At 40.8% G+C, this 57,671-nt stretch carries 50 protein-coding genes (1 of these 50 running past the window's edge); 25 read left to right on the plus strand and 25 right to left on the minus strand.

What is annotated here, in order from left to right:
• The first annotated feature begins 357 nt into the window (after positions 1-357).
• Entirely contained in the window at positions 358-2,130 is a 1,773-nt protein-coding gene (locus tag R2R71_RS20815) for a S8 family peptidase (protein ID WP_316833222.1), read from the plus strand.
• 16 nt (positions 2,131-2,146) lie between these two features.
• On the opposite strand, the gene R2R71_RS20820 is transcribed toward R2R71_RS20815, so the two are convergent.
• The 3 genes from R2R71_RS20820 to R2R71_RS20830 are packed head-to-tail and all read right to left on the minus strand — an operon-like array spanning position 2,147 to position 5,039.
• Positions 2,147-2,926: a polysaccharide deacetylase family protein gene (locus R2R71_RS20820; protein WP_316833223.1), complete on the minus strand. Its 780-nt coding sequence runs from the start codon at positions 2,924-2,926 to the stop codon at positions 2,147-2,149.
• Entirely contained in the window at positions 2,926-3,858 is a 933-nt protein-coding gene (locus R2R71_RS20825) for a glycosyltransferase family 2 protein (protein ID WP_316833224.1), read from the minus strand. Before R2R71_RS20825 ends, R2R71_RS20820 begins: the two co-directional genes overlap by 1 nt.
• Complete coding sequence (locus tag R2R71_RS20830) at positions 3,855-5,039, minus strand: glycosyltransferase family 87 protein (protein ID WP_316833225.1); 1,185 nt, start codon at positions 5,037-5,039, stop codon at positions 3,855-3,857. The genes R2R71_RS20825 and R2R71_RS20830 overlap by 4 nt, the downstream gene beginning before the upstream one ends.
• A 141-nt stretch (positions 5,040-5,180) precedes the next feature.
• Here R2R71_RS20830 and R2R71_RS20835 point away from each other — a divergent pair, with 141 nt between their 5' ends.
• The 3 genes from R2R71_RS20835 to R2R71_RS20845 are packed head-to-tail and all read left to right on the plus strand — an operon-like array spanning position 5,181 to position 9,027.
• A complete protein-coding gene (locus R2R71_RS20835; RefSeq protein ID WP_316833272.1) occupies positions 5,181-6,671 on the plus strand; it encodes a xylulokinase in 1,491 nt (496 codons plus the stop codon).
• A gap of 4 nt (positions 6,672-6,675) precedes the next feature.
• A complete protein-coding gene (xylA, locus tag R2R71_RS20840) occupies positions 6,676-8,007 on the plus strand; it encodes a xylose isomerase (protein ID WP_316833226.1) in 1,332 nt (443 codons plus the stop codon).
• A gap of 6 nt (positions 8,008-8,013) precedes the next feature.
• The gene (locus R2R71_RS20845) at positions 8,014-9,027 is read left to right on the plus strand and encodes a LacI family DNA-binding transcriptional regulator (protein ID WP_316833227.1); all 1,014 of its coding nucleotides are present in this window, start codon (positions 8,014-8,016) and stop codon (positions 9,025-9,027) included.
• A 57-nt stretch (positions 9,028-9,084) separates the two neighbouring features.
• Here R2R71_RS20845 and R2R71_RS20850 read toward each other — a convergent pair whose 3' ends face one another.
• The 7 genes from R2R71_RS20850 to R2R71_RS20880 form a co-directional block, all read right to left on the minus strand.
• A complete protein-coding gene (locus R2R71_RS20850) occupies positions 9,085-12,213 on the minus strand; it encodes a CusA/CzcA family heavy metal efflux RND transporter (RefSeq protein ID WP_316833228.1) in 3,129 nt (1,042 codons plus the stop codon).
• Between the two features lie 21 nt (positions 12,214-12,234).
• Positions 12,235-13,335, minus strand: a complete 1,101-nt coding sequence (locus R2R71_RS20855) for an efflux RND transporter periplasmic adaptor subunit (RefSeq protein WP_316833229.1) — start codon at positions 13,333-13,335, stop codon at positions 12,235-12,237.
• Position 13,336: 1 nt separating this feature from the next.
• Positions 13,337-14,596: a TolC family protein gene (locus R2R71_RS20860; protein WP_316833230.1), complete on the minus strand. Its 1,260-nt coding sequence runs from the start codon at positions 14,594-14,596 to the stop codon at positions 13,337-13,339.
• Positions 14,597-14,653: 57 nt separating this feature from the next.
• Positions 14,654-16,000 carry a HAMP domain-containing sensor histidine kinase gene (locus R2R71_RS20865; protein ID WP_316833231.1) on the minus strand — a complete coding sequence of 449 codons (1,347 nt, stop codon included), beginning with the start codon at positions 15,998-16,000 and terminating at the stop codon, positions 14,654-14,656.
• Positions 16,000-16,671, minus strand: a complete 672-nt coding sequence (locus R2R71_RS20870) for a response regulator transcription factor (protein ID WP_316833232.1) — start codon at positions 16,669-16,671, stop codon at positions 16,000-16,002. Before R2R71_RS20870 ends, R2R71_RS20865 begins: the two co-directional genes overlap by 1 nt.
• A gap of 47 nt (positions 16,672-16,718) precedes the next feature.
• Positions 16,719-17,705: a Gfo/Idh/MocA family oxidoreductase gene (locus R2R71_RS20875; RefSeq protein WP_316833233.1), complete on the minus strand. Its 987-nt coding sequence runs from the start codon at positions 17,703-17,705 to the stop codon at positions 16,719-16,721.
• A 405-nt stretch (positions 17,706-18,110) separates the two neighbouring features.
• Positions 18,111-19,085, minus strand: a complete 975-nt coding sequence (locus R2R71_RS20880) for an SDR family oxidoreductase (RefSeq protein ID WP_316833234.1) — start codon at positions 19,083-19,085, stop codon at positions 18,111-18,113.
• Positions 19,086-19,336: 251 nt separating this feature from the next.
• On the opposite strand from R2R71_RS20880, the gene R2R71_RS20885 reads away from it, so the two are divergent.
• Positions 19,337-19,894 (plus strand): hypothetical protein, encoded by a 558-nt coding sequence (locus tag R2R71_RS20885; RefSeq protein ID WP_316833235.1) that lies wholly within the window; start codon positions 19,337-19,339, stop codon positions 19,892-19,894.
• A 164-nt stretch (positions 19,895-20,058) separates the two neighbouring features.
• Here the strand turns inward: R2R71_RS20885 and R2R71_RS20890 are convergent, their stop codons facing one another.
• Positions 20,059-20,304, minus strand: coding sequence for a hypothetical protein (locus R2R71_RS20890; protein WP_316833236.1), 246 nt, complete (start codon positions 20,302-20,304; stop codon positions 20,059-20,061).
• Positions 20,305-20,435: 131 nt separating this feature from the next.
• Here R2R71_RS20890 and R2R71_RS20895 point away from each other — a divergent pair, with 131 nt between their 5' ends.
• The 8 genes from R2R71_RS20895 (at position 20,436) to R2R71_RS20930 (ending at position 29,548) form a co-directional block, all read left to right on the plus strand.
• Positions 20,436-20,756 carry a metalloregulator ArsR/SmtB family transcription factor gene (locus R2R71_RS20895; protein ID WP_316833237.1) on the plus strand — a complete coding sequence of 107 codons (321 nt, stop codon included), beginning with the start codon at positions 20,436-20,438 and terminating at the stop codon, positions 20,754-20,756.
• Positions 20,757-20,758: 2 nt separating this feature from the next.
• Positions 20,759-21,226, plus strand: a complete 468-nt coding sequence (locus R2R71_RS20900; RefSeq protein WP_316833238.1) for an SRPBCC domain-containing protein — start codon at positions 20,759-20,761, stop codon at positions 21,224-21,226.
• A gap of 1 nt (position 21,227) precedes the next feature.
• On the plus strand, positions 21,228-21,608 hold the full coding sequence (locus R2R71_RS20905; RefSeq protein ID WP_316833239.1) for a DoxX family protein: 381 nt from the start codon (positions 21,228-21,230) through the stop codon (positions 21,606-21,608).
• A 286-nt stretch (positions 21,609-21,894) separates the two neighbouring features.
• On the plus strand, positions 21,895-25,047 hold the full coding sequence (locus R2R71_RS20910; protein ID WP_316833240.1) for a SusC/RagA family TonB-linked outer membrane protein: 3,153 nt from the start codon (positions 21,895-21,897) through the stop codon (positions 25,045-25,047).
• Positions 25,048-25,057: 10 nt separating this feature from the next.
• Positions 25,058-26,557: a SusD/RagB family nutrient-binding outer membrane lipoprotein gene (locus tag R2R71_RS20915; protein WP_316833241.1), complete on the plus strand. Its 1,500-nt coding sequence runs from the start codon at positions 25,058-25,060 to the stop codon at positions 26,555-26,557.
• A 10-nt stretch (positions 26,558-26,567) separates the two neighbouring features.
• Positions 26,568-27,752: a PepSY-associated TM helix domain-containing protein gene (locus tag R2R71_RS20920; RefSeq protein ID WP_316833242.1), complete on the plus strand. Its 1,185-nt coding sequence runs from the start codon at positions 26,568-26,570 to the stop codon at positions 27,750-27,752.
• A gap of 51 nt (positions 27,753-27,803) precedes the next feature.
• Complete coding sequence (locus tag R2R71_RS20925; protein ID WP_316833243.1) at positions 27,804-28,514, plus strand: LytTR family DNA-binding domain-containing protein; 711 nt, start codon at positions 27,804-27,806, stop codon at positions 28,512-28,514.
• On the plus strand, positions 28,514-29,548 hold the full coding sequence (locus R2R71_RS20930; protein WP_316833244.1) for a histidine kinase: 1,035 nt from the start codon (positions 28,514-28,516) through the stop codon (positions 29,546-29,548). Before R2R71_RS20925 ends, R2R71_RS20930 begins: the two co-directional genes overlap by 1 nt.
• A 106-nt stretch (positions 29,549-29,654) precedes the next feature.
• Here R2R71_RS20930 and R2R71_RS20935 read toward each other — a convergent pair whose 3' ends face one another.
• The gene (locus tag R2R71_RS20935; protein ID WP_316833245.1) at positions 29,655-30,188 is read right to left on the minus strand and encodes an adenylate kinase; all 534 of its coding nucleotides are present in this window, start codon (positions 30,186-30,188) and stop codon (positions 29,655-29,657) included.
• A gap of 78 nt (positions 30,189-30,266) precedes the next feature.
• Positions 30,267-31,469, minus strand: coding sequence for a redoxin domain-containing protein (locus R2R71_RS20940; RefSeq protein ID WP_316833246.1), 1,203 nt, complete (start codon positions 31,467-31,469; stop codon positions 30,267-30,269).
• 120 nt (positions 31,470-31,589) lie between these two features.
• On the opposite strand from R2R71_RS20940, the gene R2R71_RS20945 reads away from it, so the two are divergent.
• The 3 genes from R2R71_RS20945 to R2R71_RS20955 all read left to right on the plus strand — a co-directional run bounded on the left by R2R71_RS20945 (position 31,590) and on the right by R2R71_RS20955 (position 35,587).
• The gene (locus tag R2R71_RS20945) at positions 31,590-33,101 is read left to right on the plus strand and encodes a HAMP domain-containing sensor histidine kinase (protein ID WP_316833247.1); all 1,512 of its coding nucleotides are present in this window, start codon (positions 31,590-31,592) and stop codon (positions 33,099-33,101) included.
• Positions 33,098-33,784: a response regulator transcription factor gene (locus R2R71_RS20950; protein WP_316833248.1), complete on the plus strand. Its 687-nt coding sequence runs from the start codon at positions 33,098-33,100 to the stop codon at positions 33,782-33,784. Before R2R71_RS20945 ends, R2R71_RS20950 begins: the two co-directional genes overlap by 4 nt.
• A 99-nt stretch (positions 33,785-33,883) precedes the next feature.
• Positions 33,884-35,587: an alpha/beta fold hydrolase gene (locus tag R2R71_RS20955; RefSeq protein WP_316833249.1), complete on the plus strand. Its 1,704-nt coding sequence runs from the start codon at positions 33,884-33,886 to the stop codon at positions 35,585-35,587.
• Between the two features lie 811 nt (positions 35,588-36,398).
• Here the strand turns inward: R2R71_RS20955 and R2R71_RS20960 are convergent.
• On the minus strand, positions 36,399-37,295 hold the full coding sequence (locus tag R2R71_RS20960; RefSeq protein WP_316833250.1) for a helix-turn-helix domain-containing protein: 897 nt from the start codon (positions 37,293-37,295) through the stop codon (positions 36,399-36,401).
• A gap of 262 nt (positions 37,296-37,557) precedes the next feature.
• Here R2R71_RS20960 and R2R71_RS20965 point away from each other — a divergent pair, with 262 nt between their 5' ends.
• The 4 genes from R2R71_RS20965 (at position 37,558) to R2R71_RS20980 (ending at position 40,625) form a co-directional block, all read left to right on the plus strand.
• Positions 37,558-37,968, plus strand: coding sequence for a cupin domain-containing protein (locus R2R71_RS20965; protein ID WP_316833251.1), 411 nt, complete (start codon positions 37,558-37,560; stop codon positions 37,966-37,968).
• A gap of 69 nt (positions 37,969-38,037) precedes the next feature.
• Positions 38,038-39,042: a carboxymuconolactone decarboxylase family protein gene (locus R2R71_RS20970; RefSeq protein WP_316833252.1), complete on the plus strand. Its 1,005-nt coding sequence runs from the start codon at positions 38,038-38,040 to the stop codon at positions 39,040-39,042.
• 10 nt (positions 39,043-39,052) lie between these two features.
• On the plus strand, positions 39,053-39,457 hold the full coding sequence (locus R2R71_RS20975) for a DUF2255 family protein (RefSeq protein ID WP_316833253.1): 405 nt from the start codon (positions 39,053-39,055) through the stop codon (positions 39,455-39,457).
• Positions 39,447-40,625 carry an NAD(P)-dependent alcohol dehydrogenase gene (locus R2R71_RS20980; RefSeq protein ID WP_316833254.1) on the plus strand — a complete coding sequence of 393 codons (1,179 nt, stop codon included), beginning with the start codon at positions 39,447-39,449 and terminating at the stop codon, positions 40,623-40,625. The genes R2R71_RS20975 and R2R71_RS20980 overlap by 11 nt, the downstream gene beginning before the upstream one ends.
• 460 nt (positions 40,626-41,085) lie before the next feature.
• Here R2R71_RS20980 and R2R71_RS20985 read toward each other — a convergent pair whose 3' ends face one another.
• Positions 41,086-42,135 (minus strand): SDR family oxidoreductase, encoded by a 1,050-nt coding sequence (locus R2R71_RS20985; RefSeq protein ID WP_316833255.1) that lies wholly within the window; start codon positions 42,133-42,135, stop codon positions 41,086-41,088.
• Between the two features lie 85 nt (positions 42,136-42,220).
• On the opposite strand from R2R71_RS20985, the gene R2R71_RS20990 reads away from it, so the two are divergent.
• Positions 42,221-43,003 carry an AraC family transcriptional regulator gene (locus R2R71_RS20990; protein ID WP_316833256.1) on the plus strand — a complete coding sequence of 261 codons (783 nt, stop codon included), beginning with the start codon at positions 42,221-42,223 and terminating at the stop codon, positions 43,001-43,003.
• Positions 43,004-43,072: 69 nt separating this feature from the next.
• Here R2R71_RS20990 and R2R71_RS20995 read toward each other — a convergent pair whose 3' ends face one another.
• The gene (locus R2R71_RS20995) at positions 43,073-43,948 is read right to left on the minus strand and encodes a LysR family transcriptional regulator (protein ID WP_316833257.1); all 876 of its coding nucleotides are present in this window, start codon (positions 43,946-43,948) and stop codon (positions 43,073-43,075) included.
• A 77-nt stretch (positions 43,949-44,025) separates the two neighbouring features.
• On the opposite strand from R2R71_RS20995, the gene R2R71_RS21000 reads away from it, so the two are divergent.
• From R2R71_RS21000 to R2R71_RS21015, 4 genes are read left to right on the plus strand one after another with little or no spacing between them, the layout of a single operon-like run.
• Positions 44,026-44,286: a hypothetical protein gene (locus R2R71_RS21000; RefSeq protein ID WP_316833258.1), complete on the plus strand. Its 261-nt coding sequence runs from the start codon at positions 44,026-44,028 to the stop codon at positions 44,284-44,286.
• Positions 44,271-44,486, plus strand: coding sequence for a hypothetical protein (locus R2R71_RS21005; RefSeq protein WP_316833259.1), 216 nt, complete (start codon positions 44,271-44,273; stop codon positions 44,484-44,486). Before R2R71_RS21000 ends, R2R71_RS21005 begins: the two co-directional genes overlap by 16 nt.
• Positions 44,479-46,440: an MFS transporter gene (locus R2R71_RS21010; RefSeq protein WP_316833260.1), complete on the plus strand. Its 1,962-nt coding sequence runs from the start codon at positions 44,479-44,481 to the stop codon at positions 46,438-46,440. Before R2R71_RS21005 ends, R2R71_RS21010 begins: the two co-directional genes overlap by 8 nt.
• A 5-nt stretch (positions 46,441-46,445) precedes the next feature.
• The gene (locus R2R71_RS21015; protein ID WP_316833261.1) at positions 46,446-46,664 is read left to right on the plus strand and encodes a hypothetical protein; all 219 of its coding nucleotides are present in this window, start codon (positions 46,446-46,448) and stop codon (positions 46,662-46,664) included.
• Positions 46,665-47,025: 361 nt separating this feature from the next.
• On the opposite strand, the gene R2R71_RS21020 is transcribed toward R2R71_RS21015, so the two are convergent.
• The 9 genes from R2R71_RS21020 to R2R71_RS21060 all read right to left on the minus strand — a co-directional run.
• The gene (locus R2R71_RS21020) at positions 47,026-48,099 is read right to left on the minus strand and encodes a PepSY-associated TM helix domain-containing protein (RefSeq protein ID WP_316833262.1); all 1,074 of its coding nucleotides are present in this window, start codon (positions 48,097-48,099) and stop codon (positions 47,026-47,028) included.
• Positions 48,100-48,187: 88 nt separating this feature from the next.
• On the minus strand, positions 48,188-50,602 hold the full coding sequence (locus tag R2R71_RS21025; protein ID WP_316833263.1) for a TonB-dependent siderophore receptor: 2,415 nt from the start codon (positions 50,600-50,602) through the stop codon (positions 48,188-48,190).
• 259 nt (positions 50,603-50,861) lie between these two features.
• Positions 50,862-51,335 carry a hypothetical protein gene (locus R2R71_RS21030; protein WP_316833264.1) on the minus strand — a complete coding sequence of 158 codons (474 nt, stop codon included), beginning with the start codon at positions 51,333-51,335 and terminating at the stop codon, positions 50,862-50,864.
• Positions 51,336-51,851: 516 nt separating this feature from the next.
• A complete protein-coding gene (locus R2R71_RS21035) occupies positions 51,852-52,907 on the minus strand; it encodes a M14 family metallopeptidase (protein WP_316833265.1) in 1,056 nt (351 codons plus the stop codon).
• Between the two features lie 262 nt (positions 52,908-53,169).
• Positions 53,170-53,556, minus strand: a complete 387-nt coding sequence (locus R2R71_RS21040; RefSeq protein ID WP_316833266.1) for an acyl-CoA thioesterase — start codon at positions 53,554-53,556, stop codon at positions 53,170-53,172.
• Between the two features lie 10 nt (positions 53,557-53,566).
• Positions 53,567-54,682, minus strand: coding sequence for an alkene reductase (locus R2R71_RS21045; RefSeq protein WP_316833267.1), 1,116 nt, complete (start codon positions 54,680-54,682; stop codon positions 53,567-53,569).
• A gap of 4 nt (positions 54,683-54,686) precedes the next feature.
• A complete protein-coding gene (locus R2R71_RS21050; RefSeq protein WP_316833268.1) occupies positions 54,687-55,682 on the minus strand; it encodes a bile acid:sodium symporter family protein in 996 nt (331 codons plus the stop codon).
• Between the two features lie 17 nt (positions 55,683-55,699).
• Positions 55,700-56,734, minus strand: a complete 1,035-nt coding sequence (locus R2R71_RS21055) for a methionine synthase (RefSeq protein WP_316833269.1) — start codon at positions 56,732-56,734, stop codon at positions 55,700-55,702.
• Between the two features lie 26 nt (positions 56,735-56,760).
• Positions 56,761-57,671, minus strand: partial view of a DUF1852 domain-containing protein gene (locus tag R2R71_RS21060; protein ID WP_316833270.1) — the 3' portion only. Its footprint extends 94 nt past the window's final position; the window shows 911 of its 1,005 coding nt (coding positions 95-1,005); its start codon lies beyond the right edge, outside the window; the stop codon is at positions 56,761-56,763.

Consider the following 57,671-nt stretch of genomic DNA (forward strand, 5'->3'; position numbering starts at 1 on the left):
ACTGTGAGGGTTTCTGCGTTTAGAGCCTATAGCTTAAAGGCTTAAAGCGGAAAGGCTAAAGCTAAAAGCCGCTGACGACTGTAGCGATCCCGGCGGGCCCGGGTTAACTAAACCTGATGGACGCGGAAATCCTTTTTGGCCAGGCCGGAGCTTGAAAAGCCCTCAAATAAGCCGCCAATAAGATTGCAGCAAATAGCAGGGCTAAACTTCCCATGAAAGACTTAGAACCGTTTACTAATCTTTTAACTCCGTAATATCAACGATTGATTAGCTGAACTTTTAGCTTGTTAAAATATGCTAAATTTTTAGCCTCCATGTAATAAAACCGTATTATTGTACTTTAACTTAAGCATCATTATGGCCAATTTGAATTTGAAGCATTTACTGTTATTTCTTTTCTTATTATGTGTAGGAACTACTGGTTTTGGCCAAAGTAAGAATGTACAGTTGCCTCCAAACTGGTTTAACCTTGACTTAACTGAAAACGGTTTTTTTGGCATAAGTACTGAAAAAGCTTATCGAGATCTTCTAAATAATAAAAAGCCTGTTAAAAATATTATTGTTGCAGTTATTGATGGTGGGGTTGACATTAACCACCCTGACTTAACTGATGTGTTGTGGACTAATAAAAAGGAAATTCCGGGTAATGGAATTGATGATGATGGTAATGGTTATATTGATGATATTCATGGCTGGAATTTTATAGGTTCAAAAAAAGGCAATCTTGAATTTGATAATCTGGAACTCGTAAGACTATTAAGGATCTATACACCAAAGTATCAGTCGACAACTAATTTAACTCCACTGGATAGTACGCAAAAGGAAGAATTTAGGTTATATAAAAAGATGGTTGGCGATTTCGGTAAGAAGTATGAAGATGCCAGCAATACTTTTTCTGTACTCATTGCTATAAATAAGGTTTTGGATTCGGCAGCTAAAGCAAGTAAGAAGGATATCCCGACTTATGAAGATATAGATAAATATAAGGCTGACGATGAGGTAGAAGAGCAGGTTAAAACAATTATCAGAAAGGGGGCGAAGGAAGAAGGGAGTTTTGAAAAATTCTATAAAAGTATAAAGGATGGTTATAAACAGTATGATGCAATGCTGAAATATAATCTTAATCCGAAATATGATATGCGTGCCGAGCTTGTGGGTGATGATTACACCAATTCGAGTCAAAGGGATTATGGCAATAATGATGTAAAGGGGCCAGACGCTTTACATGGCACCCACGTTTCGGGGATTATTGCTGCTAACCGTACAAATAACACAGGTATTTTGGGGGTAGCGAATCATGTTAGTATTATGGCCATTAGGGTTGTGCCAACTGGCGATGAGCGTGACAAAGATGTTGCCAATGGAATTCGCTACGCTGTAGATAACGGTGCGAGCGTAATTAACATGAGTTTTGGTAAATCGTACAAATGGGATAAGAAAGCAGTAGATGAAGCGGTAAAATATGCAGAAAGTAAAAATGTTTTGCTGGTACATGCAGCCGGAAATGATAACCAGAATAATGATATAGAGGAAAATTTTCCTAATAAATTTTACGAAAGCCCTGAAGCGGAAGCTTATAAATTAGCACATAAAAAGACGACTTTAGCCGACTTTACTCCTCCTAAACCAATGCCGCAAAATGCCAACGGAATGGGGATGAGACCTTCAATAGGCAGGGCTGCCTTGCCAAAACCTGTTCCTTTAGATTCAGCTAAATACCAGTTGCCACATGCTACGAACTGGATAGAGGTTGGTGCCAGTGCTTACAAAGATGATGATAATTTAAAGGCAGATTTTTCGAATTTCGGTAAATACACTGTAGATGTATTTGCTCCAGGGTTTTTAATCAACTCTACTGCTCCGGATAATAAATATGAAGAGCTGGATGGAACCAGCATGGCATCTCCGGTGGTATCAGGACTTGCGGCTTTAATTTTAAGTTATTACCCGCATTTAAAACCTGCTCAGGTTAGGGAGATTATAATGAAATCGGTTTCGAAAGTTAACCACAAAGTGAAATATAAAAATGAAAAGGGAGAGAATGTTCGAGTTCCTTTCAGTGATATATGTGTAAGTGGAGGAATAGTAAATGCTTATAATGCATTAAAACTTGCTGAGACATATAAGTAAAATGGCCGAAAGCTTATTAATTCTTAATTGTTTTAATAAACTCCTGGAATGTTCCAAAAGCGTAGTTTTTTTTCTTCATCCAGGCGATTAGGCTTTCCATTCTTTTAATCATTTTAATACCTGTATTTTTCCTTACATAACCCGGAAAACCGAAACGTTCGAAATCATCTAAATCTGTAAACTCCCAGGGATGAAAATAAATGTTCAGGTAGTTATCTTTTTTATATGTCCAGCTTGCCAGCGATTTATAAATGCCTAAAGGCAGGTTATGAAAAGAAAGCCAGAATAAAGGAAACCTAACCAGCGGACTAACAGATGCCGGAATTTGCAAAACGTTTTCTTTAATAAAAAAAGTTCTGGATACATTGAAGTTGTTGTACCTTCCTGGTAAAAAGGTGGGATTTATAGATGTATTATAGGTATAACCTGCTTTCTCAATCTCCTTTTCATCTACAGGCATCATTCTTGCCATTCTATATCCCGTTATTTCTTTTCCCGATAGTTCTTCCAGCTTTAGTTTTGATTGGAGCAAATGTTCGGGCTTAAAATCAGAATGATAGTAGCCGTGTGAGGCAAGTTCGTGCCCCGTTCTGGTAATTCTATCAATTAAATCCGGAATATTTTCAGCGAAAGTAACGGTGCAGAAAAAGGTGGCCTTTACGTTATACTTATCTAGAAGATCCAGGATGGCAATTGTTCCAGCCCTGGAGATTGCAATTTGATCTGCAAAAGAAATATCCTTTCCGTATTCGAAAGGCATATCAAATTCCTCAATATCAAAACTTAAAAGAACCATTATTTAACAGGGATATTTGTTGAACGGATAATGTAATTCGGTCGGTTTTTAGATTGCATAAACATTTTACCTACGTATATTCCAATGATACCTAAAATGATGAGCTGTAAACCACCGAAGAAAACAATGGTCATGATTACTGAAGCCCAACCGGAAACTTCGACATTGTTTGCAAAGGCGTAGATGATGTATGGTATGTAAAGTACCGATGCAAAAGATAGCGTAAAACCTAGATAAACGGCAGAATAAAGCGGTTTAATGCTAAAAGAGGTTACACCGTGAAGCGCCAGATTAAACATCTTTTTAAGTGTGTACTTACTTTTTCCCGAAAACCTTGCTGCCGGATTATACCTTATTGCATATTGCTTAAAGCCCAGCCATTTTACCAAACCCCTTAAAAAAGGTTCGTTTTCATGGAAATTACGGAATACATTAACAACCTTTTGATCAAGTAGTCTGAAGTCAGCTGCTCCTGGCTCCAGTTCTATATCAGAAAGCCAGTTTAATATTTTGTAAAACAGATTGGAAGAGCTTCTTTTTCCTTTAGATAAATTAGGATCATCTTCTCTGATGGTATAAACCACTTCGAAACCTTCTTCCCATTTCTTTAGCATTTCAGGGATGATTTCGGGTGGATGCTGCATATCACAATCCATAGAAATCACACAATCGCCAAAGGCATGATCCATACCGGCTTTTACGGCTAACTGGTGGCCGAAGTTTTTTGAGAACTCAAGAAAAAATATATTATCAGCAGTAGCTGCGTAATCTTTAATCCGAGTCAAAGTTGTATCAGCACTTCCATCATCAACCAATATCAGCTCATAATTATAATTTAAGTCAGCAAAAACTTTTTTAATACTTTCTGCAATGACAAAAATATTGTCGGCTTCGTTGTAGGCAGGAATAACAATAGAAACTAACTTCTTCATTTATCGGCAATCAAATAAGAATCAAAATCTTCTTTCATCATTTGATAAATTATGGTTAGCCAAATGATGATGCAAGGTAGGGCTTTGAGCGAATATAGACGAATAAATTCTTTAACCGCTTTTGGAAAAATATCAGTTGGTGATAAACTGGTTAATATAAAAGCGAAAATAAAAAGGCTAATAATCCATTTGTTTTTTGGATTTGGCTGGATAACAAACCAAATGGCTACACCTGCAAATGCAATAATATAAGTTGGCGATTCGGAGCCACTACTAAAAATAACGGTAAAGATTAAGGTAGAAGCAAGTAGCATTAGCCTGAAAGCTAAATTTTTATATTGTTTAATCCTTAAGTAAGGTAAGGCAAAAAATAATAGGCCACCTATTAAAAAGGGACCATTTGGCAGATTCACATTCCCCGAAATTCTTCGGGCCATGCCCATGATCGATATATCCTGAAAAGAGGTAAGGGAAGCATTAATATCGTTTTTATGAACTAAAGAATTGTACCAATCCTGGTAAGATTGAATAATAAAGGCCGGCGATGATATCGCCATTGGTAAAGCAAACAAAACGATTAAAGCGAACAAGCCACTTACAATAAATTTCAGTTTGTTCCGGGTAAAGAAAAAGAAAGCCAGACCTACAATACCATAAAGTTTTACCAAAGTACCAAAAGCGATAAAAAAAGCAGACTGAACTTCTTTCCTCTTTACCAAATAGGAGAAACTTAGCATCATTAAACCCGTCAGTGCTATATTAAACTGAAAGCTAAACAATGCAGTTAATGCTTCGTGCGCACAGATCCAGGCAATTACCGAACGTTTGTTTATTGATAAAGGTAAACTGTAAATTCCCCACAGCAGCATTAAAACATTGGCAATGTTCCAAAGCAGTGTTCCTAATCCATCAGGCAAGAGGGTAAAAGGAGCAACGAAAACTGAAAACAAGGGTCCGTAATGGTTGCTATCCAGGTATTCGGGATAATTATTATAGAGGTTTTGTAAATCTATACTATGAAGATAAACATATTTATAAATGAGGTAATTGTTGAATGTATGGTGTAGGTATTGTTTTGATCCTGCTACAATAGCTAACACCACATAAACAGCAACAATAACCTGCTTTTTAAGCAGTATTGCAGAAACTTTAGTGAAATTAAATTTCTGAGTTGAGTTCATTTTGACTAGTGCCGCAATATAAGGATTTTATAGTTGCTGAATGCCTCTTGTTGATATTCTAGTACTAAAATTTGAACTATAGAATTAAAATTATAACTTTATGCAAACGGTTGCATAAATTAATCCAATATCCAATTTTTGATGTTTTTATTAGGTATCGATATCGGAACTTCATCCATAAAAGTTTCAGCAGTAGATGTAAACACGCAAAAAAGCGTGGCTTCAGTTCAGTACCCTGAAGAAGAAGTAGCAATAAAGTCGATTGAACAGGGTTGGGCAGAGCAGGCTCCAGAAGATTGGTGGACCAACACCATCAAAGCCATACAGCGGTTCAATGCATCAGGGGTGGTTGATTTAAGTGCGGTTAAAGCCATTGGTATTGCTTACCAGATGCATGGTCTGGTAGTTGTTGATGAAAACCAGAACGTATTAAGGGATAGTATAATCTGGTGCGATAGCCGTGCAGTTGCTATAGGTGAAAAAGCTTTCGATGAGATAGGTCACGAAAAATGCTTAAGCCATCTGTTAAATTCCCCCGGAAACTTTACCGCTTCAAAGCTTGCCTGGGTCAAGAATAATGAGCCGGCTATTTATGCTAAAATTGATAAAGTGATGCTTCCCGGTGATTTCATTGCCATGAAACTTACCGGCGAAATTACTACAAGTATTTCTGCACTTTCTGAGGGGATACTGTGGGATTTCAAGGAGGATAAAACAGCAACTGATGTACTGAATTACTATGGCATAGATGAGCATTTAATTCCTGAAGTAAGACCATTGTTTTCTAACCACGGTTTTTTGACAACAAGTGCTGCAGAAGAATTGGGGTTAACTGCAGGAATTCCTGTTGCTTATAAATCCGGAGATCAGCCCAACAACGCGTTATCGCTTAATGTATTAAAACCGGGTGAGGTAGCCGCTACGGCGGGTACCTCGGGTGTAATTTATGGGGTAGATAATCAACTCACTTATGACTTACAATCGAGGGTAAATACTTTTGCGCATGTCACCTACACAGAAGCCAATAAAAATACGGGCGTTTTGCTTTGTATTAATGGTACCGGAAGCATGTACCGCTGGGCCAGAAATAATTTTGCACCAGGGAAATCGTATCCTGAGCTCAATAACTTATCCGCAACAGCGCCCATAGGTAGTAAAGGCCTTAAGGTTTTACCTTTTGGTAATGGGGCAGAACGGATGTTAAACAATAAATATACAGGCGGTCAAATCATAGGAATAGATCTGAACACGCATACCCAGGCAGATATTTTCAGGGCAGTACAGGAGGGGATTGCTTTTGCATTTCGCTATGGCCTGGATATTATGCGGGAGAATGGTATGCAACCTAAAGTTATCCGGGCGGGAAAAACCAACCTGTTTCTGAGTGAAGTTTTTACCCAGGTTTTTGTTGATGTAACGAACACTGCAGTAGAACTGTTTGAAAACGATGGGAGTGTTGGAGCAGCTATAGGAGCAGGAATAGGCTCAGGGATTTTTAATAATGCCGACGAAGCTTTTAAAAACCAGGAATTGATTAAACGAATTGAACCTAAAAATTCAAGCGAGTATGAGCCTGTTTACCAGGCATGGAAACAAATTTTATCTGAAACATTAAAGAACCACAAAATATAATAACATGGGAAAAGTATTAACAGGCACAAAAGAATTTTTTAAAGGAATAGAGCAGATTCAGTTTGAAGGCTTACAAAGCGATAATCCATTGGCCTTTAGATGGTATGATGCTAATAAAGTTGTTGCCGGTAAAACAATGGCCGAGCATTTTAAGTTTGCCTGTGCTTACTGGCATTCATTCAACGGAAATGGGAGCGATCCGTTTGGCGGTGCAACACATGTTTTTCCCTGGGATGAAAAAAAAGATGTCATCGAAAGGGCCAAGGATAAAATGGATGCAGCTTTTGAGTTTATTACCAAAATGCAGTTGCCTTATTATTGTTTCCACGATGTGGATGTGGTTGATTATGGTGATGATGTAGCTGAAAATGAAAGACGCTTGCAGGCATTGGTTGAGTATGCAAAACAAAAGCAGGCTGAAAGTGGCGTAAAACTATTATGGGGAACGGCTAATTTGTTCAGCCATAAAAGGTACATGAATGGCGCATCTACCAACCCTGATTTTCATGTATTAGCCCATGCAGGTGCCCAGGTAAAAGCGGCGCTTGATGCAACCATTGCACTTGGAGGCGAAAATTATGTTTTCTGGGGTGGCAGAGAGGGCTACATGAGCTTGTTAAATACCAATATGAAACGTGAACAAGAGCACCTGGCTAAGTTTTTACATACGGCAAAAGATTATGCTCGTAAGAATGGTTTTAAAGGTACTTTCTTTGTAGAACCTAAGCCTTGCGAACCTTCGAAACACCAGTATGACTATGATGCAGCCACGGTGAAAGGCTTTTTACAGCAATATGATTTACTAGGCGATTTTAAACTGAACCTGGAAGTAAACCATGCTACACTGGCAGGGCACACCTTTCAGCATGAACTTCAGGTAGCGGTTGATAATAATTTACTGGGTTCGATTGATGCAAACCGCGGAGATTATCAAAATGGCTGGGATACCGATCAGTTCCCAAATGATATTAATGAACTAACGGAAACCATGCTGATTATTTTAGAAGGTGGCGGTTTTCAGGGCGGAGGCGTGAATTTCGACGCAAAAATCAGAAGAAATTCAACTGACCCAAAAGATTTGTTCTATGCACATGTGGGTGGAATGGATATCTTTGCAAGGGCATTAGTTACCGCCGATGCTATTCTCGGAAAATCTGATTATAAAATGATACGTACCGATAGATATGCATCTTTCGACAGTGGTAAAGGCGCTGAATTCGAAGCCGGAAAACTATCTCTTGAAAACCTGAGGGATTTTGCTGCTGAAAATGGTGAGCCTGAAATCAGGAGCGGAAAACAGGAATACCTGGAGAATTTAATTAACAGGTACATTTAAAATAATTTGAAGAAAACAACCATATACGATATTGCCCAGGAACTGAATATTACGGTTTCTACCGTTTCAAGGGCATTGAGCGGCTTTCCTGCGATAAGCGATGCAACCAGGAAAGCCGTTATCGAAACCGCAAAAAAACTAAATTACAGTCCTAATAAACTGGCCTCAGCATTAAAATCGGGCAAAACTTATACCATTGGTGTAATTGTTCCCTCAGTGGAAGCACATTTTTTTGCCACGATCATTGACAGTCTTGAAGAAGGCCTTAAAGATAGTGGTTACAGGATAATCCTTTACCAGTCAAAAGAATCATTAATTAAAGAAATCGAGGGCGTTAAAACACTTCTGGAAGCACAGGTGGATGGTATTATTGCTTCCATGTCGTTAGAAACGGATCAGGTTAGCCATTTTGAAGAAATCATCAGGCTGGCTAAGCCATTAATCTTATTCGACCGGGTTAACCGGGAAATTAAAACGCCTACCGTAACACTCAATGATTTTCAGGCGGGTTTTATGGCAACCGAACATTTAATTCGGCAAGGTTACCAAAAGATTGCTTTTGTAACGACCAATCATCAGATTCCTATTTTCGAACAAAGGTTCAAGGGCTATAAGGCTGCGCTGGTTCAGCATCAGCTCCCCGTAATTGAGCATCATATTTTGATGGGCGGGCTTTCCATCGCTGATGGGAAAGTTAGTGCAAAGCAACTTTTAAGTAATGATCCATCTATTGATGCAATCATAGCGGGTGATGACTTCACTGCCCTTGGTATTATTCAGCAATTGAAAGCACAAGGCATAGAACCACCCAAAATTGGTGTAATCGGTTTTGCCAATGAAACCTTTTCCGAATATATTACGCCATCGCTTAGTACTATTGAGCAGTTTCCGGCCGAAATGGGGAAGGCTTGTGCTGAAATGTTTCTAAAAATGATTCATCAGCATCATCCATACAAAGATGTGGTCAATCATATTATCGAACCGATCGTTGTTGAGCGGGCATCAACAAAAAAGGTGTAATTTCTTTAAGAAGCTACACCTTTTTTATTCATTAATCAGGTTTGCGTAAATGAAATTTTATGTTGTCACGGCTGTAATTTTTCCAACCTTTTTCCTGTACGACCAGTAAAAAACAATAGGGTATACAAAGAGGTTGAAAATAGTGTTGGTAATCAATCCGCCGATAACGACTATGGCGAGTGGTTTTGAGGCTTCAGAGCCTATGCCTGTAGAAAGCGCCGCCGGAAGTAATCCTATAGCGGCCATTAAAGCCGTCATCAGCACCGGCCTGAACCTGCTTGCTACCCCTGTCCTGATGGCATCTTTAATGGTTAGGCCTGGCTGGTGTTTTAGTTCGGTGATATTTGCTTTAAACTTAGTAATCAGAATCACCCCGTTTTGCACACAAATTCCAAAGAGTGCTATAAAACCAATACCTGCTGAAATGTTAAAGTTTATTCCAGTAAAAAGCAGGGCTAGTATTCCGCCAATCATTGCGAAAGGCACATTGTTCAATACCAGTAAAGCATCCTTAATATTTCCAAACAGTACAAACAGGATAAAGAATATAAGGATCAGACTAATCGGAACGGCCTGCGATAGCCTTGCCGTTGCACGCTGCTGGTTTTCAAAATCTCCGGCCCATTCCAGTTTATAGGCTTTTGACAGCTTAATCTGTGCATTAACTTTCTGTTGCGCTTCCGCAATAACACTGCCCATATCCCGGCCACGAATGGAGAACTTTATGGCGCCATAGCGTTTATGCTTATCGCGGTAAATCATACTTGGTCCGGTTATTTTTCTGATGCCTGAAATCTCGCCGAGCTGAACATTTGAGCCAGAAAGTGTCGGAACCCTCAGTTTGCTGATGGAGTTTTCATCGTTTCTGAAATCTTCGGGATAACGAATCATCAGGTCGAATTTCCGTTCGCCTTCGTAAATCTGCGTGGCTGCCTTTCCGCCAATTGCCATTTCTATTACCGCATTGGCATCGGCAGTTCTAACGCCATATAAGGCCATTTTTTTCTGGTCGAGGTTAATCTGTAGCTCGGGTTGCCCTAAATTTCTTAAGATACCAAGATCTTCTATGCCGTCTACTGTTTTCAGTATGGCTAAAATTTTCTCCTCCTGCGTTTCGATATAGTCGAAATCTTCGCCAAACATTTTCACCACAATAGAACCCTTTACACCGGATACCGCTTCTTCCACATTATCAGAAATGGGTTGCGAGAAATTTAAACTGATCCCCGGAAAATCCTTCAGTTTTTCCTGCATGCGCTCAATGAGCTGCTCTTTGGTTTGTTTACGCTTCCATTCTTTTTTCGGGTAAATATCTACGTGGAATTCCATGTTATAAAAGCCTGTTGCATCAGTACCATCATTTGGCCTTCCCGTTTGCGACATTACCTGTTTTACTTCCTCAAAAGAGAGAAAGATTTTGCGCATATCATTGGAGAGCTTTTTGGTCTCATCGAGCGAAATACTTAAGGGTCCTGTTGCCCTGACATATATAGAGCCTTCATCCAGACTCGGCAGGAATTCTGTGCCCAGAAAATTAAAGCTGAATGCCCCAAGCAGCAGTACAATTAAGGCCGTAAAAAATACCAGCCGCTTTTTACCAAAGCAGAAATCGAAACATTTCAGGGTGCCTTTGGTCATCCATTCAAGAAAGATGTTGTGTTTTTCTTTAACGTTTTTATTGAGCAGTACACTCGATAAGGCAGGAACAAGGGTAAAGGTTAAAATCAGTGCGCCAAGCAAAGCAAAGCTTAAAGTCCAGGCCAGGGGAGAAAACATTTTTCCCTCTACTTTTTCGAAGGTAAAGATGGGCAGCAAACCGGTAATAATAATCAGTTTGGCAAATAAAATTCCCTTTCCGTTTTCGAGGCAGGCTTTTTTTATCAGGCCGAGTTTACTCATCTTGTTAAAGCGCTCCATTCCTTCTTTATGTGCCCTGAAATCGAGGGCGACAAAAATACCTTCAACCATTACCACGGCGCCATCGATAATAATCCCAAAATCAATGGCACCCATTGATAGTAAATTGGCGGGCATTCCTTTAAGCTTAAGGCAGATAAATGCAAAAAGCAGGGCCAGCGGAATAATGATGGATACGATGAGTGTGGTTCGCCAATCGGCCATGAAGAGGAACACAATGAGGGTAACAAATAAAATTCCCTCGAGCATATTGCCCATTACGGTATGAACCGAATAATTAACCAGGTCTTCACGGTCGTAGAAAGGTTTTATTTTTACATCATCAGGAAGAATGTTGGCGTTGATATCCTTAATTTTCTCCTTAAGCCTTGTAATTACTTCACTCGGGTTTTCGCCTTTGCGCATCACGATAATACCCTCCACCACATCGGGGTCTAAATCGCGGCCAACCTGCCCGAGCCTTGGCAGGGCCGATTCGGCAACATCGGCAATGGTTTTAACATATATTGGCGTTCCGTTAATGTTATCAACCACGATGTTTCTTATTTCATCAATATTATTTAAAACACCAATACCGCGAACAACATAAGCCTGGTTGCTTTGTACAATTACATCGCCACCTACGTTGATATTACTTTTTGATACGGCCTCGAAAAGCTCCGTGGCACTAACCCCATATTGTATTGCTTTCTGCGGGTCGACAGTAATCTGATAGGTTTTTACCTCACCGCCAAAGCTTACCACATCGGCAATTCCCGAAACTGATAATAATTCCCGCTGTATTACCCAATCCTGAAGGGTTTTTAATTCCCTTACCGATTTAACATCACTACTCAAAGTATAGCGGAAAATTTCGCCAGTTGGGCCATATGGTGGCTGTACTTCAGGCTGAATGCCTTCAGGTAAATCGGCTTCATCCAGGTGATTGTTTACCTGCACACGGGCCTGGGCATAATCTACATTATCCTCAAAACTTACTTTTACAATGGATAAACCAAACAAGGATGAGGAGCGTATGCTGGTGCGTTTCTCCGTTGGGTTCATTGCAATTTCCAGGGGACGGCTAACAAATTTTTCTACTTCCTCAGCGCTTCTTCCTGGCCATTGCGTTATAATGGTAATGTTGGTATTGGTTACATCGGGGAAGGCATCTATCGTGGTGTTTTTGAAGCTGAAATAGCCTGCAAGAATCAGGATAAATGTGGCGAAAAAAATGAAGTATTTATTTTTTAGTGCAAAGCCAATAATATTTTTAACAAGTTTATTCATCTTTAAACAAGGATTAAGTAATTACTGAGATTTTAAGCCTTCGAATAAGAAAACCTGTTTTGAGGCGATAATGCGATCACCGGCCTGCACACCATTGCTGATGTAAATTTTATCGCCGGTTTTACGTCCGATTTCTATCTGCTGAATTTTAACCTTGTTATCCTTATCGAGCAACAGTACATAATTTTTGTTCTCGTCGAAAATCACAGCCCTTGAATTGATCACCGGAAGGTTACTGTTCGAGGTACCGCTTACCTTTACCGTTCCCAGCATCCCCGGCTTTAACAGGAACGAGGCGTTCGGAACAACAACCCTAGCATTTATGACTTTGCTTTCCTGATCAATAAGGCTATAAATTTTCTCAATTTTTCCTTTAAAGCTTTGATCTGGATAAGAAAGGGTTGTTAAGGAAACCTCATCGCCAACCTTAACTTTTGAAATATCTGATTCGTAAATATTAATCATGGCCCATACTGTAGATAAATCGGCAATGGTAAAAAGGCTCTTATCGTTATCGCTACGGATTTGCATATGGCCGGTGATATTCTTTTCGATTACAAAACCGTTAATGGGCGATTTTATGGTGTAAATACCGGATTTACTTCCCCCGTTTAATTTTAGTACGGCACCTGCACGTTTCAGTTCTGCTTTTTTGATTTCATAATCATTCTTTGCCTCATCAAATTCCTTTGCTGAAGAAAGACCGCTTTCAAAAAGTTGTTCAGCCTGTTTTAAAGCACGAGCAGCATTCTTTAATTCTGCATTGGCGGCAATAACATCTTTGTCAAAACCCGACATTTCTGCACTGGTAACATTTGCCAAAACCTGGCCTGAAGAAACCTTATCACCCAGACGAACATTTACCTGATTTACAGTACCGCTAAGCATGGGGAAAAGTTCAGATTTCTGTTCTTCGTTGGCAGTTATTTTAGCCGAAAGTACAATGTCTGATTTGCCGTTTGCCTGTTGCACGGTGTCGATTAACAGTTTACTTAACAATGAGTCGGTGATGGTGAATTTTTCTTTTGGTGCTTCCTGTTTGTGGTTTTTGCATGCGGCTACAGCCAAAGTAGCTACAGCGGCAAGCATCAGGAACCTAAGCTTAGTTATTGTTATTTTCATCTTATTTAAATATTGTTGTACCGGTTACATAATTCATTTCGGCCCTTGCATTCATTTTATCCAGCTGAAGCTTGTTAAGCCGGAGGGTATTTTCCTTGTACGAATCGAATAAATCGAGAAACTCAATCAGGCTGATGTTTCTTAATCTGAAATTTTTAATGAGTCCTTCAATCAGTTTATCGAAGCTGCTCCCGAAATCAGGATCGGTGTCTTTAACCAGCTGTTCGTTTCTAACAAGCGTTTTATAAGTATTGAATACTTCATTTTCTAATTGGAGTTCCTGCTGTTTGATGGTGTTTTCTGCTGCACTAATGCCGATTGTGGCTTTCTTGATTTCGCCCTGGTTTCGGTTAAACAGCGGTATGGGAATCTTAATGCCAAGGCCCGTATATTTTTCAGGATAGTTCCCCTTATAATCGTAGCTCAGCGAGAGCTCTACATCGGGAATGGCCATGGCCTTCTGGAGTTTCAAGTTCATGGTCTGGTATTCGAGATTGGCCTGTGAAAGCTTTAGGTCGGCCCGGTTGGTCCTTGCCGAATCAAGCAAAGACTGGTAAGGGAGCGCCTCTATATTGGTTTGACCATCGGGTTGGCTAAAGACAAGCTTAAGCGGCGTTGCAGCATTTAAGCCGCAAAGTATTTTCAAATCGCGGTATTTATCTTCCAGGTTGTTAAGTGTATCATTCCATTCAGCTTTCAGGTTGAGGAGTAATGATTTAATTCTGATCACATCTTTAATAGCAATGTTTCCTGCTTTTTGCTGCAATTCATATTCTTTTAAAAGACGGGTAGTCGCCGCAATCTGGCTTTGGTAAATATTAAGTGACTGCGCCGTGAAACAGGCCTCGTAAAAAGTGCTGTTTAACGCGAATTTTAAGCTCCGCATCAGGTCGAAATAAGATATTTCTGCTAATTTTGAGCCTATTTGAGCCAGTTTGATGTTCTTATTTCTTTTACCGGCGAGTTTAAAAAGCTGCGATATGGAAGCCGCATACTGCCCGTCGGCATAGGAGGTTTGAAAAAACTTTTTAGTTTCGTGGTTGTAAAATAAGTTTTCGTAATTCAGCTCGGGGTTATCAAATAACCTGGCCGTGATGATTTCGGCTTTCGCCTGGTCGATCTGAAAACCGGCCGCGATCAAATCGTAGTTCTGTTTCAGGAAAAGTGCTTCGGCTTGTTTAATGTTCAGTTGAAGGGAATCTGTTTGAGCAGAAGCCTGAAAGGCTAAAACAGCCAGCAGCAAGGAAAGTATTCTTCTCATGCGGGCAAAACTATTCTCGGCGAATTAAAGCCCGGTTAAATCGAAATTAAAAGCGGATTAAAGCTTTGGAAAGCTCAAGATAAAAGTGCTTCCACCGGCATCATTTCCGGTAATCTGTATATGTCCCTTTAATAACTCGGTAATTTTTTTTGCCATGTAAAGCCCCATTCCATCACCTTTTAATCCCGATTTTTCCGAGCGGGTATAAAAGGGTTTAAATATTTCCTTTTCTTCGGTTTGCGGAATTCCGATGCCGCTATCTATCACATAAAGTTCCATATGGCTGGTGGTTTGCCTGATGAAGCAGGTTACCGGCGCATTATTTGAAAACTTAAAAGCATTGGAGATAATATTGTCTATGGCAATCTGCAGTAAAGTGGCATTCGCTTCAATTAGGGGATGGATATTTTCCGGGTTGACGATTATTAAGGGAAGATTTTTATTTTGCTCCCATTCGGTTTGAATGTTAAGCAAGAGGTCATTTATTGAAATGGCGGAAAGCTGGGCGTTAATCAGTTCCATATCCATTCGTGCAATGGCCAGCAGGCCATTAATAATGTGTTCCATTTTCTCCGCCTCATCCAGTACCGACGAAATAACCTCGCGGTAGGCTTTTTCATCGCGTTCTTTTGAAAGGGCCAGTTCGGCGGTCATCATTAAGCGGGTAACCGGTGTTCTCAGTTCGTGCGAAGCATTGGCCATGAAAGTTTTCTGCAGGATAAAAGCCTGCTCCAGTTCTTCCATTAAATGGTTAAAACTCTGGGCGATGAGGTTAATCTCATCCTTGTTATCTGTTTCCTTAACCCGAAAAGCCATGTTTCCGGCATCGATCTGTTTTACTTCAGCGGTAAGTGCTTTCAGGGGCTTAAGCATTTTTTCTGCAATCCACCGGCTTAAAACGAGCACAATCACCGAAATCAGGATGAAAATAAATATCATGATGTTAAGGAGCTTATGCAAACGGTTATGCGAGCCCTGGTCATCAGCAGAAGCCAGAATGACAAAATCACCCTGATTATCCTTATAGTAAATACCTACCACCTGGCGTTGCCCGTCGACATACTTCAGCGTGCCATTGGTCCTCACTTTTTCGATCGTGGCCGAAGTCCAGTACTGGGTAGTGTCGCCAATAAATGTTGCCCGGTTGTGGTAATCGTAAATTCTTGTTACTTCGCCATTTAGTTTTTGCAGGTACTTATGCCGGGCTGTTTTTAAGGCATCGCGACTGATTTCATCGGCTTCGAGGTAAAGTTTAGCGGTAACCATCGTGCGGTCGGTCAGGCGTTCGAAGAAATCGGCCTGAAGAAATTTCATGAAGGTAAAATACACCGTACAAAGCACTGCGAGCAGTATTGATGTGGTAATCAATGTAAAGTAGAGTGCAATGCGGTCTTTTATCTTCATTATTTAAGGATATAACCCATGTTTATTTTAGTGTGTATAAGTTTACGCTCGAAACCCTTTTCAATTTTCTTGCGGAGAAAATTAATGTACACGTCAATTACATTCGTTCCGGTGTCGAAGTTAATGTCCCATACTTTTTCGGCAATATACTGCCTTGATAACAGGCGGTTCGGATTTTTCATGAACAGCTCGAGCAGCGTAAATTCCCTTGCACTCAGTTCAATGGTTTTTCCGGCACGGCTAACCTCCTTGCTGGTAGAGTTGATGCATAAATCTTCAAAACAGATGAGGTTATTGCCGGCAGCTTTGCTGTTTCTTCTAAGCAGCGCTGAAACCCTTACCAGCAATTCCTTTAAATGAAAAGGTTTAAGCAGATAGTCGTCGGCACCACTTTCGAAACCATTTACCTTATCTTCTATCGAGCCCATGGCTGTTAGCATTAATACTGGCGTTTCCTTATCATTTTCCCTTATTGCCTTACACAGCTGAAGGCCGTTCAACCCGGGTAAAAGGATATCGAGGATGAGCAGGTCGGTTTGTGTAGCGGAGAAGCGTTCAAACGCGGTGATGCCATTGGCAGCCGTAAGTACCTCATAACCGTTTTCTTCCAGAACAGTTTTGAGCAGTGCCAGGATTTTAGGGTCGTCTTCAGCAATTCCGATTTTAAGCATTCAGCAAAAATAAGTAACCCATCTTAAAAAGGGATTAAAATCGTTAATTATAGTCCGGGCGCCATCTGCGAGAAGTTATCAATAATTTTCATGATGATGATGGCTTCGTCGATGGTGCAGGGGTTAGGTTCTTCACCATTTATATACCTGACCACACTTTCTATCATGGGCTGTTCGATGTGTTCGGGATGTACAAAATTAAATACTTCTTCAGCTAGGTTGGTTTTTAAGCTAATGGTTTTTCCGAATACCGCAAACTGAATAGAACCCTCACTACCAATAATTTCGCACAGATCGATGTTTGCCGTCGGTGCAACATTAAAACACCAGGAGCCGTTAAAAACAATCTGGTTTTGGAAAAGAATACTGCCCGAAACCTGATCAGCCACGGCAGTTTTGTTTTTACGGGTGCTGAAACCCTCGTATTTTAAGGGTTCGCCAAAAAAGTAAAGCATTAGATCGAGCTGGTGCGGAGAAAGGTCGTGGAAATAACCACCGCCCGAAATTTCGGGGTTTGTACGCCAGTTGGCAGCTGCTTTGGTTACCAGTTCCGGGTTAACACTTTGCCACAATTTTAACTGAACGGTTCTTACTTCGCCAATTGCCTGCTTATCGAGCAATTCCTTAACCTTTAAAAACAAAGGAACTTTGCGGCGATAATGGGCAACAACAAGTTTGCCATTATGTTTTTTTACAGCTTCGGCCATTTGCAGGGCTTCGGCGGTATTACGTGACACAGGCTTTTCTACATAAACCGGCAGGCCTTTTTCAAGGGCGGCAAGTGTGTATTCCAGGTGAGATGAAGGCGGGGTAGCAATGTAAATGGCATCGATATCGGGATTGTTAAATACCTCGCCTGCGTTGCTGTACCATTGTTCTACCTGGTGGCGTTTAGCATAATCGGCGGCCTTTTCCGCATCACGGCGCATTACGGCCAATAGTTTGCTGTTTGCCACTTTATTAAAGGCCGGACCGCTTTTTTGCTCGGCTACATCACCACAGCCGATAATGCCCCATTTAATTGTTTTATCCATCCTGATTATTCTTTTATCCGACAATAAATATAGAATTGTTTTTTAAATTGAAGTTTTGCTAAAACTCAATTATAACAATTCTATTGGTTTTAAGGCTCAAAACAGGCTGGTTTGTAGGCTTCTGTCAGGTTAAAGGGGAAGCATAACCAAGGTAGCCCCGGGTTTAAGACGAAGTTGAGTGCAGGCTGACGTGGACTAAAGGTGGACTAGAGGTGGACTTGATACGGAGTAAACACGGACTTGACAAGAGGCTTGCTGTGAAAAGGGTTGATTCGGGTTTTAATTTTGCGAAAGTTGATGTAATCAATTTACGAAAAATAATGCGGATTAAAAAAGCCGTTATGCGTACGGGCAAAACTTCCATCGGCTGCCGGGAAGTGTGAAAGTTTAGTCCTGAAATAATTTTTAAGTGCGCCTGCTAGTTAAGATCAAGCCAATGACTGCCAATACACCGAATCCGAGGGCCAGTTTAGTTTTTTTTGAGGCCACCGGTAAAATGGTTTCACCATAAATCCGGTGGGGATAGCCTGAAGGTTTAAGTACGTTTCCGTTTGTGGGCTGGCCATGTTTTAACTTCATGAGCACACGCATTCCTGCAGATGCGGTATTGACCAATAGTTTGGGGAATAAATCGTGCATGGTTTTTAAAGCCCATGAATTAAAATCGGGGAATTTATCTTTTTTAGGATGAAGTGCCAGCTGAAGAAGGGCATTCGCGGTATCACGCGGGTCGGCGGCTGAAGGTGGTATTTTAAAATCTAAGCCAGAATACTTTGCGGAATGCATATTACCTGTAGAGCGCTGAATTTGCGGATAGAGGTTGGCGATATGGATATGTGGCTGGTCGGATACTTCGCCCTGTATACATTCCATCATGCCTTTAATACCAAATTTAGTTGCAGAATATACCGCACTGTATGGTGCAGGCATGAAACCACCAATGGAAACATTGTTGATGAGTACGCCGTGGCCCTGATCTTTAAATATCGGGAGTATAGCGTGTGCGCCGTTCATGTAGCCAATCAGGTTCGTTTTAACAACCTGGTGGCTCACTTCAATCGGGATTTCCTCGAATTTTCCACTGGCCATTACCCCTGCATTATTTATCCAATAGTTAATAGTTCCCTTAAAGCGGAGGGCTGCATTGCGCAGTTCGATTACCTGGCTATAATCCGATACGTCGGTAGGAATGCCAATTACATTGGCGCCAAGTGTTTCACAGCGGTCAACAGCGCTTGCCAGGGCTTCGGCTCCCCTGGCGGCCAGTACAAGGTTACAACCGGCGCGGGCGAAAGCCTCGGCAGTGGCTAATCCTACACCACTGGAAGCACCTGTGATGACAACATTTTTATCTTTTAGGTCATTATATGCGATTTTCATGATGATTATAAATAGGGTTTCTTATTTCAACAGAAAAGGGAATGAAAAAGTTTGCCCTGAGTTTACCGAGGTAATCCTGTCTGGTTAACAATTAAACAACAAGCTGTTAACCTGAACAACATATTGCAAGGTTAAATTAGAAGGAACATTTGTTATACATTTTTGAGATTAGCTGTAAGCCGTAATCATATTTCAACAAGGATCTATATTCTTTAACCGATGCTTAAGCCCCATCCATAAAAAAGGAAGTTATGAATCAGCTCATCCCTACAGGCTTGTTACGCCACCGGAATAACCATTTCGCCTCTAATTTTATCAAGAACTGCGTTTTCGAGGTTAAGAAACCTGCGGATTGTTCGATGACAGAACTTCACCATTTTTACCGCCTGGTGCGGATGGGAAATAAGGTTTCGGCGGCAGATCTCCATCAAAAGATTTCGAATTGTGATTACCTAGCTTTCTGCTACCAGGGGGAAGTACTTATTGGTATATCTGCCATTAAAAGACCTGAGGCATCTTATCTTAAGCTGGTTTTTGCTAAAGCCGGCATCAGCCGCAGTGTTGATGGCCGTATCCAAGAGATTGGTTATTCATTTACAGTGCATGATTTTCGCAGAAAGGGAATCGGTAGCACACTTAAAACACTTTTACTGAATAAGATCATTGGTTATGAGGGGCTATTATTCTCTACCACGGCCAGTCAGAGCAGCCAGCGCTTTCTCCAGGCGAATGGTTTTGTTCCATGTGGGCATGCTTATGACGGCATTTTTGATAGTGACATTATTTACTTTGAGCATGGTGGCATGTAGCCTTTTTGTGGCTGGCCGGGGCGGCTTCAAAATCTATGGGGTGCTTGGATAAGTTTTGTTTTTTAAGTAATATTGATTTATCCTGCCCTATTGATATGAAAAAGATTAACGTGACCTCTAACAGGATATTTTATAAACGCCATATCGATAAACCATCAGCACAATCAGAATAAGAAAATCTTCTGATCGAATTCTGCCCTGGAAATTTTACCCCTTCTCAACTGACTAACCGCTTTCAGCAGGTTGAGCGTATTGGCCTGTGTATCTTTCAGCTGTTTATCCTGTATGCTGAAATTACTTGCCGTGAGCCTGGCCCTGATGGCGTTTTTAGAGATTTCTGAATCGAGTACATCCAATGACCACTGGCTTATTTCGTCGAATAACTTTCTGGAACAGGCGATCTTTACCATAATTAAAATTAGCCTGATCAGATAAGCCCTGTTTTAATAAATCATTAATTTATCTGTTTTAGAGCTGAATATGAAAATAAATTTGCGTAGTTAAATGGCTACTTATATATTTGTAGTCAAATAGCTACATAATGAATTTAAGACGAGATGTATTTCAGGCGATAGCCGACCCGACCAGACGGGCGATATTACTTTTGCTGGCTTCGCAGGCGATGACTGCGGGTGCAATAGCTGCAAACTTTGATACGGCGAGGCCTACGGTTTCGAAACACCTGCAAATTTTAACCAGCTGCGAGCTGCTGGCACAAAAACAGTCGGGCCGTGAAGTTTATTATGAATTAAACCCTGAAAAGATGAAAACCGTATCCGACTTTATAGAACCTTTCCGTCAGTTATGGGAAGAACGGTTTAATAAACTTGAGGCTTTGATGAAAAACCATAAACCAGCTTAAGGATGGAACAGAAGACAAAAATAGAAGCAAAGCCCGGCCATCAGGAAATACTGATTACCAGAGACTTTGAATTACCGGTTCATTTACTTTTTAAGGCCTATGAGGAGGCGGAGCTGGTTGAGGCATGGATGGGTACAAAGGTGCTGAAGCTGGAGAGTAAAAGACATGGCGGCTATCAATATGAAACGACCGACCCGATGGGTAACAAGCATTTGTTCTCGGGTGTTATCCACGAATTTCTGCAGGATGAGCGGATTGTAAGGACGTTTGAAATGGAGGATAAGCAATTGGGTATACAGCTTGAGTTTTTAGCTTTTGAAGCCCTGTCTGCTGATCGGAGCAGGTTAGTGATGCATGTGGTTTACCAGTCGGTAGCCATCAGGGATCAGATTTTAAAACTTCCCTTTGCTCAGGGCATTAACATGGCGCACAACCGGATTGAAGATTTATTGAAACAACAAAATAACTAAGATGAAAAAAAGAGACAAAATTATTTACTGGATAGCCACGCTATGGCTGTCGCTGGGCATGGTATCTACCGGGATTGTTCAATTGATGGGCCATAAAGATGAATTGGCGATGATGAAGCAGCTTGGTTATCCGGCCTACCTGCTGATCATTCTTGGTGTCTGGAAAATCCTTGGCGTAATCGCCATTTTAATTCCAAAATTCCCTTTGCTTAAGGAATGGGCCTATGCCGGATTCTTCTTTAGCATGACGGGCGCCCTGTTTTCCCATATGGCTGTTAGTGATGCGGGAATCAGCTTTTTTGGGCCTGCCTTACTGCTGGTGCTCACGGTTGTATCCTGGTATTTCAGGCCGGCATCGAGAAAAACTTCTGTTGCGTTATAAAGCATATACAATGATTGCTGCGGTAATCCTCTTTTTTTGTTTTTCCCTGGGGTGGGGGCACCTGGCCATTTAATCAGCTGTACACGAATTCATTTTTATACAAATGAATTTTTGTTTTTTTATTATCTCTTGTATTAACTCCTTTTTATATCTTGATTTTGAAGCATTTTAATGCGTGTAACTATATTAATCTGACGAATTGAATTGGTCATTTAGTTCAGTTTTAATTGTAAAGAACGATTCTAAATAGGTTGTTTTGCATCAATTTTTAACTAGTCTAAATAACATGATAACAAATTTACGAAACATAATAACGATGTTTCTGCTGTTAATAAGCACATTAGCATTTGCCCAACGAGGCCAAGTAAAAGGAAAAGTAACTGATATAAGAGACCACACAAGCTTACCGGGTGTCACAATCAAAGTTAAGGGAACTAATAAAGTTACCGCTACAACATCTGAGGGATTATTTTCAATTGATGCTTCAAACTCAGATGTTGTAGTGCTCAGTTTTATTGGATATCAGGATAGGGAATTTATAGTAACCGATCATAAAAAGCCGATTCATATCGAGATGATCGAATCAGCGCAATCGCTGCAAGATGTACAGATTACCGGCGCTTTCGGGATTAAAAGAAAGTCGAAAGAGCTTGGTGTAGCCACAGCAAGTGTTTCTGGAAATGAAATTTCGCAAACCAAAGTAGTTAATCCGCTTAATGGTTTACAGAGTAAAGTTGCAGGCTTACAGGTAAACATGTTCGACGGTGGTGTAAATCCTCAGGTAAGGGTAACCCTTCGCGGTGCCAGAAATATTAATGATGCCAAGAATGAGCCCCTTTTCGTTGTTGACGGTGTTCCACTCGCTACTGTTACTTATTACAATCCACAAGCGCAAGGAACGAAAAGAGATGCTTCAGCGATTTCCATGTTAAATCCAAATGATATTGAAGATGTAACGGTACTGAAAGGTGCAAGTGCGGCAGCAATTTATGGTTCTCAGGGAGTTAATGGTGTAATCATCATTACTACAAAACATGGTAAAAATGGTCAAGGGAAAATAGATTTTTCTCATTCTACAACCTTTGATAAGGCAAGTTGGTTGCCAGAGCTTCAAGAAACTTACGGATCTGGTTTTAATGGCGTATTCCAACCTTATGAAATTCGTTCGTGGGGACCAAAGTATGATGGAAGTTTAGTGAAAGTTGGCCCAATATTACCTGATGGAACACAATGGACTTTACCATATTCGCCTATAGCAAACCAAAAAAGAGATTTCTTTGATACTGGAATAACAAATCAGGAAAATTTGTCTTTCTCTGGTGGTGATAGCAAATCAACTTATTTTCTTTCAGGTCAGTTCTCGAAAAACAAAGGAATTATACCTAAAGACGTAAGTGAAAAAGCGAGCCTTCGTTTTAATGGAAGTCGCGATTTTGGAAAACTTAAAACATCTTATGCGGTGAGCTATGTGCAAACCAATACGTCTACAACCACTTCAGAGCCATGGGTAAATATTAGAAATATGCCATCATTTATTCCTTTGGATGAATTGAAAGACTGGCAAAATAATCCTGTAGCAAAACCTGAGAATTATTTTTCTACCACCACATTAAATCCTTACTGGGCTATTGATAATCAGCGCCAGGATGTGAAACAGCAAAATTTAACAGGAAACGTAAACTTCGATTATCAGGCTACTGATTGGTTTAAGGCTACCTACAGATTAGGTTTAAGTACGATAAATACAGGTTTTAAGTCGTTTGGAAATAAATTTGATGATTCTTCTATTCCTTACCGTTATTATAATGCTGCAGGTGCAATTGTTACTGCCAATAGAAGTAGTACAAGCTATGGCGGCTCTGCAGCCGGTATGGTAAACGATCAAACTATCGATAACCAGCAATTAAATAGTGATTTACTATTGCAGTTTAATAAGGATTTCGGAAAATTCAGCACAAGGTTATTATTAGGTCAAAACTATCAGGATATCCAATATAAATTTGTACAGGTTGGCGCATCGGCACTTAATTTTCCAGACTTATATAATGAGAGCAATCTTACCGGGAATTTAAACGGGGGCTCGCAAATTACAAAGCAAAGGAGATATTCATTCTTTGGCGAGTTTACACTTGGCTACGATAATTACCTTTTCGCTACGCTTAATGGTCGCAGAGAATCAGTTTCATTGCTTGCAGCAGATAATAGAGACTACTTTTATCCCGGAGCAAATGTCTCTTTTATATTCACACAAGCAATTCCGGCTTTAAGAGAAAGTAGTGTGCTTTCATTTGGTAAAATCTATGGTTCAGCATCTAAAAGCGGAAACGTAACGGTTGAACCTTATTCGCTTACCAATGTTTATACAAATGTTGCTGGTTTCCCGTTTGGCAGTTTAGCAGGAGCGAATATTAATGCGCAGAATTTAAGCAATAACTTAAAACCTGAGTTTGTGTATTCATACGAGGGTGGTTTAGAATTAGGGTTGTTTAAAGATCGTTTACATTTCGAGGCGACTTATGCTTATGCCGATTCAAGAGATCAGATTCTTGATATTGGAACTTCCTTTGCCTCGGGTTTTGGTACTTCAAAAACCAATGCCGCCAGAATGAAAAGTAAGTCGATAGAGTTAAGCCTTAGTGGAGATATCATCAAGCAGAAAAATTTTAGCTGGTCGGCAGGCGTAAACTATACGCATAATGACAATAAGGTTGTTAGTTTAGTTGGTGATCAACAAACGTTATCACAATGGAAAGGATTATACCTCTCGGTTGGGGATCGTTATCCAACTTACTTAATGCCCGATTATCAGCGAGATGATCAAGGTAGGGTTATTATCAATGCACAAACTGGTTTACCTGCTCAAGCATCTGAATTAACTAATATGGGAACTTCTCAGCCTGTTCATATGCTTGGCTTCAATACCCGATTCAGATATAAAAACATCAGCTTAAATGCGCAAATAGATGCAAGATGGGGGAACAAATATTATACAGCTGCAGCAGAACAAGAAACTACAGCCGGCTTAATTCCGATTACTGCATCGGCTGAATACGGCAGGGGTCAGTTTATTTTTCCAAACTCTGTTATCCAAACTTCACCAGGTGTTTACACGGAAAATACGTCAGTTTATACTAATGGCGACTTTAACTTCTATAATACCTATAAAAATATCCTTTCTAACAATGTATTTGATGGACGTTTTATTAAGCTAAGAGAGGTGTCGGTAAATTATGATTTACCAATGTCGTTGTTGGGTAACCAAAAAGCAATTAAAGGTTTATCAGTTTCTTTATATGGCAGAAATCTGGTTAACCTAAGGGCAAAGGATAATATTTTCGGAGAAACAGAATTTATATACATCAGCGGAGTAGGTTTCAGTGGTTTCCGCACTATGCCATCAACAAGTTCGTACGGATTTTCTATTGGTATTACGCTTTAATTGATAAAACATGAAGAATAAAATAATATACGCAGTACTGGCCGTTATAATTTCAGGCAGTTCGGCATGTAAAAAAGTATTGGATATAAATGATAATCCAAATGCATCTACTACAGTTACAAAGGATATGCTTTTGGCTGGAACACTATTGTCAACCACCCGTTTAGAGAACGGAGCGGTAAATGAAATCGGATCGTTTTATGCCGGCTATTGGGGGAAAGCTTACGATGCATCCGGAAGTGCAACCGGAGCAGCAGCAACAGCATTAGATTTGATAGGCAGTTATAATATCATCGATAATTTCGCTACGGATATCTGGGAGAAATCTTACACGAATATTTATAACTACACTTTACTTCAAAATCAAACCCAAAATGAGGCACCGTTTTATGCCGGAGTCGCTAAAATTATGAAGGGGTTACATTTTTTACGCCTGGTAGATCATTACAATAATGTACCTTTTAGTGAAGCTTCGAATCCATCAATTACTCAACCAAAATATGACAGTGCCGAATCTGTTTATGCTGGTGCTCTGGATTTAATTACAGCTGGTATAGCAGATATTAAACGGGCCGGAACAACGACAGTACCTAGTACTTCGGATATATTTTTTAAAGGAAATGCGCAATCCTGGATCAAATTTGCGAACACGATTAAGTTGCGTGCCTTGCTTCAGCAAAGTCAGCTTTCCTCAAGATCGACTTACATCGCTACAGAATTAGCAAAAATTACAACTGAAGGGTCTGGGTATCTTACGGCAGATGTGCTTGCCAATCCAAGTTTTACTACACAATCTGATAATCAGCAAAACCCATTTTATACAACTTACTACAGAACGGCTCAAGGTACCATTCCAACAATGTTTAATGCGATCAGACCAACACGTTTCTTACTTTCGGGTTATGATTTAGTAAATGACCCCCGCAAGGCCCTGGTATATGCTGAAGCGACGAATGGTGGTGGTTATAAGGGCGTTCTTCTTGGTCAGAATATTGCTGATGCTACTCAAAATGCAACTGCAACTTCAGCTTTCAGAGGTCCGGGAGCTGGTGTAATTAAAACCGCTACTTCAGGTGCTTTAATCATTTCACTTTCAGAAAGTTTATTTTTACAAGCTGAGGCCGTTCAGCGTGGATGGATTTCGGGTAACGCTAAAAGTTTATATGAGAATGCTATACAGGCATCTTTCAATTATATTTCGGTTCCAGCAACATCTTTTACAGCATATAATGCGCAAGCAGCTGTTGCTTTCGATGATGCCAGTGCTACAGATAAAATTGTCAGAATAATTTCGCAGAAATGGTTAGCACTGAATAGTATTTCCGGTGCTTCAGCATGGAACGATTTCAGACGACTTGGCCTACCTCAGGGTGTACCCCTTGCAGTTGCTAAAACCAGTTATCCAAAACGGTTACGCTATCCAACTTCCGAAGTAAGTACCAATAGCGCACAAGTAAAGGCACAAGGTAATATAGATGGACTAGTGAATAAAGTTTTTTGGAACCAATAATCCTTTGTTAATGAAAAACATTTGGAGAAATATACATTTATGGTTAGGCCTGGCAGCAGGTCTAATCTTTTTTGTAGAGTGTTTAAGCGGTACGTTACTTGTTTTTGAAGATGAGATTACCTTTATGCTTTATAAAAATCGTTATGAAGTTGTTTCAGGTTCTCAACCACGCATTAATTTAGATGATTTGCTTTTTAAAGTGCGTAAAAATCATCCAGAAGAAACCATTGGGCAAGTAAAGGTTTATAAAGATTTAAATAGAACAACAGAAGTTAATTTATCTCTGAAGCAAAAAAATAAAAAAGGTGAAGCGAAAGATAAGAAAGTAGAAGAGGGCGGCGGAAGAAAAAGAAATAGGGGATATACCTTGTTTGTTGATCCTTATACGGGTAAGGAAACAGGAAGGTTAAATCCTGAGAAGCCAACTTTTTTTAGTTTGATGCTAAAAATACATCAAACGCTGCTAGCCGGAGATATAGGGAAAAGTATATTGGGTATATCGACTTTTATGGTGTTTACAATTCTCATTACCGGGCTGGTATTATGGTTTCCTAAAAAAAGAAAACAATTAAAAGCAAAAGTTACACTGAAAGTTGGGGCAGGCTGGAAAAGACTTAACCACGATTTACATATTGTTTTAGGATTTTATTGTACTTTTTTTCTGCTTATCATTTTGATAACTAGTTTAGCATGGTCATTCAAATGGGCAAACAAAGCTTTATATACATTTACAGGTTCGAAACCGAGTGAGTTTAAAACTTATAAATCAATTTCACCAATTGAAAAGGAAAACAAAATAACCTATCAACAAGCATTGGAAATTGGCCAGTCTAAATTTGCAAATACAGATTATTGGTCAATTTCGATGCCTAAATCTGAAGAGCAAACCATATCGGTAAGTTCAGTTAATAAAGATGCTTTACACAGAAATGGATTCGATAACCTTAGTTTAGATCAGAGGACGGGAGCTGTGATTAATAGCACATTGCTGAAAGATATGCCAGGCGGATGGCAATTGCGCCGCTACATGAAACCGATTCATACTGGTGCTATCGGAGGTTTTTCTACAAAACTATTAGCATTTTTGGTGAGTTTAATTAGTGCGAGTTTTCCAATTACGGGTACCATACTCTGGTTAAACCGTATCAAAAAGAAGAAAAAAGGGGTATCAAAAGAAAAGCTGGCACATGCCTGATTACTGTAAAGAAAATAATCTATTTAAGAGATTAACTATATTGCCACTTGTATGGATCAAAAGATAAGCTGCCTGATTGTTGATGATGAAAGAGAAGCACATTACGTGCTGGTTAATTATCTCAAAAGAAATCCATGTCTTGTTTTAGCTGCTCAGTTTTACAATGCACAAACTGCACTCGAATTTTTAGAAAAACAAGCTGTTGATTTAATCTTTTTAGATATTAATATGCCAGGACTGGATGGTTTTGGATTTTTATCTTTACTCAACATCAAGCCAAAAGTTATCCTAACCACAGCATATATGAATTTTGCCTTGGATGCCTTTGATGCCGGCGCTATAGACTATCTGGTTAAACCAATTCCATACCCCAGATTTGAACAAGCAATTGAACGATATAAGGATTTGTTTAATCCACAGGAAGTTAAAGAAGAAGAACCATTAACAATCTCTTTGAAAACGGATCGTGGACAAATAGATTTTCTGATTGAAGACATATTCTATTTTCAAAGCTGGGGGAATTATGTAAAGATTTTTTTCGAAGATTATTATGAACTTTGCAGCGCAACTACAGCAGAAATTGAACGTAAATTGCCTGGAAAGTCTTTTATAAGAATACATAAGTCATATATTATATCACTTGATCATCTCGAAGGAATTGAATCCAATTTGGTACGGATAAAAGGGTACACAGAATCGCTTCCAGTAGGTATAACTTATCGCCGGGCTTTAAGTGATAAAATCGAAAAGAGACAAGACTAATGTTTCCGTTAATTAGAAGACTGATCGAAAATAAATGGTACAGAGAAGCTTTGCTCTTTGTGCTGCTTTGCCTAATTACAATTATTAACGATAGAACAGGGTTTGTTGATATGGGCGAAATGGCTAATGGTCTTTTCGTTTTTATAACGCTTTATATACACCTGCAAATTCAACGTTTTTTTATACTTCCTTTTTTGGTAAGCCGCCACTATTTGTTGTACGCAATCCTTGTTTTTGCAACCATCATTTTATTTTCTTTTTCTGCTTATTATCTTGACAGCTGGCTATCAAAAGTGGGTTGGTACGATGATTTTGAAGGCAAACATTGGGAGCTTTGGTTTTATTATTTCTTTTGCTGTTTATTATGTATTCCGGCACTGTTGCTCGTATTTTATATTGTTGGTTATTATCGAAAAGAACAGCAGGACGGAGCGAATAAAATGTTACTTAAGGAGATGGAGCTTGAATTGTTGAAGGCACAGCTCAATCCGCATTTTCTTTTTAATAGCATGAACAATCTTTATGGCATCAGTTTGGAGAAACCTGATGAAGTACCGGATAGAATACTTCAACTCTCTGGTATCATGCGTTATCAGCTAGAGCTTTCTGGTTTGAAAAAAGTAACATTAGGGCAGGACTTAGCCTTTATAGAGGATTATATCGCGATAGAAAAGGAACGACTACATGAACGCTGTGATGTATCTTACAATTGTTCTATTAATAGTTTAGCTAAAGAAAGCCTAAACATCGCTCCGATGATTTTGATTACTTTCATCGAGAATTGTTTTAAGCACGTTGAATTGGTAAAAATAAACCGAATACCTTCAATTTCCATAGATATTTCTTTTCAGAACAACCAGATATTATTATCGGCGGTAAATAGCAGTTTAATTGAAGAATCAAATAATGGCTCTACCAAAACAGGACTTATTAACGTTAGACGGAGGCTGAATATATTGTATCCGGATAGCCATAGATTGAAAATAGAGCATGATGGTGGTTTTTTTAAGGTAATGTTAAGGATACAGCTATAGGACACCTATTTCTTCAGGTACTACTGATTTACAAGCAGGCCAATACAAAGAGAAAATGCACTGAGATTGGTTTTACTATATCTTCAATCTGCTGATGGCCATGCAATCAGCGGTACACCGCCCTGATCGCAGCAATCCTTTCCGCTACAGTGGTGTTGCCTGTAATTTTTATTTGCTCACAGCTCAGCGATTTTAACCATTCTTCATGGATTTTTAAACTTCTTCCTGAAAAGACGGGATCGTCATAGTTTTTTGCCCATTGCTGAAATTCTTCAAACAATACCTTACGGACAGGGTTGGTATAAATGGCTTCGCCGTAACGCTGCTCTTCCCTTAAAACCAGGCGCTTTAAGCGCAATGCCGGCGGGAGGTACAGGAACACTGCAAGGTTGAAACGTGTTTTCCATTCTTCGCCCCAGCTAACGAGCGATCCCCCGATAATGTAATGATCCAGCTGGCTAATGGCATCGCTGAGCATCGCATTGCGTAATTGTGTATCCCTTTTCCGGGTATAGGGTATTACACTTTCTTCCCAGAAATAATCGTCCGTATCGAAATAGGGGATATTTAGTGAGGCCGACAAGGCCTTACCCAGGGTAGAAGAACCTGCACAGGATGCGCCGAAGATATGAATTTTCATCAGGCTTAAAGCTAATCAATTTGGAGCATAAAAAAGCCTGCTGGCATGTGTTCCAGCAGGCTTTTTTTGCTATAGATTTTACTTGTAAAAAACGAGCACTTTCATCTTTTTGTTTTTTTCCTCCAGGGCTAATCCAATATCATTTATTGATTTCATAATCCCATCCCTGCTGCGCAGTTCCACATTGGTTTTTATATCATATCTTTTGTTGAGGCCTGTTTCGTCAACCACTGGCAGGCTAAATTCGTTTGATAAGTAGTCGTCAGCAAAATCGGCCATTCTTACCCCTGTGCCGTCATACCCCCTGCCACTAAAGCCGTAACTCAATTCACTTTTAGCAGATTCAGTTGCTTTAAAGTTTTTGTTAACCAAAGCGTAAACGGGCATTTCCCTATATTCTATTCTGGCCTTTACCGGTAAATTTAGCGAGAGGTATTTTTGCAGGATAGCCATTAAGCTATCCTTTTGTTCGGGTTTAACGAGTAAATCGAGTGAATAGAGCGTTTCTTTATTTTCGTAATCCGTAACTTCCTTTTCCGGCAGTTCAAAGGCGACCTGCCTTTGAGAAACAATGTCGAAGGCGGCCTTATAAAGGCCTAAAATTGTGGCATTGGTAAAACTTATTCTTCTGTTTTTGTAGGCGCCATTGCTGAGGTATCTTTTACTGCCTGCGGGTTGCCCCTGCATGTAACCCCTTAGCGTAAAATTATGTGTTAAGGTAGAATCGACTGCAAAAGGATCTCCATCGCCGGTCATTTTTTGCTTTTTAGTTTCGCCGCTGGATTTTACGGTTTCCCCTTTTATGAGTTTATTGATCATTTGCTGATTAATGGAATCGCTTTTAACCAAGGCTACAATTTTTCCTTTCGGGTTAACGATGATGCTTTGCCCTACATAAGCCAGGGCGAACAAGTCGTAAAAGAAACCGGCGGTATCGCTTGCCAGCCATATTTTTGAGGGTTTCTTTTTCAGGTAAGCGTTCAATCTTTCCGGTGTATCATCTGACAGGCCGATCACCTGAATTGTATTAGGATTGGCGAGCTGCAATTTTGCAAGGGTATCCATTTCGGGCAGGCAAGGGGAGCACCAGGTACCCCAGATATTGAGGATGTAAATTTTGTTTTGTGGCTTGCTGAGGGCAACCGACTTAAGCGGTGCGTTGATTAAATTCTGAATAGGAATATCGGGGAATTGTTCTCCGGTTTTTGCCTGTAAACCCTGGGCCGCGGCATTGATGGCTATGAGGGCAAATAAGAAATTAAAAAATATCAGCTTCATCATTTTAAGTTGTTTCCTCAAAATTGGTGATTGAAAGTTTGAGAAAAGTTATCGGCGGCGTTAATTAAGGTTATATTATGTTAACAGGTTTAATTCGCAGTTAAGAATTTATACATTTGGTTTATGCATAAAAAGGCCGGTTTATTGGTTGTGGTTTGTTTTCTGGCGATGACCGGCTTACTGGCTTTGCAAGCCTACTGGATTGTTAAATATTACCATGTTAACCAAGTTAATTTCGAGAAGGAGGTAAACCTGGCATTTGAAGATGGTATAAAAAAGGAGCTTAGCTTACGTTGTGATACCATACAGAAAATTGTAGAAAATAAAATTCTCGATACCAATACTTTTAACATCAGTGCGAGGTTTGATAAAAACGATAAGAAATATGTTTACACCATAAGTACAAAGGCTGATGCAAAAGATAAATTTTCCTCATCCTTTAGTTTATCTGATTACAGTAAGGCACTCCCGAAGGACAAGCGTGATACCAGCGTGAGGAGGCATGTTGCGGCAGCCTTAGCGCTTTTAATGCGTGATGAAGACCTGGAGCAGCATACTATTTATTACCGGACGCAAAAGCTAGGGCTGTTTATGAACGAACAGGCTGTGAAATACCAGTTTGATACCACCCGATTACGCTCGGCATTTAATATTTATCTGAAGGAAAGAAACATCAATGTGCCTTACCGCTTTATGGTGAAGCGGGTAGATAGTACAAATAACAAAGGGGTAGCAAATGCGAAGCTTGCGGAATCGTACCCTGTTATTACCAAGGCTTTTGCTACCTACCGGTATACGGACAACCAAAGGTTTGTGCGGGCGATGTTTAAAAGCCCAACCTCCTACATCGTTTCCAGAATCAGCCTGATTTTATTTTCATCGCTGGCCATGATCCTTGTTATTTCAGGCTGCATGATTTTTATATTGAAAAGCCTGTTCAGGGAGAAACGGTTATCATCCATTAAGAATGATTTCATCAGCAATATTACCCACGAATTTAAAACGCCCATAGCCACCGTATCGGTCGCCATTGAAGCCTTAAAGGATAAGGTTGTTTTAGCTGATGAGGAAAAAACAAGGCGATACCTGACACATGCAAAAACCGAAATAGAGCGGCTGAACCTGCTGGTAGATAAGGTTATGAACCTTTCTGTTTATCAGGATGAAAGCATGGTCATCAAAAAAGAAAATATCCATGTTGATGAGATTATAGAAGGCCTGATTAAACTTCATCAGCTATCGGAGCATAAGCAGATCAGCATCGATTATGAAAATAAAAGTGGCGTAAATATCATCAATGCGGATAAAATACAGTTTCAGCATGCCATCAATAATGTGTTGGATAATGCCGTAAAATATTCGAAAGCGGCTGTGAACCTCAGGGTAAGCATCAGCTTAAAAGACAATTTCCTGGTCATCCGGCTGCAGGACGATGGCATTGGTATTTCTGAAAGGGAAATTCCCCTGGTATTCGATAAGTTTTACCGTGTGGGCACTGGAAATCATCATCTGGTTAAGGGGCATGGCCTTGGTTTAAGCTATGTAAAACAGATTATGGAGCAGCATGCAGGCTGGTACCATATAGAGAGTAAGCCGGAATATGGGACAACTTTAATTCTTGGCTGGCCTTTATGAGTAAGATTTTATTTGCAGAGGATGAGCCGGCACTTGCCGAGATTGTAAAGGAAACACTTGAGCTGAAAGGATTCAGTGTTGTGCATGCCTTAACCGCCTCGGCCACGATAGCTGCCTATCACCAGGTAAAGCCTGATGTTCTGGTGCTGGATGTGATGCTGCCGGATGGGGATGGCTTCTCGATAGCCCGGCAAATCAGGCAAAGCGACCAGGTTACGCCGATCATCTTCCTGACCTCGAAATCGTTGCCTGCGGATGTGGTTGACGGATTTGAAAGTGGCGGAAATGATTACTTGAAAAAGCCATTCAGCATTGAAGAACTCAACATCAGGATCAAAGCGCTGCTGAGCCAGAACCGCTTAGTAATTAAGCCGGAGAAGGTAGAAAAGCAAGCTGTCGCCATCGGGAACTATCAATTTCATTATCCTGAAGGCATCTTAATCATCGCAGGGCACAAACGCGTTTTAACCAACCGGGAAGCGGAGATTTTGCAGATGCTCTTGTTAAACAGGAATAATATGCTCGGACGCGACCTCATCTTAAATACCTTATGGCCTAACAACGATTATTTTTCGGGCCGTAGTCTTGATGTATTTATTGCCAAGCTGAGAAAATATCTGAAAGCTGATCCTTCGGTTTTCATTATCAGTATCAGGGGGCAGGGCTATAAGCTGGTTTATTAGCGAAGCCAATGCTTAATATTTTCACAAGATTTCTGAAAGCGTTACCCTAGCATGCAACCATTTCAGGTGTTTCTGCATCTAGATTGAAAACAATTTAATATGCAGGAATCCCCAATATCAACCGCGAGCCTAAAGTTCTTTTTATTTGCCCTAACCGGATTAATTTTCCTTGCAGGTGTTCATGCCCATGCGCAGACCTTATCCGGAAAAACAGCAAATGCTTTGACGAAATTGCCGGTGGCCTATGTCAGCATTGGCATTAAGCACAAGCCTGTAGGTACCGTATCAGATTCTCTTGGCCGTTACCATTTATCTTACGGTGAAGCAGAGGTTTCCAAAGCAGATTCGGTCTTTTTCTCTGCAGTTGGTTACGAAACGGTTAAGCTAAGTTTTGAAGCTTTTTTAAATGGGGATAAGGAAATCTATCTGAAAGAATCGGCGCAGGAGCTTAAAACGGTACAGGTAAGTGCCATTCCAAGAAAAATGAAAAGCTACGGGCGTTGGTCGGCGAATCTGGTTTTCTTTCCGGCGATGTATAAAACGATACCGAGGTATAGCGATGAAAAGGGGCGTGAGCAGGCCACCATTATGAAGATTGATGAAGATGTCTTTTTGAGAAAGCTTAATTTCCGAATCAGCAGGCGGTCTTTTAAACAACTTAAGCTAAGGATGAATATCTATGGCGTTAAGGATGGAATGCCTGATCAGTCGCTGCTTCTTCATGATATTGTGTTCGATGTAGCAGGATCATCAGCGATCGGTATGCCATCTACTGAAAGCATAGACTTAGTTCCTTACCAGATCAGGTTAAGCGGGCGGAAGGAAATTGCGGTATCCCTGGCGATTCTCGATCTGCAGCCTTTGCCGGGCGATACGAGCCGTCAGGCATTTTACATTCCTTCTTTTCCGAGCCCTTTACGTTCCAGTTTTTACAGAATGAAAAGTGAAGCTTCGTGGCAAAAAGTTTCGAGTTCCTATTTACTCTTAGGTCTTGAGGTTTCAACATCGAAGGCGAGTAAAGCCAATGAAGAAGAATATCAGGCGGAAATCATCAATGCAAATCCGGAATTGTCTGAAGCGCTATACGGAAATAATAGTGGTAAGCGTATAGCGGTTTCGGATGGTGAAATTTATTATGAGACCTACGGAAAGGGGCGCCCGCTAATATTGCTGCATGGGAACAATGAAGGTATTAATTCATTCAGAAAGCAAATCGGGCCATTATCAGCCCATTACCAGGTGATTGCGGTAGATAGCCGGGGACAGGGAAACAGCATTAACAGGAAAAAGACACCATACAGTTATCAGCTTTTTGCCGCTGACCTGTTGACTTTAATGGATTCGCTCAGGATAAAGCAGGCGAGTGTAATCGGCTGGAGTGACGGTGGAAATACGGCACTGGAGTTTGTTCTGAAACACCCGGAACGGATGGATAAGATGGTTTTGATGGGGGCAAATCTTTTTCCCGGAACTGATGCGATAAAGGAGGATGTTGTCAGGTTATTTGAAAAACGCAGGGATATCCTTATGAACCTTCAGGATGCGGAGGCTCAAAACCTGCTGCGGCTTACGCAACTGGTTTTACAGGAGCCACATATCCAATTAAATGAGCTTGATTCCATAGGCATTCCTACCATGATACTGGCCGGAGCGGCTGATGTGGTTAAAGCAGCGCATACACGGCTAATCCATGCGCATATCAAAGGGTCGAAGCTTAATATAGTTGCCGATAGTGATCATTATCTTCTACTGAAGAAGCCAAAGGTTTTTAATGAAATTGTACTTGATTTCCTGGGGCGATGAGGATAGACGCAAGTGGAGGCTTGGGGCGGAGCGGATTGGTTGGGTTTTAGCCAGGCTCAAGCGGGTGTTATAATAATAGGCCTACCTGGTCTTTTCATGCGATGAATCCACTTCGTATAGATCTTTTTCGTTAATAACGATAACGATCCAGAAGATCATAAATGGTACCATTATGAGCAGAAAAGCCAAGCTAAATTTTACCAAGCATAAAAGAAATAAAGATGGAAACAGAATGAGTTTCTTTCTTGATGATGGCGATGGTTTCAAAAAAACAGAATAAATCATTCCAATATGAGCGGCAATTAATATAATCCATATGATTATTTCCCAGAATTCACTGTTATGAAACATCTTTAGGAAATCGATGAATTCAAACTGAAATAGAAAAGATATGTTTTTATCTTTATGCCTGAAAAGAAACTTAGCAAAATCATAATGCCTTTTAGAAATACTTGTGTTTTCATAACTTTATTGACAAGGTCCTTTACTATTGTTTGCTAATCCTCCGTTTAGGTTTGCGCTTGTTACAGATTTGAAATGATAAACAAGATCTCCCGGAGAATTTCTAAACTGCCCTCCTGAGACATTTGAGATATTAGCACCAGCTGCATTCATCCAATTCAGGGCAGTATCAGTACAATTATAATTAAAAGATTATTCTTTTTATTATTCAATGTCCGGTTTGTGAATGAAGTAAGCAGCTTGGGAAGCTATAAAAAAAACATCTTTCGATGAGCCTTTGTATCAGCTTAATATAAATAGGTGCAAGCGGATGCTTGCGCCAGAGCGGTTTCTTATTGATACTATCAATTCAGTTCGAGTTCCTAAATTCAAGAGGTGTCTTTCCAGTCTTCTGCTTAAAAAAACGTGTAAAATGCTGTTGATACCTAAATCCTAATTGAAAAGAGATATCGCTTAAAGTACTGCCAATATCAAAAAGTTTAACTTTTGCTCGCTCGATCAATTTCAATTGAATGATATCCAAAGGTGTGCTTCCTGTTTCCTTTTTGACAAGATCCCCAAAATAATTTGGGGAAAGATTAAGTTGCTCAGCGAAATAACTTACATATGGCAACCCAATGGTTTGCGGTTTATCCGAATCTAAGTAATCGTTCAGCAACGCCTCAAATCTGCTCAACAGATCCCTGTTAACATTAATCCTGGTAATAAACTGTCTATCGTAGAAACGCATGCAATAATTGAGAAACAATTCAATATTTGAAACGATAAGTGTCTTACTGTGTTTATCGATGTTTTGTTCTATCTCAAAGGCTATTTTGTTAAAACAGTCATTAATGGTTTCCCGCTCCTTTTTTGAAAGGTGCAAGGCCTCATTCACTTCGTAAGAGAAAAAGTTGTAATCCCCAATGATCTTTCCTAAATGGGTATTGGTAATCAGGTCGGGATGAAATACCAATGCCTTGCCAGCAGGTTTAAAGACTTCGCCTTTACTGTCTATTCCATAAACCTGACCAGGGGAGACGAAAATCAGGCTACCGTCTTCATAATCGTAAGGCTGACACCCGTATTTCATATCACCGCACTTAATATATTTCAAAAAGACGGCATATATCCCCATATACCTTCGAAAGTACTGATACCTGGGTATTTCATCAAAGTCTATCACGCTTACCAGTGGGTGCAAGGTATCGACATTAGCTGTTTCATTATATTGCCTGACAGTTTCTATCCTTTCAATTTTTTCCATGGTACTAGCATTTTATACAAAAGTAGTAATCCTTTTAAGTGCTTTGGTATAGCTTAGTTAAATAAGTAAAACTGGTAAATTAATCCGTAATACATATAAATCTAGCTCAGCTCCAGTTACGAAATTTGCATATGTTATTTAGAAAGGAAATACCAAAACGAAAGCATTTCAAATCAAAATCACGAATAAGGTTCTTAGTATTCCATTATTCCTGTTTGGCATTTTAATATTGACTAATTGTAATACCGATAAAACAAATCAAATGAAAAACAGTAGCAACAGCATCTTCCCCATTGGGGAAAAGATTACCAATGGTTATTTTACAGGAGAAGCTTACCTCCAACTCCTGGCCGAGCGAGATGAAAATAATGATTTTGTACTAGGCAGCTTAACCTTTATGCCTGGCGCCAGAACCAATTGGCACAGTCATCCGAAAGGACAGATTTTAATGGTGACCGAAGGTGAAGGACTCTACCAGGAAAGGGGGAAAACTGCACAACGAATTAAAAAGGGCGATATCATTAAAATACCTGCCAATGTAGATCACTGGCATGGTGCTGTTTCAGGCGCCAAAATGTCGCATATCGCACTTACGAATTTCAAAGATGATACCAACGCCATCTGGCTTTTGCCGGTAAGTGAGGACGAATACAAACAAGCAAATCAAGACTAAAAAGACATGGATAGCAAGACCAGAATTGTGCCTTTAATCCTGCTTTTTTTATTCACTATAAACACACAGATGATGAAAGCCCAAGAAAAAGCTTCTTTAAATAATACACTCAGTAAACAGGAACAAGGATTAGTTAACATTTCTGCTTTAACCGCTACCGGAAATCTGGAGGCACTCCAGATACAGATTGGACTTGCCCTGGATGCTGGCTTAACGATTAATGAGATCAAAGAAGCAATGGTACAGCTATATGCCTATTGTGGCTTCCCAAGAAGTTTGAATGCACTTGGCACGTTAGAGAAACTGCTCACCGAACGTAAATTAGGCGGTAAACAAGATCAATCAGGTCAGTCTATATCAATGGATAAACCTGGCGGAGACCATTATGAGCGTGGCAGAAAAACATTGGAGGAACTTACCGGTGTAAAGCAACTAAAGCCCGCTCCAGGCTTCGGCGAGTTTACACCACGCATTGATGCCTTTTTGAAAGAGCACTTATTTGCAGATATTTTCGACAGCAAGGTGCTTTCATACCAGCAACGGGAACTCATCACCATATCAGCCCTGGCTGCTCTCCCGGGAGTGGAAGGACAGTTGAATGCGCACGTTAATATGGGGAAAAACACAGGTATCTCTTTCGAACAACTTATCCAGGTATCTCAGCTTATTGAAAAATCTGTTAATCGAACGCAGGCCAATACCCTTAGGAAACTTCTTTCCCTTCCTGAGTTGCCTTTACCCAATCAGTCGCTCATGGTGCGTATATCAGAAATCGAGATCTTTACTGAATACCAAAAGGCGTATGAGGAAATCTTAAAAGAAGAAGCCGCTACTTCGGTTAATGTTGAACCGGGCGTGATCGCCATTTATCCGATGTTTCAAAAGGAGCACCCGGCGCAAATCAGAATAATTGAAATGTATGCGGATTCGGCGGCCTATCAGTCGCATTTAAAGACCCCGCATTTTCAACACTATAAAACTGCCACTCAAAAAATGGTTAAATCATTAAAGCTGGTAGACATGCAGAGTATCGATCCGCAAATTATAACCGCCATATTCAGCAAATTTAAATAAGATAAAAGCAATGACAAATCATTTCACTACAGCAGAAGTGCTAGCAATAGATAAAGCCGACGACCTGAAAATATCACCCTTAAGAACGGATGGTATAAGTTATGGAACACCAACCTGGATCTGGTCGGTAATTGTTAATGGTGCACTTTATGTAAGGGCCTACCATGGAAAAAAGTCCAGCTGGTATCAGGCAGCCATTTCACAACAATCGGGCAGAATAATTGCCGCAGGTGAATCAAAAAATGTAAGTTTTGAAAGTATAGAAGGGGAAATCAATACAGAGATTGATTATGCCTATCGCAATAAGTACAGTTCCAGTCCTTATCTGACTGCCATGATCAGCGAAATTGCAAAAGCCTCTACTATTCAAATCATTCCGGAAAATAAACACAAAGACACCACAAATGAAAAATAGCCATTCAAGAAGAGCATTCATTCAGCAAACTGCTATTATAGGTGCAGGGGTAGCTGCTGCCGGACCATTAAGCCTATTGGCTAACGATGCAGTCCCGGAGCAAATTCTAGCGGCCAACGTCAAATCTAAGGGCTATGCAGGAAGAGATAAAAATGGAGAACTAAAACAATGGAATTTTGAGCGCAGGCCGGTTGGGGATAACGATATCCTCATTGATATCAAATATTCCGGGATTTGCCATTCAGATATCCATACGATCAAAGGACATTGGGGTTTGCAAAAATATCCACAGGTACCAGGCCATGAAATCGCTGGAATTGTAGCTGCGGTAGGAAAGAAAGTTATCAAATTCAAAGTTGGTGATAAGGCTGGCGTGGGTTGTATGGTAAATAGCTGCATGAGTTGCGATAGCTGCAAAAAAGGAGAGGAGCATCATTGTGAGACTACCGGGATGACGGGTACTTATGGTGCTACAGAAGCTTCCTCACCAACGGGCATCACGCAAGGAGGCTATTCAACTAATATTGTCGTAACCGAGCATTTTGCCATCAAAATTCCTGAAAGTATTGAACTTAAATATGCAGCGCCTTTACTTTGTGCGGGGATTACCACTTACTCACCACTAATGCGGGCTAATTTCAAAAAGGGCAATAAAATTGGTGTTGCCGGAATTGGTGGTTTAGGCCACATCGCCATTAAACTTGCGGTAGCAAAAGGGGCTGAGGTTTATGCTTTTACTACTTCAGCCTCAAAGGTGGAGGATATCAAAGGTTTTGGTGCGAAGGAAATCGTAGTTGTTGATTCGCCTGATAAGCTTAAAGCTTACTATGGAAAACTTGATTATATGATTTCTACCATTCCCTATGATTTTGATGTGGCGGCTTACGCGATGGTATTGAAACCTTATAAGGAATTTACTCAGGTAGGTATGCCGGTGGAAGGTAAGCTCACCATTAATAATTTTATGATGATCCGTAACCGTGTAAACTTCAATGGATCGCTCATTGGTGGAATACCGGAAACGCAGGAAGTAATGGATTACTGTGCTTCCAATAAAATCTATCCTCAGGTAGAAGTAATTAAAGGTGACCAGATTAATCAAGCCTGGGATAAAGTGGTAAACAAAGCAGCCCGATACAGGTATGTTATCGATGCATCGACTATTTAGATAAAGCCTTTCTGAACTTTAACTGAAAGGGTTTTTATCCGCTGTAATTAATAAATATTGCCCAATGCAGACTGCATGGTAATGTCTTTTTTAGACGTCTTATTGTTTTTGATGGAGTTATGCTTGTCAGATTTGCTTACTCGCTACTATTCCAAGTGTTTAAGCGAAGTTCTATTGATTAGCAAACGGAAATGAGTCCTTGACTCAAATTTGACAAATAGAATCTGTAATATAAAAAAGCCTTGATTTCCCAGGGCTTTTTTATCAGTCGCGTTGCTCATTCGTAGGCCAAATTTCAATAGCGATATTGAGAATATCGTTCATAGATTCAAAGCCTACAATTAGAAATGCAGTGAAGACAGTTTGTTTCCATAAATATGAGTCAGGCTACTTTCAGTCCTGTATATTTAGAAAACAACCCAATGATAATATGTAAGAGTTTCATTGGGTTTATTAAATACTATGGAATGATCTTTTTGAACTTTAGTTCATCAAATAACCGAGTAAACATATCTTCGGTATCGATAAACTCAAGAAAACCCAACCGGCGTGCTTTTGTTCCATCTGCAAAAAAGTCATAATCCCAACCAAACACCGCATCACTAAAAGCCCAAGAGGAAATCTCAGCATAACTAACTTGCTTCAGGTTATACTTTTCCTGTATCTTTTTCCATAAATCAGTCTTATCTGCCATCATCGTATTTAATGACATATTTAGGGGAGACCCAGTTTCCATTCCGAAATAATCTGCAATCTTGGGCCAAAGATCGTTCCATCTGAATAAATCTCCGTTGGTAATATTAAAAGCCTGATTCGCACACTGCTCGTTAGTAGCTGCCCATACAGTAGCCTTTGCCAGCAGCCCGGCATCGGTCATCTCCAGCAATTTATCATAAGCCCCAGGTTTTCCGGGAAAGCGAAGCGGAATGGCAAGCTCCCTAGAAATTACTGCATAAATTGCAATAGCTACCCAAAGATTCATTGGGTTGCCCAAGGCCACACCTGCTACCACCGAAGGACGAATTGCAGACCATGACCAAGACTTACTACGCTGCCTCTCCTCCAGAAAAACCTGCTGATCTATATTAAACTCCGGCGGCATATGACCACCATCTGACTCCTTGGCCGGCGTTTTAAAGGGACCAAGATGCGCCCCATAAACCTTATAGCCTTGCATCAAACTGATATGTTGGAGATTCCTGGAAATTGGCTCAACTTGCTCCACCACATTCACCAGCATTGCAAGATTTGGGCCGACTAGTTCTGACCAGGTTGGCCGATCCTGAAAAGCCGCATAAAAAATATGGGTCACCTCAGTTAGCACACTTAGCATAGACCTGCATTGTTCTTTATCCAATAGATCCAATGTGAGATATCGTAAATTACCCACATCTAATCCACCCCGTCTGGACAAGCCGATCACCTCCCAGTCCCCAAGTTCCAATAAATGATTAATCAGGTTAGTGCCAATTACACCATTTGCACCAACCACTAAAGCTACTTTTTTCATCAATTTAAAATTTATAAATCAAAACTAGCCCAGATAAACATAGGACTTTTGGTAGAACGCCGATATAAATTTGTAATTTTCCGATATGAAGCACTACAGGCAATTCCAGCCACTCCTCATTTCCTCATTCGAAGCCACGGAATGGCTACACCCAATCCATAGGCATAATCACTATGAACTCATATTTATCATTTATGGTACTGGCATGCACCAGATTGGGGATCAGCTTATCTGCTACAAAGCAAACGATGTATTCCTCATCGGGCCAGATGATGAACATTTTTTTAAGATCGAATCTGTAACACGATTTGTCTTTATCAAGTTCACCGATTTTTACATCCATCAGCAATACACCACACCTACATATGGGCTGCAGCAACTCGAATACCTTATCAAAAGCAGGGAAACACATTTGTCAGGCTTCGAGCTTAGTGATAATGACAGTATTACTGTTTTTAATATTATCAGCGTCGTCCTTTCCCTCAAACAAGATAGTCTTGCCAATGAACAACTCATCTGGCTACAAATCCTTGCCATCGCGACAATACTGCAACGCAATATGCCAGAAATCAAAATGGCGCCTAAGAGAAGCCGGGACATACAAGCCTTGTTCTGCTATATCCACAAATACATCTACCAACCCCCACAACTAAAATCCGAGATTATGGCCAAACAGTTTGGCACTACAGCAGATTATATTGGCCCATACTTTAAACGCAATAGCGGCACTACTTTGAGGGAATATATAAGTCAGTATCGCAAAACCCTGATAAAAAAGCGTCTGCAAAGTGGAAATTATAACCTCAAACAAATCGCTGCAGAATTCGGTCTCACTGATGAAAGTCATGTGAGAAAACTAATCCGATAAATTTTACTACAAGAAAAGCGGAACCAGGTTGTGGCAGATGTGTAAAATAGAATATATCTGCAACGAGTTTCAATGAGAGGTGGTTTCTTTTAATAGATCGTAAAAGGCCACCATTGCTTTCTTTGGATAAGCTTCAACCAGCCATATGGCCATCGCATTTCTAAACATCTTTGTTCCCTGAATAGGGACTGTCACCAAATCCTTATCCACAACACTGACCTGAGTTAGGATCGTATACCAATAACCAGATTTTACAAGCTCAAGCAATGTTGGAATGTCATTGATTTCTATGGAAACTTCGGGCGATAAACCCTTGGTGGAGAAAGCCTCTGAAATAAACCTGGTAGTACTGTAACCGCCGTCTGGAAAAGCTAAAGGTAATCTGGTTATCTCTTCTAAGGATATCTTCCGCAATTTCGCAAGCTTATCATTAACCGGCATAACGAGGGTCAAGGGCGAACTAAAGAGTAACTCTTGCCTAAAGCGTGTATCCTGTTTATCCTCCTTAAAAGTCAAAACCAAATCAAGATCAGCAGTTTCGAGCTTATTCATCAGCTCATCAGAAGTACCGAAAATAATTTTCACCCTCACCTTAGGGTAAAGCCTGGAAAAACGAACCAAAGTTTTCGTCAGCAGGTTGCGCAAGGCAAAAGTAACGCCGATGCTAATCTGACCAGTCTTTAAATTGTTTAAGTCTTTCAACAACAGCATACCATCATTTGCCCGGTTCACACTTTGCTGTGCAAAATCTGCAAAGAGTGCACCAGCTTCCGTCAGCGATATCCGCTTCCCAATCCGATTGAACAGATCTACATCCAGTTCAATCTCCAACTGCCTGATCTGTTGAGATAGCGTACTTTGACTGATAAACAATGCTTCTGCAGCCTCTGTAAAATTCAAAAGCTCCCTTGCTTTCAGAAAATAACGCAATTGACGAAGTTCCATAGCTAATCGGTTTTATCGATGATAATAATCTAAAAATACACTTTTACAAATTTAGCTTTTATCCGGTACTTTCAACAATGGAAGTAATGGAAATCATTACAGCATTAAATAAAAGAATGGATGTGGCCCAGATTAAAACAGAAAATTTATCTGCACATGCCCTTACGGAAATTCAACGAGCGTTGCTTTTGCTGTATAAACCAGAAGAAAAACTTATCATATACGGAACATTAGCACCAGGCAAACCTAATCATTCAAAAGTTGCCCACATCACAGGTGAGTGGATACCTGCTACAGTAAAGGGGATATTAGAGGAGAAAGGATGGGGGCAAGGTTAGGGTATAGCGGTTATCGCCCAAATTCAGCTGGTGAGGAAGCACACGAAATCCATGCCATCGTTTTACATTCTGCACAACTAAACGAAAACTGGAATATGCTGGATGAATTTGAAGGTTCAGGCTATAAAAGAATACTAGCTTGTTACGAAAGCGAAGACGAAACACAAGGGCTGGGCTATATTTACGCAATCAATGAGTAAAGCCTGCGAAGAGATTAAATTGCCTATTGCTTCACGCTCTGAATGCGAAGTTGCAGAACACCAGAACCTAAAAAGTGATAAAGCCCGGTTCAGAAGCATCAAAATCTGCATATTCCTGTCGGGTTTATCTGTATTTGCCCAGTTATATCTTTTCCAACCACTACTACCTACAGTTGCAAGGCATTTCCAAACGAGTATAGGAGAGAGTTCTATGCTTGTTTCCTCTGCCACCATCGGAATGGCACTGGGATTATTTTTTTTCGGACTCAAAGCAGATGGATTTTCGAGGAAAAAACAAATGTCGGTATCTTTAATCCTTTCAGCAGTTTTGACAATATTATCCTTTAAGGTTCAGCATTTGTATCTGCTCATCAGCTTAGGGTTGATTAAAGGATTCATTCTTGCGGGCGTCTCCTCGGTGGCATTAGCCTATTTAACCGAGGAAGTATCTATAGGCTTAGTTGGATTAGCTATCAGCATGTATCTAAACGGCAATACAATCGGAGGTATGACTGGCCGGATATTCGCCACACTATATGAAGGCTATTTTGGATGGCAATATGCCATACTATTCATTGGTCTGCAAAGCCTACTGTTGGGACTGGTATTCCTGAAGTTTTTTCCTGAAAGCCAGCATTTCAAACCTGAACGTTCATCAGTACAAAATAAGCTGGAACAAATGGCAGGATTTATCAAAGATCCTTTAATGATCCGCCTTTACGTAATAGGTAGCATAATGGTAGGCACATTTGTTAGCATCTACAATTACCTGACATTTCGTTTAGCGGCAGCCCCGTTTAAATTAAGCCATTTCTGGGTTGCACTGATTTTCGTGATGTACGCATTTGGTGTGATAGGTGCAATAATTGCCCGAAAACTGGCAGAAGTTTATGCATTGCGCAAAGTACTGCAAGCATTTGTAGGCCTCCTGGTTCTCGGAACATTACTTATGCTATTTGATAAGCTTTGGCTAACAATTGTCGGGCTGGGAACGATAACGATGGCATTTTTTGCTGCTCATACTATGGCAAGCAGAATGGTTGCCAGTCACGCCATAAATGGTAAGAGTGCGGCCACCTCATTATACTGGTTATTTTACTATCTTGGGTCAGGTATCATCGGCAGTCTCAGTGGTTACCTGCTTCATGCAAGCAACTGGCAAACCTTTATTTTATCCCTAAGCGCTTTGGTATCGACCGGATTATTATTGACGCTGCATAAAGAAAAAAGAATGAAAATTACACCCCTGAAAGAAGGCGACTTTAGCGTCAGTAAGACCAAAGAATTCAAACTGCTCACAGAAAGCGATGCAGCCGATCAGGTGAAGATGGCCATACAACCTTTCCTTGTCAGCATCGGAGAAGAACATATTTTACTTGACGCAGGAATTGGCTGGGAGGAGAACGGCCGGCATCTAATAACAGAAAAGTTGAAGCAGGATGGGCTCTCAGTTAGTGCAATAAGCAAAGTCCTGCTGTCCCATCTACATAAAGACCATGTAAACGGGCTCGTGCAATCAGAAAACGGTAAACAACAATTAACCTTCCCCGAGGCCCAAATCTATATCCAACGCCGGGAATATGATTATGCCTTAAGCCAAAGTGAAAGTAAATCCTACGATCTGGAGAAATTAAATTTTCTGGTCAATTCGGCTGAAATCGTCTGGCTAACTGAAGATAACGGAAACATCACGACTGAGATTCGATACCAGGTTACCGGAGGTCATAGTCCTTACCACCAGGTATTCTGGGTGAGCTCAGAAGGGAGAACAGCCTTTTATGGGGCAGATAACTTACCTACACAAGGTTATCTCCGGTTGCCGATAGCCTATAAGACAGATTATGAAGGAAAGAAAGCGAGAGCATGGCGCAAAGAATGGGAAATTCAGGCAAAACAACAACATTGGCAAGTACTTTTCTATCACGACAAGAAAAACCCAATAATTCAATTCTAAACAGCATGCAAATAGAACGCATTGATCACCTTGTCCTCACGGTTAAGGATATTGAAAAAACCATCATCACCTTTGGAGCTAACCGAAAAGCATTGAAATTCGGCGAGCAGAAAATCAATCTTCATGAACTGGGGAAGGAGATTGAACCCAAAGCGGCAAATGCAAGGCCAGGCTCAGCAGACCTTTGTTTCATCACAAAAGTCCCGGTAGAAGCGCTATTATAGCAATGGCTAAATTCTGACCTTAAACTATTATACCATGAGCTCGTTGAACGAACAGGAGCCAATGGCCCCATAAAATCTCTATACCTTAGGGATCCGGATGGAAATCTTCTGGAGATCAGCAATTACTAGATTCCCTACCAATAAATCTTCGAAAAGCTTCGATAAAATAAATCGACCTCCGGCTACTTAAAGTAGCTTGAATAGATTTTCCAAGCCACATACCTAGGTTGCCGGGCGATTTTCAAAGTATTTTTTTGCTGATTTGCAGGAGTTGCGAATTATTTTAGAACTCAAAATATTTCAGGATAAAACTACCTCATAATTAAAACTATGGTATCTATAATTGGACGGGAAAACAGTTTTAAAATTTCCTTTTCTTCCACCAGATGATAAAACCTGTAACCGGAAGCGATGCACCGATTAAACTGGCCAGGCTCCAGATGATTTTGCTTAAATAGCCCAGCAACCTTCCGGTATGTAAATCATAATTGGTTGCTTCGTACCAGTCTGCCGCCGAGTTGTTTTGATAAAGCTTACTCCTGATCAGCTTTCCTGTTGGCTCATCAAAGAAAAAAGTATTTTGCCTGCGTGAAAAGCGGTAAGGATAAATGATACGTACACGCAGTTCCCCATTTTTGCGAACTGAAAACGTGGCCGACTCAGCGCCCTTCATATCAGCAGACAACCTGTTATAAATAAAATCATAACGTTGTGAAAGTGTAGCAAGCTGAAGGTTCTCCTGCTGTTTATTTTTAATCCCTTCGCTCAGTTTTGAGCCAGTAATAAACGCTACAGTTTTCTTCACGCCACTAAAGGTAAAGTAAGTGCCGCTCAAAGCGATGACAATCAGAAAGATTGAAGCATAAAAACCCAATACCTGATGCAAATCGAAATTTACCCGCTTAAAGGAAGCGCCCCATTTGATTTTTAAAGATTGTTTCAACAGGCGGCGTTGCGACGGAAACCATAAAACCAATCCTGACACCAGAATAATCAGGAAAATGACCACCGACCAGCCTTGAATCATTTTACCCGTTTCACCCATTAACAAAGAAGTATGAAGCTCCAGAACAGTATTCAGCCAATCAGCCTTTCTGGCGTAAATCTTCTCTCCGCTGTAAGGGTTAAAATAATAAGTTTTCTTTTTATTGGTAACCAGTTGAATGGTGGCGTTGGATTTTCCAGGTGTTAGTTTAACCGACCCCAGCTTTTCTTTAGCATGAGCCTGAAAATGATCGATAATGGTTCCCAAACCCACAAAAGGAGTTTGTTGTGCAGGAACTTCCAGATATTGGCGGTCATTGAAATCGCGGATTTCCTCCTCAAAAACATAGGCAAATCCGGTGATACTGATGACGAAGACTATGATACCCGTAATAAGACCCAGCCATAAATGAATCTGGTTGACAACTTTCCTGACTCTTTTGTTTTTCATGTTTGTTAGTGATAAAAAATCGGTGCAAGGATTTCATTGTAGTCCTTGCACCGATTCTCCGCAGAAGCGTCCTTTCAAAGTTAATTGATTAAAACTTAAGGACGATATTTCCGGTGATTTTTGTAGGGTTCTGCGCCTGGAAACGGGATGACCAGTATTTTTCATTGGTCAGGTTATCCACTTTTAAACCTATTCTGAATTTTGGCCTGTCGTAAAACACGGAAGCATCAAGAATGGTATATTCAGGAACACTAAATTTAAATGCAGGCGCTGCAGCTGTAGCGTTTACGTTGGTTTGGTAGTATTCGCTTCCATAAATTCCTCCAAAGCCTATTCCAAGGCCTTGAGCTTTTCCACTAACGATCCGGTAACTTACCCATAAATTGGCTGTTTTTGGCGAACCCGCAGTTGTAGGACGTAAGCCGTCCAATGCCTGGCTTCCATTGGTAATTTTACTGAAGTTATAGGTATAACCGGCAATAATATTCAAACCAGCAAACGGGTTGGCAATCAACTCCCCTTCAAAACCTTTACTAACTTGTGTACCGTCTTGTACGTTAAATGAGTTTCCGTTTACCAGGTCGGGAATAAGAATATTGGTGACTTTAATATCATAATAGCTCAATGTTGCACTGATTTTGCTAAAGTCGAGTTTTACGCCTCCTTCAGCTTGATTAGCCCAACTTGGTTTAAAAGTATTTCCGCTAAAATCGGCACCGGAATTATTGCTGAAGCCATTCTGATAGTTTGCAAAAAGAGAGACCTTATCTTTGATTGCCTGATAAATTAAACCAAACTTTGGCGAGTAAGCGGTTTGATTGTAATCACCAGAAAGTACACCCGTACTAGGCACAAAAGTACCACGGTTAAAATAACGGTCAATTCTAATCCCCGCAGTAGCAATTACCCTGTCGGTTATATTCAACACATCAGAAACATACCCGCTATAGGTATTCTCACGGTTCGCTGCGAAGTTGGTAAAAGTTGCAGTGGCAAACATTGGGGCAATTTTAGCTGCTGTAAAATTGTTGTAAGCAGCGCCAGGGGTGGTTATATTGATATCAGCCATGTTTACAGTAGCGTCGTTTCGGGTTGATTTTAAACTGTAAAAATCAAAGCCTGCTACCACCCTGTTCCTAAGTGTTCCAATTTTGAAATCACCAACAAAATTCTGTTGGATATCGGTTCCGTAATAAGGATAATCCTGCAGGGTTACTTCCTGTCTTACAGTAGTTGCGCTTCGCACCCTCAGCTGCGTTACATACCCGTCAGATGATGACCTGGTCCTTGAAAAGATAGTTTGCGAAGTCCAGTGGTCAGAAATCTTATATTTCATCTGTGCGAAAATATTATACTGCTGACTGGTATAGGATACTGTGTTATTGGCGAAAGAAAGGTTGTAAGGGATATTCAAATCCTTGATGCTGGTAGCAACCGGGGTTGGCGAAGCATTTGTAGGTGCCAAAGGCAGTAGCCTGGTTGGTGAAGTCCCTTTTGATCCGCTAATTTCCGCATCGATCATTAATGTTAACCTATCGTTTACCTTATACAAGAAGCTCGGTGCAATCAGGTAACTTTTATTAAAGCCTGCATCCTGAAAACTTCTTTCGCTGTGTAAGGCGGTATTCATTCTGATCAATGCTGTTTTTTCTTCATTAATTGGCGAATTGATATCAGCAGTAAGTCGGTTTAAATCCCAGCTTCCACCTGAATAGGATACTTCTCCTCCAAAACTATCATAAGGTTTTTTAGTTACCCTGTTAAACAAACCACCAAAAGATGATATGGTACTTCCAAATAAAGTAGCAGAAGGTCCTTTAATCACTTCTACCCGCTCCAGATTGGCAGGGTCAATTGTGGTGTAAGTAAAACTTCCTACTCCATTTCTCACTACCTGTGGGGTGGGAAAGCCTCGTGAAATGCTGGTTGTCCTTCCCTGATTTCGCACCTCAGCAATACCGGCACCGGGTACATTTTTGAAAGCACTGTTATAATCTGTTACAATCTGTTCTTTCATCAACTCCTTACTCACTACATTATATACCTGGGGATTTTCCATGTTTCTCAAGGGAAGTTTGGCAACATCTTCACTTTCTTTTTTTGCAAAACGATTCCCTCCGGTAGTTACAACTACCTCATCCAGTTTTTGTGAAGAATACTGCAGCTGTAGTTCAACTTTAGGGCTTGGCTGAGCAACCGAAACTTCCACAGTTGCAGAAGCTGAGTTTGAGCCAATCATTACCGCTTCAATCAGGTATTTTCCAAAGGGAATGTTTTTAAACTCAAATTCACCCAATGAGTTGGTAGCCGTTGTTTTCTTTAATGATTTAATTTTAATGGTTACGCTTTGTGCAATCTGTCCGTCATCTGTAGTGACCGTTCCTTTAATTTTTCCAGCAGCAACTTCTTTGTCCTGCGCAATAGCAGTCAACGAAATACAAGTTGTTAAGAATAAAAAGATGATTTTAGCGAAGAGAAAGTTTGATTGTAGACGATCTTTCATATTATTTATTTAGACTAGTTATAAATTGATCGCAAAAGAACACAATTAATTGTAACAAAACAAGTACAATAAGTTTTATAATTTTTGACGGGGGGGTATTTGGAGATTTCTTCAAGAATGGTCAACTCATTTCGCAATTTAATTGCGTATTAAGTAGTTTACAAGGGGTATTTTGATAACAAAATCTAATCAGCCTTATCAGGTATAAATGAGCGTCTATAGTTTACCTGTAAGGGAAAAGAAGGGCAAGATGGAACCTTCAGGGCAGCAGAACTGTAATGAGGAGCGATGCTGATGAACCAAATCCAGATAATAACAGTCGTTCTCCAGGCGAAAGGGGTAGCAGTAGCGCTAACAAGTTAACAGCGCTCATTGCTGTAGCAAGGATTAAAAATCGAAGGCGTGCGAAGGCATACCATAGTCCGGTGAAATGCAGGCCGACGATGAGCCCAACTGTGGGAAAGAGCAGGTAGCCTAAACCCCGTGCAGTGAGCCAGGCTTGTGAAAACATTATGGCGACGACTTCTGCGATGACAGCGATCAGGTAGTAATTCCAACGCGGCTTTTGCCGTGACGGAGTATCCTGCCTCCTGACAATCCAGATGCCTGTGGCGGCGAATATAAAAATGCCCAGAATCTGGAGCATTGTGCCGGCTGATCCAGTCACAGCGCCAGCACCAACCCACCACCAAAGGAGGCCAAAGACAAGGCCGATTAATGCACCTGTTTTCATTGCTCAGCCTCACTACCAGCGTTAAACACACATATCTCCACCAGGCCCACTAAGGAAGCGTCGCCCGGAAAAAATATATACATCGGATCCATTTCTATTTTTTTTATGATTTCGGATTTAATCATTCGTCCATTTTAAAGCTATTTAGCAGGTAACTTTCAGGCTGGGGACATTTATATTAAAGTGGCCAGTGCTTTATCAAAAATATTAATTTCTGAACTAAAAAGCTGCTAGAAATGAATTTCGCTAATCACAGGATCTCTGTTAAAGGCGTTATTGTTGTTTTATCCAGGAATGGCATCTATGTGGATGACTGTGCGGCTGACCTTATTTTGGGTTTCTTATATCTAATTTCTAAGAATATGTTGAGAAGCAAGATGGAAGAATTTACACACGCGACACACGTGCGCTAGCTTAGGACTAAAACAATAAGCCCCGATCCAAAGATCAGGGCTAGCGATGAAAATATCCTTAGAAAGGCAAATTCTTGGAGTGTTTGTTCAATTCATTGAAATGCTATAGTTTGCCCACTACGACAACGTCTTCTTTAATGTTGACTGGTGGAGTGCTCAGGATCATTAAGATCAGGCCTTCTTCTTCAGCGTAGAATTTTTCGATGGTATTTCCAAAGTAATCAGTAGTGTATCCAAGTTGTGTGCCTTTCTTCACAATATCGCCAGCTTTTTTCAGGGGATAGAAAAAACCGTTGTTTTTTGATGACAGGTAAGACCTGCTTAGGATCTCTTTAGGCTTTGGTGACGAATTTGGGGCTTTTTCTTTCGGTAACATCTTTAGGTGTGCCAGAAGGTTCAGTACACTTTTTTCAATGCTGCCCACCGCGCTGGCTTCAATGAGGCCCAGTCGACCACATTCTATATCTACGGATGGGATTCCCCGTTTAAAGGCCTCTGCGGTGCAATAAAGACTTAGCTCGTTTTTATCCATGTATTTCTTACCATCAGTGTTAAAGTTTACCAGGTACTCATAGCCCAATGCAATTGCCATCTCTTTTCCGAGTTTGGAAATCTCGGGCATCTTGCTGTTGCTGTAGTAGGCACCATAGGGATAAAGATCCTCCGGAGCATCACCCGAATGCATATCCAGAAAAAAATCTGATTTTGCAATTACCTGCTCGGTAATGAAGTGGGCTACCTGATCGGTAAGGGTACCGTTGGCAGAACCCGGAAAGGACCTGTTAAGGTTTTTCTTGTCAATAGGGTTTACATAAGGTGATCTGCCTTTAAAGCTTTCGAAATTCGCAATCTGAACAAGGATTACTACACCTTCCAATTTCTTAGCGTCGATCGATCTGGTCAGTCGTTGGGCACCAAGGATCGGTGCATATTCATAACCATGGACTCCAGCGGTAATACCAATGGTTTTACCTTGCTTTGCCCCACTGAAAACCGTAATCGGGATAAAAGTAGCATCGTTGCCCGATGTAACAGGTACCATAAAGTTTTCTGTTGTGCCGGGTTTGATTTCTTTACCCTGGAATTGAAAAACTGTTTGCGCTTGCGAAAGATGGAATGAAGACGTTAATAATAGTGTATGATAAAGTTTTCTGAACATTTTTTGTATTTCTCTAAAAGCCACTAAAATATCGATTCCTTGTCAGCGTAAAGGCTGTTAACTTTATTATTGCAATTATGTGGCATTAATCATCCTGTGTTTCAGCAGCAGTGATTAGATTGTTGCAGCCACCAGACTTCCAAAGCCATATATCCTTAGAGAAAAAACGAATGCCATCACCCTGTACCGATATTTCCGGGTTTTTCTGGTGCATCCAGTGTGACAAGCTGAGGGTTTTCCGGCACGTAAGACAGGCCAGTATTTACTGAATTATTTTAACTGACTTCTTGTGTTCATCTATGGCAACGAAAGTAAATTCGCCATGTACTGCCAGATCACGTCCTTCGGCGTACATCTGTTCCACATAAATTTCAACCGATACTTTCATACTGGTATTACCAACATGTTTAACGCGGCCCACCAATTCAATGATCGTACCAGCGGGAATTGACTTTTTAAAATCAATGCGATCGCTGCTCACTGTCACCATCACCTGGCGGCTGAAACGGGTAGCGGCCATAAAAGCCACCTCGTCCATCATGGCCATGGCGGTGCCACCAAATAGCGTATCATAGTGGTTGGTGGTATTGGGAAATACGGTCTTGAATACCCGTGTTTCTGAAGCTTGAATACGTTCTGTTAAATTCATTATCACTTAATTAAATTTGATCATTTATTATTTGTGTAGCGTTTTCTTCGTCGCAGCATGGATAATCAATATATCCTTGTTCCCCGCCACCATACATGGTGGCCCTGTCAGGCTCGCTAAGCAGGGTGTTTTTTTCAAACCGTTCAGGCAGGTCGGGGTTAGCGATGTATAGCTTGCCAAAGGAGATCAGTTTGGCAATGCCTTTTTCAAGTTCTGCTTCGGCGGAAGCCTTATCATATCCTGCATTGGCAATAACTGTCTGGCGGATCTTCCTGCCGAAGCGCTCGATCTCGTCTTCAGCCGCATAGTGTTCAGGCGAAGGAAAATTTGGGCTAAACCTCATGATTTCCACATAGGCGAAGTCTATTTCGTTCAGTTTTTCGATCAGATAGGTATAGGTAGCTATAGGGTCATCCAGTATCATATCGCCATAGCAATGGAAAGGAGCTATTTTAATGCCCACCTTTTCACCACCCACCACGCGGATCAATTCGTGCATCACCTCCTGTACGAAGCGGACTTTGTTGGGGATGCTGCCGCCGTAAGCATCCGTCCTTTGGTTGGAACTTTCAGCTAAGAACTGGTTGGGCAGATAGCCATTGCAGGCGTGAAGTTCAACCCCGTCGAAACCTGCTGCTATCGCATTTTTCGCGGCCTGGCCATAGTCGCTTATGGTTTGCCTGATTTCCGCGATCGTCATTTCCTGAGGTATCTCGAAATCTTTCCTGCCCTGAGAAGTAAAATGTTGCATTCCCAGGATGGGCAAGGGTGATGGTGCAAGCGGGAGCTTGCCGTTCCTGTCAATAGAATGTCCCATACGGCCGGTGTGCCAAAGCTGGGCGACTATCACACCACCTTTGTCGTGTACAGCTGTGGTTACCTTCTTCCAGGCTGCTATTTGCTGATCGGTAAAAATACCTGGTGTAAGCGGGCTGCCGGTAGCCTCTTCACTGGTCCGGATGGCTTCGCTGAACAGCAAACCTGCACTTGCCCTTTGTGCATAGTATTCTACCGTGATGTCACCCACTATACCATTGCTGTCTGTACGGCCCCTGGTCATTGCTGCCATGGCTATTCTGTTTTTTAGGCTGACATTGCCCAGCTGTATTTTTTCTAAAAGCTTCATAGGACTATTTTTCTTCTTTTCGCCGGGCCATACCCTGAGCGATGATGCTGGCGGCAATCAATTGCAGCGCATGATAAAGCATGAGTGGCAACAATACAATACCGGTGATGGTACTGTGCTGAAAGAGCACTTTTGACATGACGGTACCATGTACCAATGACTTTTTAGAACCACAAAATAATACCGTGATGCGATCTTCATCTGAAAAGCCGAACAAACGACTGAGTAATCCGATGCAAAAGAATACGGCAAAAAACAAGGCTATCATCCCAGCGGCAAGTCCCGCAAGTTCAAGCGCGGTAAAGCCTGCGAACAAATGTTCGGAGAATGACTTGCAGAAAGACGTGTAAATGATGGTAAGGATGATTGCCTGGTCAAAATATTTCAATTGTTTCTTATACTTTTCGGCAATGGTGCCAAAACGTGCGTTGAGACTGATGCCAATGATGACAGGTAGCAACACTTGAAGAACCAACTTGATGACGATATGGGTGACATCGAAATCGCCTGTTGCAGAAGCGATGAACAGTCCAACCCAAAGTGGCGTGACCACTACACCGATCAAACTGGAAATGCTCGCATTGAATATGGCTGCCGGAATATTGCCTTTAGCGATGGAAACCATGACCACAGAAGAGGAAACGGTGGATGGTAAAGCTGCCAGAAAAAATATACCCAACCAAAGCACTTCGAAATCGGTACCAACGAACAGCGGTCGGGACGCCAAAACGATGAGCGGAAAAAACAAAAAGGTCGTCAATTGGACGATGATGTGCATCTTCCAGTTGACAAGCCCGGCTTTTAATTTCTCCACGCTCAATCTTAAGCCGTAGAATAAAAAGATCAGCGAAACGCCTGCATTAGCGATCTGCTCCAGGGAAACAGGTTCTTTGATCATACCCGGTTGCGGTAAAAAATAGGCCAGCAGGATCATCATGCCTATCATGAGCAGGAAACCGTCGAAACCTGCTTTACTTAATATTGATAATAACTTCTTCAATGTAATTTAATATATTACTAAACCGCATATTCTTTGCGTATGATCTCTGCGCCTGCGCTCAAAGCATTTAACTTACCTCGTGCTACCGCTCTTGACAAAGGCGCCATACCACAATTTGTAGAAGGGTAAAGATTTTTGATATCTACGAACTTAAGGGCTTTACGCAACGTGTTGGCTACTTCTTCAGGAGTTTCTATTGTGTTGGTTGCCACGTCAATTGCACCGACCATTACTTTCTTGCCGCGAACAAGCTCCATTAAATCTAAAGGCACGTTTGAGTTGTGGCATTCTAACGAAACAATATCAATTTTAGATTTTTGAATTTTCGGGAAAACCTCTTCGTATTGACGCCATTCTGAGCCCAATGATTTTTTCCAATCGGTATTAGCCTGTATGCCATAGCCATAGCAAACGTGTACCGCAGTTTCGCACTTTAAGCCTTCAATTGCCCTTTCCAGCGTTGCCATTCCCCAATCGTTTACTTCATCGAAAAACACGTTAAATGCAGGTTCATCAAACTGGATAATGTCTACCCCGGCATCCTGCAATTCCCTAGCTTCTTCATTTAGTGCTTTGGCAAATTCCCAGGCTAATTTTTCACGACTTTTATAATGGTCATCGTACAAAGTATCGACCATCGTTAATGGTCCTGGTAATGCCCATTTGATGGGTTTATTGGTTTGTTTACGCAAAAATTTGGCATCTTCAGCAAAAACTGCTTTTTGTCGGGCAACATCGCCGACGACCATAGGAACACTCGCATCATAACGGTCACGTATTCGCACGGTTTTTCGATTTTCAAAATCTACACCGCTCAAATGTTCGATAAAAGTGGTTACGAAATGTTGGCGTGTCTGCTCACCATCACAAACGATATCCAATCCTCCCAAATCCTGTTCCTGCAATGTAATCCGTAGGGCATCCTGTTTTCCTTCAAGCAACTGATCGCCTTCTAATTTCCATGGTGACCATAATTTTTCGGGTGGTGCAAGCCAGGCAGGCTTAGGTAAACTTCCAACAATTGAGGTGGGCAATAATAATTTCTTCGTCATAGCAAAATTTTAATGTGTCGTATTAATTAAAGTGAGAAATTGGCAGACCATTGCTCAAGAACATCCCGGTAAGGTTTGATGAAATGCTCTTCAGCATATTTACCCTGTTCAACAGCCAAACGACTGCGCTCTTCGCGGTCATACTCTACTCGGGTCAGTGAATAATCTTCGTGTTTAAGACTAGGTTGATAGATTTTCCCGGCAACGGAATTTGCATTGTAAATTTCGGGGCGATAAATCTTCTGGAAAGTCTCCATCGTACTGATTGAGCTGATCAGTCCAAGATCAGTATAGTCAGAAAGGAGATCTCCGGAATGATAAAAAGCCATCGGCGCCACGGCGTTCGCAGGCATGAAAAAACGAACTTTCAGGCCCATTTTAGCGAAGTATTCATCAGTGAGCGAATACTGGTACTGCTGGTACTCAAAGCCCAGAACGGGATGCTGGTACTCCGTGCGGGTATAGGTTTTATTGCCCGATACGCTTAAACAAATGATCGGTGACATCTTAAAGTGCTCTTTATAAGTTGCCGAATTTACAAAGCACTTATAAAGTTTTCCGTGTAAATCGCCAAAATTTTCAGGAACAGTAAAACCAGGTTTGTCTTTATTGTAGTTGATTAATAAGACACTGAAATCATAATCACGCACGTAAGAAGAAAAATTATTTCCGGCAACACCTTCGATTTGCTGACCAGTCTTACGGTCAAAAATATTCGTTTTTAAAACCTCAATCATCGGCAGATCGTTGATGCCGTTCTTATCATCGATATGCATCGTTACGGTGAGGATTTCGAGTTCTACATGGTAACGATCGCCTTTTGGATTATCTACATGAGCCAGTGCATTGAATCGATTATTAATCATATTTAAGGCATTACGTAAGTTTTGCCGGCGGTTAGCTCCTCTGGCCAGATTTGCGAAATTGGTTGTCAGAC

Source organism: Pedobacter aquatilis (genome assembly GCF_032678405.1).
GTDB lineage: Bacteria > Bacteroidota > Bacteroidia > Sphingobacteriales > Sphingobacteriaceae > Pedobacter > Pedobacter aquatilis_A.

Coding starts and splice junctions, on each gene's coding strand:
- R2R71_RS20815 (WP_316833222.1), top strand. CDS start 358: ATGGCCAATTTGAATTTGAAGCATTTACTGTTATTTCTTTTCTTATTA.
- R2R71_RS20820 (WP_316833223.1), bottom strand. CDS start 2,926: ATGGTTCTTTTAAGTTTTGATATTGAGGAATTTGATATGCCTTTCGAA.
- R2R71_RS20825 (WP_316833224.1), bottom strand. CDS start 3,858: ATGAAGAAGTTAGTTTCTATTGTTATTCCTGCCTACAACGAAGCCGAC.
- R2R71_RS20830 (WP_316833225.1), bottom strand. CDS start 5,039: ATGAACTCAACTCAGAAATTTAATTTCACTAAAGTTTCTGCAATACTG.
- R2R71_RS20835 (WP_316833272.1), top strand. CDS start 5,181: ATGTTTTTATTAGGTATCGATATCGGAACTTCATCCATAAAAGTTTCA.
- xylA (WP_316833226.1), top strand. CDS start 6,676: ATGGGAAAAGTATTAACAGGCACAAAAGAATTTTTTAAAGGAATAGAG.
- R2R71_RS20850 (WP_316833228.1), bottom strand. CDS start 12,213: ATGAATAAACTTGTTAAAAATATTATTGGCTTTGCACTAAAAAATAAA.
- R2R71_RS20855 (WP_316833229.1), bottom strand. CDS start 13,335: ATGAAAATAACAATAACTAAGCTTAGGTTCCTGATGCTTGCCGCTGTA.
- R2R71_RS20860 (WP_316833230.1), bottom strand. CDS start 14,596: ATGAGAAGAATACTTTCCTTGCTGCTGGCTGTTTTAGCCTTTCAGGCT.
- R2R71_RS20865 (WP_316833231.1), bottom strand. CDS start 16,000: ATGAAGATAAAAGACCGCATTGCACTCTACTTTACATTGATTACCACA.
- R2R71_RS20870 (WP_316833232.1), bottom strand. CDS start 16,671: ATGCTTAAAATCGGAATTGCTGAAGACGACCCTAAAATCCTGGCACTG.
- R2R71_RS20875 (WP_316833233.1), bottom strand. CDS start 17,705: ATGGATAAAACAATTAAATGGGGCATTATCGGCTGTGGTGATGTAGCC.
- R2R71_RS20880 (WP_316833234.1), bottom strand. CDS start 19,085: ATGAAAATCGCATATAATGACCTAAAAGATAAAAATGTTGTCATCACA.
- R2R71_RS20885 (WP_316833235.1), top strand. CDS start 19,337: ATGAATCAGCTCATCCCTACAGGCTTGTTACGCCACCGGAATAACCAT.
- R2R71_RS20890 (WP_316833236.1), bottom strand. CDS start 20,304: ATGGTAAAGATCGCCTGTTCCAGAAAGTTATTCGACGAAATAAGCCAG.
- R2R71_RS20895 (WP_316833237.1), top strand. CDS start 20,436: ATGAATTTAAGACGAGATGTATTTCAGGCGATAGCCGACCCGACCAGA.
- R2R71_RS20900 (WP_316833238.1), top strand. CDS start 20,759: ATGGAACAGAAGACAAAAATAGAAGCAAAGCCCGGCCATCAGGAAATA.
- R2R71_RS20905 (WP_316833239.1), top strand. CDS start 21,228: ATGAAAAAAAGAGACAAAATTATTTACTGGATAGCCACGCTATGGCTG.
- R2R71_RS20910 (WP_316833240.1), top strand. CDS start 21,895: ATGATAACAAATTTACGAAACATAATAACGATGTTTCTGCTGTTAATA.
- R2R71_RS20915 (WP_316833241.1), top strand. CDS start 25,058: ATGAAGAATAAAATAATATACGCAGTACTGGCCGTTATAATTTCAGGC.
- R2R71_RS20920 (WP_316833242.1), top strand. CDS start 26,568: ATGAAAAACATTTGGAGAAATATACATTTATGGTTAGGCCTGGCAGCA.
- R2R71_RS20925 (WP_316833243.1), top strand. CDS start 27,804: ATGGATCAAAAGATAAGCTGCCTGATTGTTGATGATGAAAGAGAAGCA.
- R2R71_RS20930 (WP_316833244.1), top strand. CDS start 28,514: ATGTTTCCGTTAATTAGAAGACTGATCGAAAATAAATGGTACAGAGAA.
- R2R71_RS20935 (WP_316833245.1), bottom strand. CDS start 30,188: ATGAAAATTCATATCTTCGGCGCATCCTGTGCAGGTTCTTCTACCCTG.
- R2R71_RS20940 (WP_316833246.1), bottom strand. CDS start 31,469: ATGATGAAGCTGATATTTTTTAATTTCTTATTTGCCCTCATAGCCATC.
- R2R71_RS20945 (WP_316833247.1), top strand. CDS start 31,590: ATGCATAAAAAGGCCGGTTTATTGGTTGTGGTTTGTTTTCTGGCGATG.
- R2R71_RS20950 (WP_316833248.1), top strand. CDS start 33,098: ATGAGTAAGATTTTATTTGCAGAGGATGAGCCGGCACTTGCCGAGATT.
- R2R71_RS20955 (WP_316833249.1), top strand. CDS start 33,884: ATGCAGGAATCCCCAATATCAACCGCGAGCCTAAAGTTCTTTTTATTT.
- R2R71_RS20960 (WP_316833250.1), bottom strand. CDS start 37,295: ATGGAAAAAATTGAAAGGATAGAAACTGTCAGGCAATATAATGAAACA.
- R2R71_RS20965 (WP_316833251.1), top strand. CDS start 37,558: ATGAAAAACAGTAGCAACAGCATCTTCCCCATTGGGGAAAAGATTACC.
- R2R71_RS20970 (WP_316833252.1), top strand. CDS start 38,038: ATGATGAAAGCCCAAGAAAAAGCTTCTTTAAATAATACACTCAGTAAA.
- R2R71_RS20975 (WP_316833253.1), top strand. CDS start 39,053: ATGACAAATCATTTCACTACAGCAGAAGTGCTAGCAATAGATAAAGCC.
- R2R71_RS20980 (WP_316833254.1), top strand. CDS start 39,447: ATGAAAAATAGCCATTCAAGAAGAGCATTCATTCAGCAAACTGCTATT.
- R2R71_RS20985 (WP_316833255.1), bottom strand. CDS start 42,135: ATGAAAAAAGTAGCTTTAGTGGTTGGTGCAAATGGTGTAATTGGCACT.
- R2R71_RS20990 (WP_316833256.1), top strand. CDS start 42,221: ATGAAGCACTACAGGCAATTCCAGCCACTCCTCATTTCCTCATTCGAA.
- R2R71_RS20995 (WP_316833257.1), bottom strand. CDS start 43,948: ATGGAACTTCGTCAATTGCGTTATTTTCTGAAAGCAAGGGAGCTTTTG.
- R2R71_RS21000 (WP_316833258.1), top strand. CDS start 44,026: ATGGAAGTAATGGAAATCATTACAGCATTAAATAAAAGAATGGATGTG.
- R2R71_RS21005 (WP_316833259.1), top strand. CDS start 44,271: ATGGGGGCAAGGTTAGGGTATAGCGGTTATCGCCCAAATTCAGCTGGT.
- R2R71_RS21010 (WP_316833260.1), top strand. CDS start 44,479: ATGAGTAAAGCCTGCGAAGAGATTAAATTGCCTATTGCTTCACGCTCT.
- R2R71_RS21015 (WP_316833261.1), top strand. CDS start 46,446: ATGCAAATAGAACGCATTGATCACCTTGTCCTCACGGTTAAGGATATT.
- R2R71_RS21020 (WP_316833262.1), bottom strand. CDS start 48,099: ATGAAAAACAAAAGAGTCAGGAAAGTTGTCAACCAGATTCATTTATGG.
- R2R71_RS21025 (WP_316833263.1), bottom strand. CDS start 50,602: ATGAAAGATCGTCTACAATCAAACTTTCTCTTCGCTAAAATCATCTTT.
- R2R71_RS21030 (WP_316833264.1), bottom strand. CDS start 51,335: ATGAAAACAGGTGCATTAATCGGCCTTGTCTTTGGCCTCCTTTGGTGG.
- R2R71_RS21035 (WP_316833265.1), bottom strand. CDS start 52,907: ATGTTCAGAAAACTTTATCATACACTATTATTAACGTCTTCATTCCAT.
- R2R71_RS21040 (WP_316833266.1), bottom strand. CDS start 53,556: ATGAATTTAACAGAACGTATTCAAGCTTCAGAAACACGGGTATTCAAG.
- R2R71_RS21045 (WP_316833267.1), bottom strand. CDS start 54,682: ATGAAGCTTTTAGAAAAAATACAGCTGGGCAATGTCAGCCTAAAAAAC.
- R2R71_RS21055 (WP_316833269.1), bottom strand. CDS start 56,734: ATGACGAAGAAATTATTATTGCCCACCTCAATTGTTGGAAGTTTACCT.